Annotated in this window: 61 protein-coding genes and 2 riboswitches (2 of these 63 running past the window's edge); of the genes, 47 read left to right on the plus strand and 14 right to left on the minus strand. The window is 49.8% G+C overall.

The features are described 5' to 3' along the window. The 17 genes from accC to IEX98_RS03710 all read left to right on the plus strand — a co-directional run. On the plus strand, window positions 1-1,265 hold the 3' portion of the coding sequence (gene accC / locus IEX98_RS03630; protein WP_188887547.1) for an acetyl-CoA carboxylase biotin carboxylase subunit. The gene continues 79 nt to the left of window position 1, outside the view; only the last 1,265 of its 1,344 coding nucleotides appear in the window; its start codon lies off the left edge, out of view; it ends in the stop codon at window positions 1,263-1,265. 120 nt (window positions 1,266-1,385) lie between these two features. Then, on the plus strand, window positions 1,386-1,793 hold the full coding sequence (locus IEX98_RS03635) for an Asp23/Gls24 family envelope stress response protein (protein ID WP_042162678.1): 408 nt from the start codon (window positions 1,386-1,388) through the stop codon (window positions 1,791-1,793). Window positions 1,794-1,890: 97 nt separating this feature from the next. Then, complete coding sequence (gene amaP / locus IEX98_RS03640; RefSeq protein ID WP_188887548.1) at window positions 1,891-2,448, plus strand: alkaline shock response membrane anchor protein AmaP; 558 nt, start codon at window positions 1,891-1,893, stop codon at window positions 2,446-2,448. A 14-nt stretch (window positions 2,449-2,462) separates the two neighbouring features. Continuing rightward, entirely contained in the window at window positions 2,463-2,693 is a 231-nt protein-coding gene (locus tag IEX98_RS03645; RefSeq protein WP_052350447.1) for a DUF2273 domain-containing protein, read from the plus strand. 133 nt (window positions 2,694-2,826) lie between these two features. Beyond that, window positions 2,827-3,318, plus strand: coding sequence for a transcription antitermination factor NusB (gene nusB / locus IEX98_RS03650; protein WP_188887549.1), 492 nt, complete (start codon window positions 2,827-2,829; stop codon window positions 3,316-3,318). 39 nt (window positions 3,319-3,357) lie between these two features. Beyond that, on the plus strand, window positions 3,358-4,218 hold the full coding sequence (folD, locus tag IEX98_RS03655) for a bifunctional methylenetetrahydrofolate dehydrogenase/methenyltetrahydrofolate cyclohydrolase FolD (RefSeq protein ID WP_188887550.1): 861 nt from the start codon (window positions 3,358-3,360) through the stop codon (window positions 4,216-4,218). 7 nt (window positions 4,219-4,225) lie between these two features. Further along, window positions 4,226-5,596, plus strand: a complete 1,371-nt coding sequence (gene xseA, locus IEX98_RS03660) for an exodeoxyribonuclease VII large subunit (RefSeq protein WP_188887551.1) — start codon at window positions 4,226-4,228, stop codon at window positions 5,594-5,596. Further along, window positions 5,580-5,834, plus strand: a complete 255-nt coding sequence (gene xseB / locus IEX98_RS03665) for an exodeoxyribonuclease VII small subunit (RefSeq protein WP_042162673.1) — start codon at window positions 5,580-5,582, stop codon at window positions 5,832-5,834. Before xseA ends, xseB begins: the two co-directional genes overlap by 17 nt. Beyond that, window positions 5,831-6,745 carry a polyprenyl synthetase family protein gene (locus IEX98_RS03670; protein WP_374705310.1) on the plus strand — a complete coding sequence of 305 codons (915 nt, stop codon included), beginning with the start codon at window positions 5,831-5,833 and terminating at the stop codon, window positions 6,743-6,745. Before xseB ends, IEX98_RS03670 begins: the two co-directional genes overlap by 4 nt. A gap of 119 nt (window positions 6,746-6,864) precedes the next feature. After that, window positions 6,865-8,763, plus strand: a complete 1,899-nt coding sequence (gene dxs / locus IEX98_RS03675; protein WP_374705311.1) for a 1-deoxy-D-xylulose-5-phosphate synthase — start codon at window positions 6,865-6,867, stop codon at window positions 8,761-8,763. A 17-nt stretch (window positions 8,764-8,780) separates the two neighbouring features. Further along, the gene (locus IEX98_RS03680) at window positions 8,781-9,614 is read left to right on the plus strand and encodes a TlyA family RNA methyltransferase (protein WP_188887553.1); all 834 of its coding nucleotides are present in this window, start codon (window positions 8,781-8,783) and stop codon (window positions 9,612-9,614) included. 195 nt (window positions 9,615-9,809) lie between these two features. Beyond that, window positions 9,810-10,268 (plus strand): hypothetical protein, encoded by a 459-nt coding sequence (locus IEX98_RS03685; RefSeq protein ID WP_188887554.1) that lies wholly within the window; start codon window positions 9,810-9,812, stop codon window positions 10,266-10,268. Window positions 10,269-10,287: 19 nt separating this feature from the next. After that, window positions 10,288-10,740, plus strand: coding sequence for a transcriptional regulator AhrC/ArgR (gene ahrC / locus IEX98_RS03690; RefSeq protein ID WP_188887555.1), 453 nt, complete (start codon window positions 10,288-10,290; stop codon window positions 10,738-10,740). A gap of 39 nt (window positions 10,741-10,779) precedes the next feature. Then, a complete protein-coding gene (recN, locus tag IEX98_RS03695) occupies window positions 10,780-12,498 on the plus strand; it encodes a DNA repair protein RecN (RefSeq protein ID WP_188887556.1) in 1,719 nt (572 codons plus the stop codon). Between the two features lie 123 nt (window positions 12,499-12,621). Then, window positions 12,622-13,971 (plus strand): SpoIVB peptidase, encoded by a 1,350-nt coding sequence (spoIVB, locus tag IEX98_RS03700; RefSeq protein WP_188887958.1) that lies wholly within the window; start codon window positions 12,622-12,624, stop codon window positions 13,969-13,971. 269 nt (window positions 13,972-14,240) lie between these two features. Further along, the gene (spo0A, locus tag IEX98_RS03705) at window positions 14,241-15,050 is read left to right on the plus strand and encodes a sporulation transcription factor Spo0A (protein ID WP_188887557.1); all 810 of its coding nucleotides are present in this window, start codon (window positions 14,241-14,243) and stop codon (window positions 15,048-15,050) included. Window positions 15,051-15,271: 221 nt separating this feature from the next. Then, window positions 15,272-15,628 (plus strand): YtxH domain-containing protein, encoded by a 357-nt coding sequence (locus tag IEX98_RS03710; protein WP_188887558.1) that lies wholly within the window; start codon window positions 15,272-15,274, stop codon window positions 15,626-15,628. Between the two features lie 265 nt (window positions 15,629-15,893). Here IEX98_RS03710 and IEX98_RS03715 read toward each other — a convergent pair whose 3' ends face one another. Genes IEX98_RS03715 through IEX98_RS03725 form a run of 3 tightly spaced genes read right to left on the minus strand, consistent with a single transcriptional unit; the run spans window position 15,894 to window position 17,608 of the window. Next, window positions 15,894-16,673 (minus strand): sigma-70 family RNA polymerase sigma factor, encoded by a 780-nt coding sequence (locus tag IEX98_RS03715; RefSeq protein ID WP_188887559.1) that lies wholly within the window; start codon window positions 16,671-16,673, stop codon window positions 15,894-15,896. Further along, window positions 16,670-17,113 carry an anti-sigma B factor RsbW gene (gene rsbW, locus IEX98_RS03720; protein ID WP_188887560.1) on the minus strand — a complete coding sequence of 148 codons (444 nt, stop codon included), beginning with the start codon at window positions 17,111-17,113 and terminating at the stop codon, window positions 16,670-16,672. The genes IEX98_RS03715 and rsbW (IEX98_RS03720) overlap by 4 nt, the downstream gene beginning before the upstream one ends. 39 nt (window positions 17,114-17,152) lie before the next feature. Next, window positions 17,153-17,608, minus strand: coding sequence for a DUF948 domain-containing protein (locus IEX98_RS03725; RefSeq protein ID WP_188887561.1), 456 nt, complete (start codon window positions 17,606-17,608; stop codon window positions 17,153-17,155). A gap of 119 nt (window positions 17,609-17,727) precedes the next feature. On the opposite strand from IEX98_RS03725, the gene IEX98_RS03730 reads away from it, so the two are divergent. Then, on the plus strand, window positions 17,728-20,487 hold the full coding sequence (locus tag IEX98_RS03730) for an ATP-binding protein (RefSeq protein ID WP_188887562.1): 2,760 nt from the start codon (window positions 17,728-17,730) through the stop codon (window positions 20,485-20,487). Beyond that, entirely contained in the window at window positions 20,484-21,353 is an 870-nt protein-coding gene (locus IEX98_RS03735) for a CheR family methyltransferase (protein WP_188887563.1), read from the plus strand. Before IEX98_RS03730 ends, IEX98_RS03735 begins: the two co-directional genes overlap by 4 nt. Window positions 21,354-21,435: 82 nt before the next feature. Here the strand turns inward: IEX98_RS03735 and rsbW (IEX98_RS03740) are convergent, their stop codons facing one another. The 7 genes from rsbW (IEX98_RS03740) to IEX98_RS03770 form a co-directional block, all read right to left on the minus strand. Continuing rightward, on the minus strand, window positions 21,436-21,861 hold the full coding sequence (rsbW, locus tag IEX98_RS03740) for an anti-sigma B factor RsbW (protein ID WP_188887564.1): 426 nt from the start codon (window positions 21,859-21,861) through the stop codon (window positions 21,436-21,438). After that, on the minus strand, window positions 21,858-22,190 hold the full coding sequence (locus IEX98_RS03745; RefSeq protein ID WP_188887565.1) for an STAS domain-containing protein: 333 nt from the start codon (window positions 22,188-22,190) through the stop codon (window positions 21,858-21,860). The genes rsbW (IEX98_RS03740) and IEX98_RS03745 overlap by 4 nt, the downstream gene beginning before the upstream one ends. A gap of 86 nt (window positions 22,191-22,276) precedes the next feature. After that, window positions 22,277-22,759 (minus strand): hypothetical protein, encoded by a 483-nt coding sequence (locus IEX98_RS03750; protein ID WP_188887566.1) that lies wholly within the window; start codon window positions 22,757-22,759, stop codon window positions 22,277-22,279. Window positions 22,760-22,827: 68 nt separating this feature from the next. Beyond that, window positions 22,828-23,979, minus strand: a complete 1,152-nt coding sequence (locus IEX98_RS03755; RefSeq protein ID WP_188887567.1) for a SpoIIE family protein phosphatase — start codon at window positions 23,977-23,979, stop codon at window positions 22,828-22,830. A 104-nt stretch (window positions 23,980-24,083) separates the two neighbouring features. Next, complete coding sequence (locus tag IEX98_RS03760) at window positions 24,084-24,491, minus strand: general stress protein (RefSeq protein ID WP_188887568.1); 408 nt, start codon at window positions 24,489-24,491, stop codon at window positions 24,084-24,086. Between the two features lie 54 nt (window positions 24,492-24,545). Further along, the gene (locus IEX98_RS03765) at window positions 24,546-24,707 is read right to left on the minus strand and encodes a DUF1328 domain-containing protein (protein ID WP_188887569.1); all 162 of its coding nucleotides are present in this window, start codon (window positions 24,705-24,707) and stop codon (window positions 24,546-24,548) included. 192 nt (window positions 24,708-24,899) lie between these two features. After that, window positions 24,900-25,502 (minus strand): nitroreductase family protein, encoded by a 603-nt coding sequence (locus IEX98_RS03770; protein WP_188887570.1) that lies wholly within the window; start codon window positions 25,500-25,502, stop codon window positions 24,900-24,902. A gap of 268 nt (window positions 25,503-25,770) precedes the next feature. On the opposite strand from IEX98_RS03770, the gene IEX98_RS03775 reads away from it, so the two are divergent. Together IEX98_RS03775 and IEX98_RS03780 are read left to right on the plus strand one after the other, a co-directional pair. Further along, on the plus strand, window positions 25,771-26,625 hold the full coding sequence (locus IEX98_RS03775) for an alpha/beta fold hydrolase (RefSeq protein ID WP_188887571.1): 855 nt from the start codon (window positions 25,771-25,773) through the stop codon (window positions 26,623-26,625). Window positions 26,626-26,857: 232 nt separating this feature from the next. Next, window positions 26,858-27,027, plus strand: a riboswitch (cyclic di-AMP (ydaO/yuaA leader). A 147-nt stretch (window positions 27,028-27,174) separates the two neighbouring features. Continuing rightward, a complete protein-coding gene (locus tag IEX98_RS03780; protein ID WP_188887959.1) occupies window positions 27,175-29,001 on the plus strand; it encodes an APC family permease in 1,827 nt (608 codons plus the stop codon). Between the two features lie 64 nt (window positions 29,002-29,065). Here the strand turns inward: IEX98_RS03780 and IEX98_RS03785 are convergent, their stop codons facing one another. Beyond that, entirely contained in the window at window positions 29,066-29,359 is a 294-nt protein-coding gene (locus IEX98_RS03785) for a DUF2627 domain-containing protein (protein ID WP_188887572.1), read from the minus strand. 163 nt (window positions 29,360-29,522) lie between these two features. On the opposite strand from IEX98_RS03785, the gene lpdA reads away from it, so the two are divergent. From lpdA to lipB, 5 genes are all read left to right on the plus strand, one after another. Next, on the plus strand, window positions 29,523-30,950 hold the full coding sequence (gene lpdA, locus IEX98_RS03790) for a dihydrolipoyl dehydrogenase (protein ID WP_188887573.1): 1,428 nt from the start codon (window positions 29,523-29,525) through the stop codon (window positions 30,948-30,950). Between the two features lie 138 nt (window positions 30,951-31,088). Next, window positions 31,089-32,120, plus strand: a complete 1,032-nt coding sequence (locus IEX98_RS03795; RefSeq protein WP_188887574.1) for a thiamine pyrophosphate-dependent dehydrogenase E1 component subunit alpha — start codon at window positions 31,089-31,091, stop codon at window positions 32,118-32,120. 3 nt (window positions 32,121-32,123) lie between these two features. Further along, window positions 32,124-33,107 (plus strand): alpha-ketoacid dehydrogenase subunit beta, encoded by a 984-nt coding sequence (locus IEX98_RS03800; protein WP_188887575.1) that lies wholly within the window; start codon window positions 32,124-32,126, stop codon window positions 33,105-33,107. Between the two features lie 70 nt (window positions 33,108-33,177). Then, window positions 33,178-34,455: a dihydrolipoamide acetyltransferase family protein gene (locus IEX98_RS03805; RefSeq protein ID WP_188887576.1), complete on the plus strand. Its 1,278-nt coding sequence runs from the start codon at window positions 33,178-33,180 to the stop codon at window positions 34,453-34,455. A 39-nt stretch (window positions 34,456-34,494) separates the two neighbouring features. Then, window positions 34,495-35,217 carry a lipoyl(octanoyl) transferase LipB gene (gene lipB, locus IEX98_RS03810; RefSeq protein WP_188887577.1) on the plus strand — a complete coding sequence of 241 codons (723 nt, stop codon included), beginning with the start codon at window positions 34,495-34,497 and terminating at the stop codon, window positions 35,215-35,217. On the opposite strand, the gene IEX98_RS29610 is transcribed toward lipB, so the two are convergent. Beyond that, a complete protein-coding gene (locus IEX98_RS29610; RefSeq protein WP_445376009.1) occupies window positions 35,194-35,292 on the minus strand; it encodes a stressosome-associated protein Prli42 in 99 nt (32 codons plus the stop codon). The two genes, lipB and IEX98_RS29610, sit on opposite strands and share 24 nt — an antisense overlap. Window positions 35,293-35,374: 82 nt before the next feature. Here IEX98_RS29610 and IEX98_RS03815 point away from each other — a divergent pair, with 82 nt between their 5' ends. After that, on the plus strand, window positions 35,375-36,508 hold the full coding sequence (locus IEX98_RS03815) for a M20/M25/M40 family metallo-hydrolase (RefSeq protein WP_188887578.1): 1,134 nt from the start codon (window positions 35,375-35,377) through the stop codon (window positions 36,506-36,508). Between the two features lie 87 nt (window positions 36,509-36,595). On the opposite strand, the gene mciZ is transcribed toward IEX98_RS03815, so the two are convergent. Continuing rightward, on the minus strand, window positions 36,596-36,733 hold the full coding sequence (gene mciZ / locus IEX98_RS03820) for a Z-ring formation inhibitor MciZ (protein WP_188887579.1): 138 nt from the start codon (window positions 36,731-36,733) through the stop codon (window positions 36,596-36,598). A gap of 111 nt (window positions 36,734-36,844) precedes the next feature. On the opposite strand from mciZ, the gene IEX98_RS03825 reads away from it, so the two are divergent. The 3 genes from IEX98_RS03825 to fur all read left to right on the plus strand — a co-directional run bounded on the left by IEX98_RS03825 (window position 36,845) and on the right by fur (window position 38,689). After that, window positions 36,845-37,405, plus strand: a complete 561-nt coding sequence (locus IEX98_RS03825) for an NUDIX hydrolase (protein ID WP_188887580.1) — start codon at window positions 36,845-36,847, stop codon at window positions 37,403-37,405. Between the two features lie 54 nt (window positions 37,406-37,459). Beyond that, the gene (gene spoIIM / locus IEX98_RS03830) at window positions 37,460-38,140 is read left to right on the plus strand and encodes a stage II sporulation protein M (protein WP_229691952.1); all 681 of its coding nucleotides are present in this window, start codon (window positions 37,460-37,462) and stop codon (window positions 38,138-38,140) included. A gap of 87 nt (window positions 38,141-38,227) precedes the next feature. Next, window positions 38,228-38,689 carry a ferric iron uptake transcriptional regulator gene (gene fur, locus IEX98_RS03835; protein ID WP_042162640.1) on the plus strand — a complete coding sequence of 154 codons (462 nt, stop codon included), beginning with the start codon at window positions 38,228-38,230 and terminating at the stop codon, window positions 38,687-38,689. Between the two features lie 60 nt (window positions 38,690-38,749). Here the strand turns inward: fur and IEX98_RS03840 are convergent, their stop codons facing one another. Further along, entirely contained in the window at window positions 38,750-39,949 is a 1,200-nt protein-coding gene (locus IEX98_RS03840; RefSeq protein ID WP_188887581.1) for a S8 family peptidase, read from the minus strand. Between the two features lie 232 nt (window positions 39,950-40,181). Between IEX98_RS03840 and ald the strand changes: the two genes are divergently transcribed. The 17 genes from ald to ribD all read left to right on the plus strand — a co-directional run. Beyond that, complete coding sequence (gene ald / locus IEX98_RS03845; protein WP_188887582.1) at window positions 40,182-41,324, plus strand: alanine dehydrogenase; 1,143 nt, start codon at window positions 40,182-40,184, stop codon at window positions 41,322-41,324. 87 nt (window positions 41,325-41,411) lie between these two features. Then, entirely contained in the window at window positions 41,412-41,645 is a 234-nt protein-coding gene (locus IEX98_RS03850) for a DUF4227 family protein (protein ID WP_188887583.1), read from the plus strand. A gap of 119 nt (window positions 41,646-41,764) precedes the next feature. Further along, window positions 41,765-42,655, plus strand: a complete 891-nt coding sequence (xerD, locus tag IEX98_RS03855; protein ID WP_188887584.1) for a site-specific tyrosine recombinase XerD — start codon at window positions 41,765-41,767, stop codon at window positions 42,653-42,655. A gap of 34 nt (window positions 42,656-42,689) precedes the next feature. Then, complete coding sequence (deoB, locus tag IEX98_RS03860) at window positions 42,690-43,880, plus strand: phosphopentomutase (RefSeq protein ID WP_188887961.1); 1,191 nt, start codon at window positions 42,690-42,692, stop codon at window positions 43,878-43,880. Between the two features lie 45 nt (window positions 43,881-43,925). Then, window positions 43,926-44,750 (plus strand): purine-nucleoside phosphorylase, encoded by an 825-nt coding sequence (locus tag IEX98_RS03865; RefSeq protein ID WP_188887962.1) that lies wholly within the window; start codon window positions 43,926-43,928, stop codon window positions 44,748-44,750. 107 nt (window positions 44,751-44,857) lie between these two features. Then, window positions 44,858-45,028, plus strand: a complete 171-nt coding sequence (locus IEX98_RS03870) for an aspartyl-phosphate phosphatase Spo0E family protein (protein WP_042162633.1) — start codon at window positions 44,858-44,860, stop codon at window positions 45,026-45,028. Window positions 45,029-45,065: 37 nt separating this feature from the next. Next, window positions 45,066-46,397, plus strand: coding sequence for a pyrimidine-nucleoside phosphorylase (locus tag IEX98_RS03875; RefSeq protein ID WP_188887585.1), 1,332 nt, complete (start codon window positions 45,066-45,068; stop codon window positions 46,395-46,397). Window positions 46,398-47,522: 1,125 nt separating this feature from the next. Beyond that, window positions 47,523-48,701, plus strand: coding sequence for a D-alanyl-D-alanine carboxypeptidase family protein (locus tag IEX98_RS03880; RefSeq protein WP_188887586.1), 1,179 nt, complete (start codon window positions 47,523-47,525; stop codon window positions 48,699-48,701). Window positions 48,702-48,840: 139 nt separating this feature from the next. After that, complete coding sequence (spoIIAA, locus tag IEX98_RS03885) at window positions 48,841-49,194, plus strand: anti-sigma F factor antagonist (protein WP_042162629.1); 354 nt, start codon at window positions 48,841-48,843, stop codon at window positions 49,192-49,194. Window positions 49,195-49,208: 14 nt separating this feature from the next. Continuing rightward, window positions 49,209-49,637, plus strand: coding sequence for an anti-sigma F factor (spoIIAB, locus tag IEX98_RS03890; protein WP_188887963.1), 429 nt, complete (start codon window positions 49,209-49,211; stop codon window positions 49,635-49,637). 19 nt (window positions 49,638-49,656) lie between these two features. After that, a complete protein-coding gene (sigF, locus tag IEX98_RS03895; protein ID WP_188887587.1) occupies window positions 49,657-50,415 on the plus strand; it encodes an RNA polymerase sporulation sigma factor SigF in 759 nt (252 codons plus the stop codon). A 106-nt stretch (window positions 50,416-50,521) separates the two neighbouring features. Further along, complete coding sequence (locus tag IEX98_RS03900; RefSeq protein WP_188887588.1) at window positions 50,522-51,172, plus strand: stage V sporulation protein AA; 651 nt, start codon at window positions 50,522-50,524, stop codon at window positions 51,170-51,172. Then, window positions 51,162-51,593: a stage V sporulation protein AB gene (locus tag IEX98_RS03905; protein WP_188887589.1), complete on the plus strand. Its 432-nt coding sequence runs from the start codon at window positions 51,162-51,164 to the stop codon at window positions 51,591-51,593. Before IEX98_RS03900 ends, IEX98_RS03905 begins: the two co-directional genes overlap by 11 nt. A gap of 34 nt (window positions 51,594-51,627) precedes the next feature. Then, window positions 51,628-53,277 carry a spore germination protein gene (locus IEX98_RS03910; protein WP_188887590.1) on the plus strand — a complete coding sequence of 550 codons (1,650 nt, stop codon included), beginning with the start codon at window positions 51,628-51,630 and terminating at the stop codon, window positions 53,275-53,277. A gap of 143 nt (window positions 53,278-53,420) precedes the next feature. Next, entirely contained in the window at window positions 53,421-54,752 is a 1,332-nt protein-coding gene (lysA, locus tag IEX98_RS03915) for a diaminopimelate decarboxylase (protein WP_188887591.1), read from the plus strand. Window positions 54,753-54,806: 54 nt separating this feature from the next. Then, window positions 54,807-55,238 (plus strand): peptidylprolyl isomerase, encoded by a 432-nt coding sequence (locus IEX98_RS03920; protein ID WP_188887592.1) that lies wholly within the window; start codon window positions 54,807-54,809, stop codon window positions 55,236-55,238. 220 nt (window positions 55,239-55,458) lie between these two features. Next, window positions 55,459-55,663, plus strand: a riboswitch (FMN riboswitch). A 156-nt stretch (window positions 55,664-55,819) separates the two neighbouring features. Further along, window positions 55,820-56,300: the 5' end (the start) of a bifunctional diaminohydroxyphosphoribosylaminopyrimidine deaminase/5-amino-6-(5-phosphoribosylamino)uracil reductase RibD gene (gene ribD, locus IEX98_RS03925; protein ID WP_188887964.1), read on the plus strand. Its footprint extends 626 nt past the window's final position; 481 of the gene's 1,107 nt are visible here — the first part of the coding sequence; the start codon lies at window positions 55,820-55,822; its stop codon lies beyond the right edge, outside the window.

Raw genomic sequence — 56,300 nt, forward strand, 5'->3', positions numbered from 1 at the left:
TCTCGACGGTTGCGGTTTATTCCGAAGCCGACCGCGATTCGCTGCATGTTCGTCTGGCAGACGAGGCGTATTGCATTGGGCCTACTGCCTCTAAGGACAGCTATTTGAATTTGACTAACCTGATGAGCGTTGCGACGATTACAGAATGCGATGCGGTTCATCCGGGTTACGGCTTCCTTGCCGAAAATGCGGATTTCGCTGAAATCTGCGAATCATGCAACATTACGTTCATTGGCCCTTCGCCGGAAGCCATCAGCAAGATGGGTGACAAGGCGGTTGCCAAAAAGACGATGCAAGCCGCGAACGTTCCCGTTATTCCAGGCTCTGACGGCCTGGTTGAAGACATGGACGAAGCGATTGCAGTTGCACGCAGCATCGGTTATCCTGTCATCATCAAAGCGACTGCTGGCGGCGGAGGCAAAGGCATTCGCATAGCCGATGACGAATCGGCACTTGTCCAGCAAATTACGACGGCTCAGCAGGAAGCGCAAAAGGCTTTCGGCAATGCAGGCGTCTATCTGGAAAAATATTTGACCGGCATGAAGCATGTCGAAATTCAAATTATGGCTGACAAGCATGGCAACGCGGTTCATTTGTTTGAACGTGACTGCTCGGTACAACGCCGTCGTCAGAAGCTCGTTGAGGAAGCGCCATGCGCCGTGCTGAAGCCGGAGCAACGCGAAGAGATGGGCCAAGCAGCTGTTCGTGCTGCACTTGCAGTTAACTATTCGGGAGCAGGCACGCTGGAGTTTTTGCTGGGGCCGGACGGTAATTTCTATTTCATGGAAATGAACACCCGGATTCAGGTTGAGCATCCCGTTACCGAAATGATTACAAACGTCGATCTCATCAAAGAGATGATCTCTGTTGCAGAGGGTAATCCATTATCCTTTAAACAAGAGGATTTGCAAATCAATGGCTGGGCTATTGAATGCCGGATCAACGCTGAGGATTCCGAACGTAATTTCATGCCTTCGGCCGGTCATATTCCGTTCTATCTTCCGCCAGGAGGAACCGGGGTAAGGGTCGACAGCGCGGTATATCCGGGTTACACGATCTCACCGCATTATGATTCGATGATCGCCAAGCTGATCGTGTGGGGCAGAACGCGTGAAGAAGCGATTGCGCGGATGAAAAGAGCGCTCTCCGAATTCGCAATCGAAGGAATTAAGACGACAATCCCGTTCCATCTGAAGCTTCTGAATCACCCCAAATTTGTTGAAGGCGACTTCGACATTAAGTTTTTGGAAGAGCACGAAATCTAAGCCGGACAACTGTTTGTCATAATTCGCGTCGAATGTTATAGTATAGAAATAAGATGCGGTAGACAACACTTGGCTTTGACAGGCTGAGAGCGCGCAACTTTAGGGAGGTGTACAACCATCATGAATACGATTGCTGCAGATTATGAGAAGACGGACATTGGCACGATTCAAATCGCACCGGAAGTTATCGAAGTCATTGCTGGACTAGCTGCCGTTGAAGTCAAGGGCGTAGCAGGAATGAGCGGCGGGTTGGCAGGCGGTATTGCTGAGCTCCTCGGACGCAAAAACTTGTCCAAAGGTGTGAAAGTAGAAGTCGGACAGCGTGAAGCTGCGGTTGATGTTTCGATTATCGTGGAGTACGGCAACCGAATCCCGGAAATCGCCTCGGAAATTCAACGCAATGTAAAGCACTCGATTGAGATGATGACAGGTCTTCATGTCATTGAAGTGAACGTACATATTCATGACGTCCATTTCAAGGCAGCGGAGAAACCGGAAGAAGAAGACAGCCATCTGCGCGTGAAATAGTATAGCAGGTACAGAATTGATTATTACCCCCTCGTGATGGGCATGCCGCATTCGCGCAAGGGGGTTTTCATTCGCTCAGACGAAAGGAGGCGTTTCGTTGATCAGAATCGTGGACAAGCTGCTTTTGTTTTTATACAGCATCATTGTTGGCGCATTATCCGTTTTTATCGCATGCATCGGATTTAAATGGATATCTATCGAAGATTTGAACGGTATTGTTGATAATATGTATCGCATTTCTTCCATTCAAATTACGGTCATAGTCATCGGATTGCTTCTGTTGCTCATGAGCCTCCGTTTCTTTTTTGTATCGTTGTATCGCGGATCAGCTGCTGCGCCGTCTATCGACCAGCGCACCGATTTTGGCGACATTCGCATTTCCATCGACACCATCGAGAATCTTGCTCTGAAGGCAGCTTCCAAGCATCGCGGTGTAAAAGATTTGAAGGCGCGTATCCGGGCAACGGATGCTGGCTTGGATATCGTACTGCGAGCGGTAGTTGATGGAGAAAGCTCGATTCCGGCGTTGACCGAGGAGATTCAGCGTGCTGTTAAAGAGCATGTCGAGGATATTGCGGGCATACCGGTGACCAATGTTGCCGTCTTTGTCGCAAATGTCATCCAATCCGGTACGATTAAGAGCCGAGTGGAATAGAGGTGGATTTGCCGATGTGGAGAGAGTTCTGGGCAACCTATGGGAAACGTACGGTCGGCGCAGCGGCTGGACTTTTTTTCGGATTCGTGTATTTGTTTGCCGGCTTCTGGGACATGCTGTTTTTCATACTGCTCGTCTCGATCGGATATTGGATTGGCAAACGCAAGGATTTGCGGGAAGAACCTATATTCCAATGGCAGCGGATTTGGAATTGGTTGATGGAAAGATACAGACCGTTTAGATGATCCTGTGGTCTCCTCCGTACTCCGGAAGCCGGAATGCCGCCAGTTTTCGGGCAGGGAGGAGATCATAGTTTTTTTTTTGGTGCTAGAGAAGAATTAATTCAGCGAGGCACAGCTCAAATGCCATGGAGGTTGTATGAAACGAAGATTAGCAAGAGAAATAGCGGTATCCAGTCTATATCAAATGGAAATGAATGAAGTAACGGCGGCTGAAGCAATTGAAATGCTAATGGAAGAAGCGCGCTCCGAGAACGAGATTGGCGCTGAATTTGTAGAGAATGAAAATACGGACAGCTACGTACGCGAACTCGTAAACGGGGTAGCGGAACGGAAAGCGGCCATTGACGATATGCTGCAGCAGCATTTGACGGGGTGGCAGGTAGACCGTTTGTCTCGCGTCGACCGGCAGGTGCTTCGCCTTGCCTGCTATGAAATGGTTTTTCGCGACGATGTCCCTCACAAAGCTTCCATTAATGAGGCGATTGAATTGGCGAAGCATTTCGGAACGGAAGAATCGGGGAAATTCGTAAACGGCGTGCTAGGCAAGCTAATGCAAAGCCTGGAAGAAGTGAAGAAAGATACGGAAGCGGTAACGGAAACGGAATCGGAATCGGAAACCAATCATTGATCGCCGTTCATTGACGGATCGGCAGAAGGGGAGAGAAGTATGAGCGCACAAATTATCGAAGGCAAAAAAATATCGGATTTGATTAGAGAAGAAATCAAACGGGACGCGGAAGCGTTGAAAGAGAAAGGTGTCGTACCTGGCTTGGCGGTTGTGCTTGTCGGCGAGGACCCGGCTTCCAAAGTTTATGTAGGCTCGAAAGAAAAGGCATGCCAGCAGCTTGGCTTCTACTCTGAGGTTCACCGCTTGGCGGAGGATACTTCGGAGTCCGATTTGCTTGCTTTGATCGACAAGCTGAACAATCAAGCTTCGATTAACGGTATTTTGGTGCAGCTTCCGCTGCCTAAGCATATCAATGAAAAAGCGGTTATCGATGCAATTGACGTCAATAAAGACGTTGACGGCTTCCATCCAGAAAGCGTCGGCAACCTAGTTATCGGCGACGATAGTCTGCTGCCTTGTACGCCTGCAGGCGTTATCGAGCTGATTAAACGCAGCAGCGGCGACATTTCCGGCAAGCATGCGGTCGTTATTGGGCGCAGCAATATTGTCGGCAAACCAGTTGCAATGCTTTTGTTAAGAGAAAATGCGACGGTAACGATCTGTCATTCCCGCACGGCGAATATGGAAGAGATTGCGAAGCAAGCCGATATTCTAGTTGTTGCCATCGGCAAAGCAAAAGCGATCGGACGTAAGTTTGTTAAACCAGGTGCGGTTGTCATCGATGTCGGCATTAACCGCCTGCCTGACGGCAAGCTCGCCGGAGATGTCGATTATGAGGATTGCTTGGAGACGGCTGGATTTATTACTCCTGTACCGGGCGGAGTAGGTCCGATGACGATTACGATGCTGATGTCCAACACGATTACAGCGGCGAAAAGAGCTAATAAAATCGAGGAGTGACGCTCAAATGGCGAATCAGCCTCGCATTTACACGATAAAAGAAATTAATCGATATATCGGGATGAAGCTGGAGTCGGATTCGCTGCTCGGAGATGTATGGCTGCGGGGTGAAATTTCGAATTTCACCCATCATTCCAGCGGCCATATGTATTTTACGCTTAAAGATAAGGACAGCAGGCTGAAATGTATCATGTTCGCGTCACATAATCAGCGTCTCCCTTTCATTCCCCGCGAAGGAACAAAGGTGATGGCTAGAGGTAATGTGGCGGTCTATGAACGGGACGGGAATTACCAATTTTATGTAACGGCTATGCAGCCGGACGGAATTGGCAGCCTGTACCTTGCTTATGAGCAGCTGAAGAAAAAGCTGGAAACGGAAGGCTTGTTTGCCGAATCGCGCAAACGGCCCATTCCGCGTTTCCCGAAAGCGATTGGCGTCATTACATCGCCTACAGGGGCGGCGGTCCGAGACATTGTCATCACGCTTCAACGGCGCCATCCATCCGTGCCCGTTTACATAATGCCTGTGCTTGTTCAGGGCAACCAGGCTGCTCCGTCTATTGTGAAAGCGATTGAATCGTTGAACCGTTTTGGCGAAGTCGACGTATTAATTGTAGGTAGAGGCGGCGGTTCACTGGAAGAGCTGTGGGCTTTCAATGAGGAGTCGGTTGCACGAAGCATAGCGGCTTCGGCGATTCCCGTTATTAGCGCAGTTGGACATGAGACCGATTTCACGATTTCGGACTTTGTGGCGGATTTACGTGCTGCTACCCCGACGGCAGCTGCTGAATTAGCCGTACCGCATGCGGCGGAGCTGCGCCAGCATATCGACCGCCAGCAGCAACGATTGGAGCATGCGCTTCGAAAAATGCTACAGGCAAGAAAAGAAAGACTGCTTCGTGCGCGCAGGTCACCTTTTTTCGTTCATCCGCGCAAATATTTACTGGAACAGGCGCAAAGGCTTGACCGGCTGCAAGAAATTTTGCAGCAGCGAACGCTGCGCACGGCTGAGAAGGGCCGTAACAGGTTAGAACAGTTGAACCGGGCTTTGGCTGGTAACCATCCAGGCGAACAAGCGGCGTTTGCAACAAATAGGCTGCAAGCAACCGCGAAAAGGCTGGAACAGGCAATGAGTGCGGCTGTTAAAGTGAAAAAACTGCAGCTTCATGGCAATATCCGTCAGTTGGATGCATTAAGCCCGTTGAAGGTTATGTCCAGAGGTTACAGTCTCGTATATGATGAACAGGAATCACGATTGATCAAATCGATCGGGCAGGTTCAGCCGGGTGATTTGATTAAAGTAAAAGTAGCGGACGGTCAACTGGACTGCCATGTCTGGTCGATGAAAGGAGAGGGAAACGATGGAAGCAGCGAATGAGCTTAGCTTTGAAGAAGCGATGGAGCAGTTGGAGCAAATCGTGGAACAGCTGGAGAGCGGCGATGTACCTCTGGAAAAGGCAATTGATTTGTTTCAGCAAGGCATGAAGTTGTCCCAGCTTTGCGGTGGAAAGCTTGAGCAAGTGGAAAAGAAAATCGAGCTTCTGATCGAAAGCGAGCAAGGCTTTCAGAAAAAAACGTTTGCTCCGGTAAACGAAGATAAAGGGGAATCATTTTGAGCGACGTTACTGAAATCAAGTCCTACTTAAATCAATGCGCGTCGCTCGTCGAGCAAACGCTGGCAACGGCGCTTCCTGCGGAATGGGATGTACCCGGCCTGCTTCGCGAGTCGATGATGTATTCGCTTGAGGCGGGGGGCAAACGTATCCGGCCTGCGCTTGTACTTGCTGCAGCTGAAGCGATACAAGGGGATGCAAAGGCAGCAGAGAACGCTCTGTCGATTGCAGGCTCTATCGAATGCATCCATACGTACTCTCTTATCCATGACGATTTGCCTGCAATGGACAACGACGATTATCGCCGCGGCAAGCTGACAAATCATAAAGTGTTCGGAGAAGCGATGGCGATTTTAGCCGGGGATGCACTCCTGACCCATGCCTTTCACTTGATCCCGCAGGCAGCCCGCAAAGGGCGGTTAGATCCTCAGGTTGCGTTAGATATCGTTGAAGATTTGGCGATGTTTTCCGGGGCAAGCGGTATGGTCGGAGGCCAAGTTGCCGATATATTGGGCGAGCAGGGTATCACCTCAATTGAAGATCTTGAGTATATTCATTTGCATAAAACGAGTGATTTGGTCGTATTCTCCGTTAAGGCAGGCGCAAGGGTTGGAGGAGCTACAGAAAACCAACTGAAGCTGCTGGAGCAATATGGCCGCAATATCGGCCTTGCGTTTCAAATCCAGGACGACATTCTTGATTTGATCGGTGATGAGGCGAAGCTGGGCAAAAAAACGAACAGCGACGTCGCGCAGCAGAAAGTAACGTATCCATACTTGATTGGCATTGAGGCGAGCAAGGCGCAAGTGAAGCGCCTGACCCGCGAAGCGAAAGCGGCCGTACTGGACGCAGAGCTCGCAATGCCGCAGCGGCTGCTTGAAATCGCCGATTATTTGGTACAACGGGATTTTTAATGGATAGATTCCCGAAGCGTCGATTGGGAAAAGAATAAGCAATATGTTATAATTATTGCATTATTCGACGTCTTTGGACAATGGAATGCAGGATGCATTCCAGAAAGCGAGGAAGTAACGTGCTGCTTGACCACATTAACGGACCTCAGGATTTGAAAGGTCTCACCATCCAGGAGCTAGAGCAATTGGCTGAAGAAATTCGCCAGTTTCTGATCGAAAAGCTTTCTGCTACGGGCGGTCATCTCGCTCCTAACCTGGGTGTAGTGGAGCTTACGCTTGTGCTCCATTATTTGTTTGACAGCCCGAAGGATAAGTTTATTTTCGATGTGGGCCACCAATCTTATGTTCACAAAATATTGACCGGTCGAATGGACCGGTTTGATACACTGCGCAAATATAAAGGGTTAAGCGGTTTCGCCAAACGCTCGGAGAGCGAGCATGATGTATGGGAAGCCGGCCATAGCAGTACTTCTTTGTCTGCGGCAATGGGAATGGCGCTTGCCAGAGATTTGAAGGGCGAGAGCAACCGGGTCGTAGCTGTAATCGGCGATGGCGCTCTTACGGGCGGCATGGCACTGGAAGCGCTGAACCATATTGGAGACGAGAAGAAAAATCTGATCGTCGTGCTTAATGACAATGAGATGTCGATCGCGCCCAATGTTGGCGCATTGCATCATTATTTGAGCAAAATCCGTACAGACCGGCATTATCAGAAGGCTAAGGATGAATTGCAGCATTTCCTGAATAAAATACCGGCTATCGGCGGCAAGCTGGCTAAAACAGCGGAACGCTTCAAGGACAGCTTGAAGTATTTGCTCGTCAGCGGCATTTTATTCGAACAATTCGGTCTTACTTATCTGGGTCCGGTTGACGGACATGATATTGATCAAATGCTTGAACTAATGAAGCAAGCGGATTCAATCGAAGGACCGGTGCTCGTTCACGTCATTACGGTTAAAGGAAAAGGGTATACCCCAGCGGAAGAAGATTCCTTCAAATGGCATGGAGCTACCTCCTACAAAATCGAATCCGGACAGATGCTCAAGGCAGTTGGTCCGCCGATGTATACGGAAGTATTCGGCAACACCCTTATTGAACTGGCGGAAAAAGACAGCCGGATCGTTGCCATAACGCCAGCCATGCCGGGCGGCTCTGGCTTGCTGAAGTTCGCTGATCGCTTTCCGGAGCGGATGATCGATGTCGGCATTGCCGAGCAGCATGCCGCTACAATGTCGGCAGCGCTTGCTATGGAAGGATTGAAGCCGGTCTATGCGGTTTATTCGACTTTCTTGCAGCGTGCTTACGATCAGGTTGTGCATGATATTTGCCGTCAGAACGCCAATGTCGTATTTGCAATTGACCGGGCAGGGTTTGTCGGACCAGACGGCGACACGCATCAAGGTGTTTACGATATTGCGTTCCTCCGTCATGTTCCGAATCTCATCATTATGATGCCTAAGGACGAGAATGAGCTTCGCAGAATGATGAAAACGGCGCTTGATTACAACGAAGGGCCTATTGCGATTCGCTATCCGCGTATCAGTGGACTCGGTGTACAGATGGACAAAGAGCTTCTGCCTTTGCCGATCGGACAATGGGAAACGGTAAGAGAAGGCGATTCGGCCGTTATTTTGGCTATTGGGCCAATGCTGCAAGTAGCCCATGATACGGCGGAGCTTTTGAAGCGGGACGGGTTGAACATTAGAATTGTCAACGCCAGATTTATTAAGCCGCTGGATGAGCAGCTGCTGCTCGGGCTTGAGGAAGAAGGTAAACCGGTTATCGTGCTGGAAGAAGGCTCGGAGCTTGGCGGCTTCGGCAGCTCCGTACTTGAATTTTATTCGCTTCGAGGATTGTACGGCGTACCGGTTCGTATAATTGGTATTCCTGATGAGTTCATCGAACATGGTTCCATTAAAGAACAGCAGGCAGAGGTCGGGTTAACGGCTGACCGCGTTGCTGCCGAATTGAAAAATATGCTGCCGAGCCGCAAAAAGCGCGCTTCGAGCCAGCATTAGCAAGCTAGAGGAGAACGATGACAACAACAGCGAAAGAAAGAATAGATGTTCTTCTCGTGGAACGGGGCTTTTATCCAAGCCGCGAGAAGGCAAAAGCTGCGCTTATGGCCGGATTGGTGCTGGTTGATGACGAGCCCGTCGATAAGAGCGGAATGAAAATTGCGCGTACGGCGGAGATTCGGGTCAAAGGTGCAGTACATCCTTATGTAAGCCGCGGCGGCTTGAAGCTGGAGAAGGCGATTAAGTCGTTCGGAATCGAGCTGAAGGATCGCGTTATGCTTGATATCGGGGCTTCAACAGGAGGCTTCACCGATTGCGCGCTGCAAAACGGAGCTTCTTTCGTCTATGCGATTGATGTAGGCTACAATCAGCTGGATTGGGCGCTGCGCCAGGATGAGCGGGTAAACGTAATGGAACGGACTAATTTCCGCTACATGACGCCCGCCGATCTGAATGGTCCGCCGCCTACATTTGCTTCAATAGACGTGTCATTTATTTCATTAAAGCTAATTTTGCCCGCGCTGGGAACACTGCTGACGGAAGGTTCCGGTGTCGTTGCGCTCATTAAGCCGCAGTTTGAGGCTGGAAGAGAGCAGGTAGGCAAGTCGGGCGTCGTTCGCGAGCCCAAAGTTCACGCTCAGGTGCTTCGGGGCGTATTGGCCGCAGCGGCGGAAATCGGCTTTGAGCTGAAGGATTTGACCTTCTCGCCGATAACAGGCGGGGAAGGCAACATTGAATTTCTTGCTTATTGGAGCTGGGCGAATCGGCCGCTTGCAACGCTGCCTGACGAGAATCAGATCATGGCTGTCGTAGAAGGCGCAAGCGAGACGTTTACCGTTAAGAAAAAATAAACTGTAGAGTCTTGTCGCTTAGTTGGCGCAGACTCTTTTTTTTTCGCATTTTGGACTTTACAGAACGGGTGTTCGTTTGATAAACTAGGGTTACCAAACACGCGTTCGCTTTATGCGTGGAACTCGGAAAACAGGATTTATGCCCATCCGTATCGAACTTTTTTAGAATGGTTTCGAATGGGATGGGGGATGCATATGGGAAAGTTCGGAGAATGGTTCGTTATGCTCGTCGCTGGCTTGCTGCTTGTGATTTGGCTGTACCGATCATTTTACCGATGGCTGCATACGCCTTTGGCGGTTAATCGCTTGACGCTTGGCAAAGGCGGAGAATTGGAAGCGAATGATGAGAATATTGCATTTTTGGAGCAGGCGGGTTACGAAGTGATATCCGGTAAGCACCGGGTGCCGATTGGCATCGAGCTGGATGGTCAACCGCTGGGCAGCCGATTGTATATCGATTATATTGCCGAACTTGACGGCACAATGTATATAGTAAAGACTGCGCGAGAACGCATGCCTATGGATTGGACAGGCAGCGGTGTGAGGGATAGGCTGCTGGTCTATTCACTGTTATTACCGGAATGCGCCGGTGTTTTGTTCGTGGATGTGAAGGAGAAAGCGATACGAACGATCCACTTTCAGGTGGGGGAATAGAAAATAACGGAGGAATGTTATGAAGGGCATCCGACAATATCGAATTAAAGAATTAATTACGAATCAAGTGATTGAAACGCAAGAGGAACTGGTTGAGGCGCTTAGGGAAACGGGTTTGCAGGTTACACAAGCGACGGTGTCGCGCGATATGAAGGAACTTATGCTGATCAAGACTCCAGCAGGAGACGGCAAATACAGATATGCTTTGCCTCAGGATCAGCAGCGTCATAATCCGATTAACAAGCTGAAGCGGGCACTGCTTGATCATTTTGTCCATATCGACTTCACAGAGAATTTGGTCGTCATGAAATGTTTGCCCGGAACTGCAAATGCCATTGGCGCGCTCATCGACAATATGGAATGGGGCGAAGTCATGGGAACGATTTGCGGGGATGACACGATTCTTATTATTTGCCGGAACAAAGAGACGAGCAACGAGCTCGTGGAGAAACTGCTGGATTTGTTGAATTAATCAAAAATTAGCACAAGATGCTTAGGAGGTATTTGAACCATGCTGCGTGAGATGTCCATTCGGAATTTAGCGGTTATTGAAGAAGTAAACGTTTCGTTTCATCATGGATTTCATGTGTTGACGGGTGAGACTGGAGCGGGGAAATCGATTATAATCGATGCGCTTAGTTTAATCGTCGGGGGACGGGGCTCCGCAGATATGGTCAGATACGGCTGCGACAAAGCAGAGATGGAAGCGATGTTTGACTTGAATCGCAACCATCCGGTATGGCGTGTGCTGGAGCGTCTAGGGGTGCATGCCTCTCCTGAGGAGATGCTCGTCGTCAGACGGGAGCTGTCCTCGCATGGGAAGAGCAGCAGCCGGGTAAATGGGCAGCTCGTCACGATGACGATGCTGCGCGAGATTGGCGAGTGTCTCGTTAACATTCATGGTCAGCATGAGCATCAATCACTGCTTAAGACAGAACAGCATATGGAATGGCTGGACATGTTTGCAGGTGATTTGCTGATCGAACGCAAACAATCTTATCGTCAAGTATACCAGCAGTTAATGAAAGCGAAAGCAGATCTTCGTGAGCTGGAGGAAACGACGCGGCATAATGTGCAAATGCTTGATCTGTACCGGTTTCAAATCGAGGAAATTACGAATGCCAACTTGAAGCCTGGCGAAGATGAGCACTTAACGGAAGAGAAACGCAAGCTTCAATACGCTGGAAAACGGATGGATAGTGTCTCCGAGGCATACAATTTGCTTCATGGGGGCAAAGGGCTGGATGCGCTTAGCAAAGCGATCACCAAGCTTATAGACATTCAAGCCTATGATCAGAGCCGTGTTGCTCCGCTGCTGGAACAGCTGCAATCCGCCTTTTATCAAGCGGAGGATGCGGCATTTCAATTACGTGATTATCGCGACGGTATTGAATCCGACCCGGAACAGCTCGCCATGATTGACGATCGTCTGGATCTGATCCATAGTTTGAAGCGCAAATACGGGGAATCCATTCCCGACATTCTTGCTTACTTAGAGAAGACATCGCTGGAGCGCGACAAGATTGAAAACCGCGACGAATATCTAGAGAAGTTGCGCCAAGAGCAGCAAGTTTTGTATGAGCGTGCAGTGGAGCTTGCAACGGAACTTTCACAGCTGCGGGCACATGCGTCCAAACGGCTCTCCGAATCGATTGAAAGCGAGCTTAAGCAGTTGCAGATGAACAACACGATATTCTGCGTACATATGGAAAGAATCGGCGGGAATAATACGCAGAACACGTTAGGGCTTGTACAATTAAACAGCAACGGCATGGATGAAGCGGTATTTATGCTTTCCACCAATCCTGGCGAACCGCTGAAGCCGCTAAGCAAGATTGCTTCTGGCGGTGAAATGTCGCGTATTATGCTGGCGCTGAAATCAATATTCGCTGAAATCGATCAAATTCCTGTTCTTATATTTGATGAAGTTGATACCGGCGTTAGCGGTCGCGCTGCACAAGCAATCGCAGAGAAAATGTCACAGCTCTCTTCACGTTGCCAAATTTTCTCGATTACCCATTTGCCTCAAGTTGCTTGCATGGCGGATCATCATTATGAAATAAGCAAGCAGATTGTTGGACAAAGAACTTGTACTTCTGTAGCGATGCTTAATTTGAACACTCGAATTGAGGAACTTGCCCGAATGCTGGGCGGTGTGGAAGTAACGGAAAAAACTCGGCATCACGCACAAGAAATGCTTGATTTGGCGAGCCGGCAGAAAGGAGCCTAATGGAAGGCATTCAGGGAATGTTTTTGCGGTCATAAAACGAACGGTGCAGGGTAACTTAAAGGTACGCCAATGGCGACAATGCCTTTCTCGTCATGCGATGGAATAACAGGGAGCGTGAAATCATTGAACTCCAGCCCAAGGAAGAGATGGTTTGGCCTGGTTCTCGTCTTCTTCGTCTGCATGGTCGGGCTCTCCGCACCGTTTCAGCATTTTGCCGCATTTCCGAATGAACTCCGTTTATTCTCCGGCCAATTGAAACGACTACAATATGGAGTACCTGTACATGCCGAAGTAACGGTGGACCCACATATGCTTCAAGTTAACGGATCAAAGAATCAATCACTGTCCGTGAACCTGAATGAACCGTTGTCGCTTCAGCCGCATCACAGCGGCACAACAAGCATGAAAGTGAAATTATTTGGTAAAATCCCATTCAAAACCGTCAAAGTGAATGTGATGCCTGATTTAAGAGTTATTCCAGGCGGTCAAACGATTGGTGTTAAAGTAAAATCAGCTGGCATTTTAGTTGTAGGTCATCATCAAGTTTTATCTGATAATGGCGCGAAGAAATCGCCGGGAGAAGAAGCAGGTTTGCGTTTAGGCGATCTTATTGTGAAGATTGATGGAAAGTCCATTAATGAAGTACGTAAAATTGCCGATTTGGTGGAACAAGCGGGTAATGCGCATCGGCCGTTAGCAATTACTTACAAACGAAACGGCACATATGCCGAGACGCAGCTGAACCCGGTTATGGACGCTCAAGAACACAACTGGAGGCTTGGCCTCTATATCCGCGACTCTGCGGCAGGTGTAGGTACATTAACGTTCTATGCCCCTGAACAAGGCGTATATGGCGCACTAGGCCATGTCATTACCGATATGGACACACAGACGCCTATCGAGGTCGGTGAAGGGCAAATCCTGCAGTCAAACGTGTCTTCCATTAATAAAAGCCAAAATGGTGATCCAGGGGAGAAACGGGCTAACTTTGTTAAAGACAGCAAAGTGTTAGGCAACATTGAACGGAATACGCCGTTTGGCATTTTTGGTAAAATGCACGAGAATCCCAATCACAGCTACAGTGACAAATCGATTCCCGTCAGTTTTGCTGAAGAAGTAAAAGAAGGGCCCGCTCAAATATTAACCGTCGTGAACGGACAACGCGTGGAGCGGTTCGATATCGAAATATCCCATGTAACGAAACAACCGGCTCCTGCCACCAAAGGCATGGTCATTAAAATTACGGATAAACGACTGCTCGATAAGACAGGCGGCATCGTCCAAGGCATGTCTGGCAGTCCAATTATTCAGAATGGAAAATTGGTCGGCGCAGTTACTCATGTATTCGTAAATGATCCATCCTCCGGTTATGGCTGTTTCATTGAATGGATGCTGCAGGATGCAGGAGTATTGATGAAATCGAATGAATCCAAAACCGAAAATAAACCTTCTGCGACCGGTACGGCCGCATAATATAGATGACCGCTGATGGCTTAATTACAGCCATCAGCGGTTTTCTTTTTAAGGGGCAAAACGACAATCGCACGCTAAAGGTGTCGAAATTGTACGAACGAAATCAATAAATGTAATAAATTATTTATTATAACGAAAAACGGTAAAAAAATAAAGAGAAATAATTTTCGACAGAAGGAATTTGATTTAGCATGTCGAAACCTTTAAGCAAGACAACTAGGGGAAGGTAATCATGATTTTATTCTAACCATTTAAGGGAGGACCAGACCTTGCACAAGATCGAAGTATTGTTGGCAGATGACAACCGTGAATTTACTAACCTGTTATCGGAGTACATATCAGAACAAAATGATATGAGCGTATGCGGAGTCGCGTACAACGGAGAAGAAGTTTTGGCTCACCTTGAAGAGACGGGCAAGATTCCGGATGTGCTTATTCTCGATATTATCATGCCTCATTTGGATGGACTTGGTGTACTGGAACGTTTGAAGGAAATGAATTTGCCGACTATGCCTAAAATTATTATGTTGACGGCATTTGGTCAAGAAAATATTACGCAAAAAGCAGTACAGCTTGGCGCTTCGTACTATATTTTGAAACCTTTTGACATGGAAATACTGGCTAACCGGATTCGTCAGCTCGTCGGCAACTCGGCTTTTTCGACGGCTTCCTACGGCTCCAACTCGACAACGATCAAATCGAATGTCGTTCCGCTCGCGAAAGGCAAAAACCTCGACGCGAACATTACGAGCATCATTCATGAAATCGGAGTTCCTGCACATATTAAAGGGTATCAATATCTTCGCGAAGCCATTACGATGGTTTACAACAATATCGAAATTCTTGGCGCCATCACCAAAACGCTTTACCCGGCAATCGCAGAAAAATTCAAAACGACGCCTTCCCGCGTTGAACGTGCCATCCGCCATGCGATCGAAGTTGCTTGGACACGTGGCAACATCGACAGCATCAGCCATTTATTCGGTTATACGATCAATATTAGCAAATCAAAACCGACGAACTCTGAGTTCATCGCGATGGTTGCCGACAAGCTGCGGATCGAGCATAAGGTTTCTTGAAAGGGTAAGGAGTAAAGATAAGGAATACGATCAATATCTATTAACGAATACCGCTTATTTATTGGTTTTTAACAAACCAATAAATAGCCAATGAGACCGGGACAATATGTCCCGGTTTTTTTCGTTTTCTTGTTTCAAAATGTCCATATGAGGTTAATACCAATCAAGAGGTTATTGACCTTATGATCAATGAATCAAGTTAAAAAAAGGAGAGATATCACATGCCAAAGGAAAACACAGGTAACGGAATTTTACTCGGAACACTTATCGGAACTGCGGTAGGCGCGGCGGCAGGACTGCTGCTGGCCCCTAAATCGGGTGCTGAGCTGCGGGAGGATATTTCCAACAAGGTTCAAACGCTCAGCAGTAAAACGCAGGAGCTCGCCTCTACAGTAGGCACGAGAACGCAAGAAATTGCGTCGACCGTTGGCAGCAAGACGAAGGAGCTTGTTGCAGATGTGAAAGAAGAAGTTAGCGGGCTCGCCGATCATGCGAAGGAATCGAATCAGCATATTAAAGATTCTTTGGCTTCGAGTAAAGATGAAATCAAAGAACAACTCAAATCATCGGCCAACTAACTTTCATAATAAGCCAGCAAACCGGAGGGGACAGAGCCTCCGGTTTTTTTGCGGCGAGAAACTGCCAGACAGGTCATGCAATAAGCTTTCAACGAGCAAGGAGTACTTCCATGTATAGGGACGGAGAACCTGCCATCAACAGGAAGGCGAGTTCTAAAGAAAGGACAGCCTTTTATCCAATCTATAAACTCATGAAAAAAAGGCTAGCCTCGTTATTGGGAACGAGTGCTAGCCTTCTCTCATAAAAGGCTAATGCCGCTAGGTATCAGCCATCCGTACTTTCCGTCCGATCCTGAAGCAGCCGCTTCAGCTTCTCCAGCGCGCGCTTCTGGAAGCGGGACACGCTCATTTGCGAGACGCCTAGCTGATCTGCAATATCACGCTGCGACTGCCCGTGCTGATAGGCCAGGACGAGCACCGTCCGCTCTTCATCCTTCAAATGGGCGAGAGCTTCTTCTAGATCCAGTCGTTTCTCGACGAGACCGTAATCGTCCTGCTGATCGCCGATGACGTCGCCAATCGTTGCACTATCCGCTTCGCTGGATAGCGGTGTATCCAGCGAGACGTAATGATAGGATTCGCGCGAGGACAAAATCTCGATCGTCTCCTCCTCGGAGAGCTCCAGACGACGCGCAATCTCATCGATTTTCGGCGAGCGTTCGAGCTCGGTCGTCAGTTGATCGATGGCCTTCTGAATGAGAAGGCCCTTTTCTTTGATACGCCTTGGCACTTGTATGTACCATGATTTATCGCGCAAATAGTTTTTAAGATGACCGATAATGCTCTTCATCGCGTAGCCTTCAAACGGAATTTCTTTGGAACGGTCAAATTGCTTGAACAGACGGAGCATGGACAATTGGCCGACCTGATACAGATCCTCGTACAGATCAGGCCGGTTGCGCGACATTTTGGCCGCAGCTATTTTCACAATGGACTCATAATGGGTCAATAGGGCAGTTGCAGCATCGTTGCAACTGGATTCCTTATATTGGTTCATTAAATCAATCGTTTGTTGTTGGTTCAGGCAGGCTGCATCTGAATTCATGCCATCTCCTCTTTCCTACCAATGCGCTTGGTGAGAATCACCTCGGTGCCTAATTCGGTTCGTACTTCAACCTGGTCCATTAATGCATGCATCAAGTAGATGCCGAGACCTCCAGCATTCGCTTCGCTTAACGGCCTGTTGTGCAGAGAGGCCGCTTTATTCACCGCTGGATTGTACGGAAAGCTTTCTCCCGAATCTTTGATCCGAATATGAATCATATCTTCTATATGCTCAAACACAACTTCGATCACGCCTGCTTGTCCATCCTCATAGGCATGGAGTACGGCATTGTTGCAGGCCTCGGTTACGGCCACTTTCATATCTTCGATGTCTTCATAGGTGAAGCCTGCTTTATTTGCAAAGCCAAAAAGAGCCAATCTGACCATATCGATATATTCGGCCTGAGCCGGAATCGTCAAACTTATCCAAGGTTTTATCATTTGTTTTCTACCCTCTCTGTTCCTGTTTCCTATTATAGCTTATATTTTTTTGATTTTATTCCAGATCCGCAACGAAGAGGAAACGCCATCGATAACTGCACTTGCGATATGATGGGAAGAGCCCTGATGCTCTCTTTTAGATTCGATTGCTGCCGGGCGATCTTCTGCTTTGATCGAAGAGACGACACTGGCCGCCGATTGCTTGACGACGCCGGTAAAGCTGTGAAGAGCATGTCCGATATCGTTTACGGTAGTGAATACGACGTCCAATGCACTTAACTTACCGCGAACGTCTAGCGTCATTGCATTCGTATTATGAATCATTTCTTTCACGTCTACTGTAATTTGGGAGACATCCGTTCTTAGCTGACCAACGGTTAGCCGCACTTCGTCCAAAGTCGCTTTCAACACTTTCATCGTCTGAATAATCGAGTACATGAGGATAATGAAGGCGACGGCGATAACGGCAACACTAATTTGAATAAACAGATCCATTTTGCATCACTTCCTCTTTTTTCATTAGTTACCCGCATGGGAAGGTTTTGAAACAGCAAGAATTAGAAGAGAGTTGGTGGTATACTGGAAGGACAAGTCTGGATAGAGAAGGAGAACCTATGTTTCGGAATATCAAGTTCAATATCCGCACCAAAATCGCAATCGGATATTTTCTTATCATCTGTTGTCTTGGCGTAGCCATTGTCGTCGTAACCGATCGAATCTCCGCCTTGCAGGATGAAGTAGAGACGATAACGAGCCGCGATATCGACATTCATAATTTCATAGCTTCCATTCAATATGACGCCATAAGCATGGAATCCGGGCAGCGTGGCTATATCCTTACAGGGGACGAAGCTTATTTGTCGCCCTACAATAAAGGGAAATCCCAATGGGAAGCCAATTTTAACAGCCTGTACGCTTATCTGGCCAACGATCCCTCAACGCAGCGGGATCTGGAGGAAATCAAGCTGACGATTGTGAATTGGATTGACACGGCTGCCGAGCCTACCATTACGATGAAAAAGCAAAATCGGACGAATGATATTGTCGCTTTCTTTCAAGAGGATGTTGGAAAAACGTATATCGATCAGTTGAGGAGCCAATTTGAATCGTTAAGAAGCAAACAGATTCAAGCGACAAAGCTGCATATTATCGCGTTGGAGAACCGCAATCAATTGTTGACGATCGGCATCTATATCATGCTTATTATCGTAACAGTCATCGCTTTTATGATCGTTGCATTCGTCTCCGGGTCGATTGTCCGAACGATTAAGCAGGTCGCCAAAACGATTACCGAAATCGCTTCGGCCGGCGGGGATCTAACGACTCGAATAAAGGTGAACACCAGGGATGAAATCAAGGAACTGGGCGACGCGACCAATCGTTTGCTGTCGACTCTTGAATCGCAAAATTGGATTCAGACCAAGGTGGCTGAAGTAGCCACAATGAATCAAGGCATTAATGATTTATCGACGCTGGCGCAATCTTTTCTATCGAAAGTAGCTCCGATGGTGAATGCCTCTTACGGCGTCTTTTATTTGCGGAAAGGGACTGGCAGCCAGCAGTTGTTAGTGAAAACGGCCTCTTACGCCAGCTATGGCGATGAGAAGGGCGTGGCTAGCTTCCGGATGGGGGAAGGGCTTATCGGGCAATGCGCGCTGGAAAAACGCGTCTTCCTGCTGAATCAGCCGGAAAACCATTCCGCCGTCATTACTTCAGGGCTAGGTACGATAGAGCCACAAAGTATTCTAATCGTCCCAATCGAATTTGAAGAAAAGGTCGAGGCCGTTATCGAGTTTGCTTCAATCGAGCCCTTCACCGCGCAGCATCTGAAGCTGCTGGAGGAAATCGAGAAGGACTTTGGCATCGCCGTCAACAATGTGGCGGGCCGGATGGAGGTCGAACGGCTGCTAAGCGAATCCCAAGTGCTGACGGAAGAGCTTCAGGCGCAGACCGAGGAGCTTCAGACGCAGTCGGAGGAGCTGCAAATGCAGCAGGAAGAAATGAAGATGACGACCGAGCATTTGGAGGAGCAGAACCTATTCGCCGAGCAAAAGACGAAAGAGCTGGAGAAGGCGAAGCGGGAGCTGGAAATCTATTCGGAGAAATTGAAGCAAAGCAGTCAGTACAAAACGAATTTTCTGGCCAATATGTCGCATGAGCTGCGGACTCCATTGAACAGCATATTGATCCTGTCGCAACTGCTCTCTGAGAATGAGCATGCTCATTTAAGCGAAGATGAAGCCGGTTATGCAAGTGTCATCCATACGTCAGGTCAGGATCTGTTGAAGCTGATCGACGATATCTTGGACTTATCGAAAATTGAGGCGGGCAAGGTCATCCTGACGGTAGATGAAGTGAATTTGACTGAAATTCCCGAGCTGATGAAGCCCGTGTTTGATCCAATCGCCGCTCAGAAAGGATTGGCGTTCACCGTTCATGCAGAATCTGAACTTCCAAATCTATGGCACACAGACGGGCAGCGGCTGCAGCAGATTTTGAACAATTTACTGTCCAATGCGTTTAAATTCACCGAAAGCGGCTCTGTCGAGTTAAAGCTTGCGTTAGCTGATCCAAGGAAAGCGGGGCAGCTGCGGAAGCGGCAGGGAGACGATGCTTGGCTGGCTATTTCGGTAACGGACACCGGCATCGGCATTCCTGCGGACAAGCAGCAGCTCATATTCGAAGCGTTCCAGCAGGTGGACGGTGAGACAAATCGCCAGTATGGCGGTACCGGACTTGGTCTTTCTATTTGTAATGAGTTTGCTAAGCTACTAGGCGGCAGTATCCAACTGGAGAGCGCCCCTGGCGAAGGCAGCACCTTTACGCTTTATTTGCCTAATTTGAACCGGGATGCTGTCGAGACGATTGTGAGCGCCAGTCAAGAAGCAGCTGCAGCAATTGATTACGTTCCACCGCATGAGCAGTATGAGGAACCTCTCGAAGAAGATTTCAATCGGATGGAGACGGAAAAAGGGGAAACATCGATTTTCAGCGGGAAAAGGATATTGCTCGTAGAGGACGATGCAAGAAATGTATACGCGTTGTCGAGTGCTTTGGAGCAGCATAACATCGAAGTGACGGTAGCGGGCAATGGCAAGCGCTGCATGGACATTTTGGAGAAGGACAAAGGTTTCGATCTGGTGCTGATGGACATCATGATGCCGCTTATGGACGGCTTTGAGACGATGCGTGAGATTCGCAAGCAGCCGATCCTGCAGGAGCTGCCGATTATCGCGCTTACCGCGAAAGCGATGAAGAGCGATCGTGAGAAATGTCTGGAAGCGGGAGCATCGGATTATATTAGCAAACCGATCCAGATGGAGCAGCTATTCTCTCTTATGAGAGTATGGCTGACGAAACAGGTGGGCAAATGAGTGAGTTTGATTCCATTGAGGCTGGTCAGGGATTAGAGGGAAGCGAGGAGCTGCAGCAGCCCTTGGAGGACATTGAAATTCAACTGCTGCTGGAGGGCATCTATCTGGCTTACGGTTATGATTTCCGTCACTATTTGCGCTCCTCGATCCGCAGAAGAGTTTGGAGCCGGATCAATCTCGATAATTTGCCGTCGATAACGGCTCTCTTGGATAAAGTGCTGCATGAACCTGATTATTTTCATCTGCTGGCAAATGATTTTTCGATCAAAGTAACTGAAATGTATCGCGATCCTGATTTTTTTCAGCTGTTTCGAGAGCGGGTTGTTCCTCTCTTGCGCAACAAATCAGAAATCCGGATATGGCATGCGGGCTGCTCTACCGGCGAGGAAGTGTATTCTATGGCGATCTTGCTTCTGGAAGAGGGACTGCTTCACCGGACTAAAATTTATGCGACAGATATGAATGAGCAGGCGATACAGAAAGCGAAGCAGGGGAAATTTCCGCTCAAGCGCATGCAATCCTTTACGAAAAACTATTTGCAGGCGGGCGGAATGAAGGAGTTTTCCTCCTATTACACGACAGATCGGGAATATGCGATTTTTCATCCGGAGCTAGCTGATCATATCGTATTTGCCCAGCATAATTTGGCCACAGACAGTACGTTTAATGAATTTCACGTCATTCTTTGCCGCAACGTGCTTATCTATTTCGATACCACACTGCAGCACCGCGTACATCAGTTGTTCTACGATAGCCTGGCGGAAGGCGGCATTTTGGGATTAGGAAGCATGGAATCCTTGCTGGCTGCTTATAAGCCAAGCTATGAGGAGCTAGCTCCAGCCGAACGGATATTTCGTAAAATATGAGCGGATAACCAAACAAAGGGTGACCCTAGAGCCTATAGCTCCAGGGTCACCCTTTGTTTCGTATTCGTTGAAGCGCTCCTTACTAGGACGGCGCATCCAAATATTTCGTCAACACGACTTCCGTTCCGTGGTCAATCGCAATGACGTCCACTTCGTCCATCAGCGCTTGCATGAGATAAAGCCCTAACCCGCCAACACGCAGATCGCCGACTTCCTTAGCATGAATTGGTGATGCCTCATTAATCGCGTCCGAATAAACAAAAGGAGGGCCTTCGTTGCTGATTCTGACAGTCAACGAAGTCTCGTCTGATGCAAAGACGATCGAGATGGTGCCATCGGGCTGAGCGCCATGAAGCACAGCGTTATTGCATGCCTCCGATACGGCCACCTTCATATCTTCAATGGCTTCATAAGAAAACCGCAGCTTGGAGGCCAAGCCGTAAAGGCAAACCCGGACAATATCGATATAATCTGCGTGAGCAGGGATTTGCAGTCGAATTTCGCTCATGCCTTATTCTCGGTCCCTTCCGTCAAATATGCGGATATGCCAGTTAAATCAAACAGCCGCTTAATAGACGGCGGGATATTTTGTACGGAGAAAGGGGCTTTCAAACCGTCGCGAATTTTCAGGACGGATACGATGATACCGATGCCGGTACTGTCGATATACGTTAAATCCTTTAAGTTCAGGATGAGTTCTCGGTCCGTCTGATGGACGACCGGCTCCAGTACTGCTCGCAGTTGAGGAACGACGGACAAGTCTAATTCTCCGCTTAACGATAATAAATAAGCATTCGTTGTTTCTTGCTGTTCAATCTGAAACGGTTCGACTCTCATTCATTTCACTCCGGTCTCATAGTTTAATAAAATCATACCAATCGATTGCAATATACACAAGCGCAAGGCAGCATTCAGCTGCCCTGCTATACAGAAGCGATATGGTAATAGGCAATCGATTTCAGCTTGCCCGTATCCGGGTCGATAAACAGCTTAAGCAGCGCTTCATTCCGTTGAAAGACGATGCCGTCTTCAGCTATAAAGTCCGGCTCGCCAAGCGCTTCTCTAATGGCCGTCTCCGTTGCCGGTAGTTCATTGCCGTCTATGCGGAGCTGTTCGGCGTCTCCGGCAATCTCAACATAATCAAGCCATCCGTCACGGAACGCGATGTCCATGCCTGTATAATCGTAAATTTGCAGCTCCGCCAACCATTCATCCTGCGTAACGTTGAGCGGCTTACCGAGCTTTTCCTCTACAGTGGCCGGATCATCGTCCAATGTAAGCCCGTTTACAGAAAGAAGCGGGTATGACTCTCCCTTACTTGCCTGCAAAGGGGGCATGGAAGCGGAAGCCGGTATTTGGCTGACAATCGCGCCTAACAGACAACCAATCAGAACGATATTCTTCATATGCAATTCCTCCAGCAGCGTAATGGGTTGCTGTTAACTAATAACCCGTTTTCCTCCGCTTGAAACAGTTATTCGGAAATTATTGATTTGGTCTGCAGCTTGACCAGGCAAATGTCATCTTTTTGGATGCCATTGCAAGGTACGGGAACGATTGTCCGTACCAGTTCATGGGGCTCCGTATGCCGTCCTTCAGTGAACTGTTTGATGAGCCGTTCGATCGGAATCTCCCTGCCATTGTCTATGGAATCGATCAGGCCGTCTGTATAGAGCGTAATCGCAACCTCATGATCGTAACGGAGCTCTCTCTTCTCGACTTTCAGGCTGTCAAACAATCCAATGGCACCGCAGCTTTGCTCCAGCAGAACAGTTTCCCCGTCGACAAAGGCGACACCTGTCGGATGTCCGGCATTGACGTACTCCAACGTTTTTCGCTCCGTATCCAGCACCAGATAGATCGCCGTAAAATAGTAATTGATCAGTTCGTCCTTCATATGAAGCTGATTCATATACCGGTTCAGCTCCAGCATGACCTGCTCCATATCGGAAATGCGGGTGATTGTGTCCCGCAGCACAGAAGAAATGTACATGCACACAAGGGAGGAGGAGATGCCATGGCCCATCATGTCCAGCAAAATAACGCCGTATCGATGTTTGTCAATGCGATACCAGGCGTAGAAATCGCCCGCAAGCTCTGAAGAGGGCTGATAGGCGGCATAGATCGAGACGTTCTCGTCGTCAATCGGTTTGCTTAACACGCTAAGCTGAACCTGTTTGGCCAACTCCAGCTTATATTTCATCCGTTTGTCCCGCTCTTTATGCCAATCGATTTCTTTCTTTAGCCGAAGTGCCGAACGAATACGGGCCAGCAGCTCCATCCGATTGATTGGCTTCATGACATAATCGCTCGCGCCGGCGTCCAGAGCTTCGGCCATTTTGTTGGAGTCGCCGACGGCAGTGACGAAGATGATCGGAACATCCTTATAGCGTGTGTCCTGTTGAATCACCCGGCATGCTTCCAGACCGTCGATGTCGGGCATCATCATATCCATTAATATCAATTCGATATCGGGCTCCCTCATTACGGCGGAGTGAATGCCCAGCATCTCATAAAGCTCATGAGCGGAAGATGCGGTTTTCAGTTGTGAATAACCTGCTTTATTTAAAATCGTTTTAATGATGAGCTGATTGGTGGCATTATCGTCTACTATTATGATACTCATAGAAAGGCCCCTTTAAGTTGGAATCTGTCTTATAACTATATCATAGTACAAAGACCTACCCTGAGAGGATAGGTCTTTGCTCCGTAAATGGATTTGGAAGGGGATTAGATCATATAATGCGGATAGTAGTAGACTGCAGGGTCAAATTCATCTCCGATATATTCCCGTCCGCCCCAGGCGATGACCAAAATTTTATCGCGATCCATCTCCGACTCAAGATGCTCAGCATACTGCTTGGAGATACCAAGCGATCTCATCTTAGCCCGAAGCTCGTCGCCGTTTGAGCGGAAAATGTTGGCGATTGCCGTACCCAAGCCTTCTGCGGATACGCCGATTTTCTCTGCATCCGTGTTGTCTGCGATGCGAGCCGTCCGGTCTTTGTCATGGGTCAATACGAAAATGTTATCTTTCGCATAACCCTCCCGCTGGAAGCGGTATACCTGCTCTTGAACCTCGACAATGCTTTTCACCGTGTGGACCTTCGTTTGATTCGTTGTTTGAGTTGTTGTCATTGTAATTCCTCCTCGTAATTTTTAATTTTAGTTAACCCGTTACCGTAATTGCAGTTAAGCTCGTCGTCTTCCCAGAATAAGCGATGCAATGAAAAGAACGATGAAGACGATAAACAAGATCTTGGCTATTCCCGCCAGGGCGGAAGCTATGCCGAGAAAACCGAATATGCCTGCGACGATTGCGAAGATGAAAAATAATAATGCCCATCCCAACATTGGAACCACCTTTCTTTCTGTTTAAGTTTCACTGCGTTGTGTGTTGTTGCTTGCTTTGTATTAACCGTCATGGCGAAGGTTGAAACTATTTTCTTTAAATAATCAAAATAAAAATGGTCCTCATCCCATTCAGGATGAAGACCATTTAAGGCAAATCATTCGATTTCTTAGTTATGAATTCGGATGAAGATCTTACTTGTACGAACCTTCGATAACGACTTCGCTAAGCGATTTCCGGCCGCTCGGTACTTCTCTTTCTTGAATTGGAGCAGGAAGACTGCTTTTATCTCCTTGGTAACCAATCGCAATGACGGCATGAAGCTCGAATTGCTCCGGCAAATTCAAAGCTGCTTTAGCTTGCTGACGATCAAATCCGCCAATCGCATGCGCCGCAAGTCCTTTAAGAGTTGCTTCAAGCGCCAAATATCCCCATGCTGTTCCTGCATCAAAGGCATGCGCGCCATTCGGATCACCATTCTCACGTTTCGTATCGGAAGCAACGAGAACGAGTACAGGCGCTTTTGTAGCCCAAATTTGGTTAAACTCGCCCAAGAAGTTATGGAATACAGCCAGCTGCTCCTCCGTCTTAGCCACTACAAATCTCCATGGCTGATCATTAAAGGAAGAAGGTGCCCAATGAGCGGCTTCCAAAATTGCATTTAAATCTTCGTCCGCTACTTTGCGGCTATCAAAGGCGCGCGGTGACCAGCGGTTGAGGAACAGTGAGGATACTCCGTGCTCAGCATTGCGGTGAGACTGAACTTCTGTGGAAATTTGTTCTACAATATGGGTCATTTAAGACACACCTTTCCAATGGGAATTGTTTTATTTTCATTCTATCATTTCGATTTCGATAAAACAAGATTTGTTGCTCGCTCCAGTCCTTGCAAAGCTATTAGGCAAGCGCCTCCTATATTGAAGCGATTCATATTCCTTCATATTAAATGAAACTTCATTATAAAGGCCAGTAAAAACTTTGACCGAAAACTGTTTCAATACAATCCGATTCGTTTAAGAGAATATACAATTGCATAACCAAATTAGAGAAGGATGGTGTTCATCGATGGAAAAACATACGGTTCATGTTAATGGCATCGATATGGTCTATGAAGAGTGCGGCAGCGGAAACAAGAAGACGATCATTTTCCTGCACGGCTTCTGCGGTTCTTCTCGTTATTGGCATAAAGTTTGTCCTTTGTTAAGCGATAACTATCGCATTATTATGCCGCAGCTTCGCGGCCACGGCGAGACAACTGCTCCTGAAGGAGCCTATACGATGGAACTGATGGCAGACGATATTTTATGCTTGATGGACAAGCTTGGCCTGCATAAAGCATCTCTGTTCGGTCATTCTCTCGGCGGCTATGTAACGCTGGCCTTTGCGGAGCAGTACCCGCACCGGCTTGCGGGATTCGGTCTCATTCACTCGACGGCACTGCCGGATTCGGAAACGATGAAGCAGAAGCGGCTGGAGGATATCGATACAATCCGGGAAGAAGGGATCGCTGCTTATGTCAGCGAACTCATTCCGAAACTGTTTCTGGAGTCCAAGCGTGACGAGAAGCAAGAGGAAGTGGATGAGTTCATATCGGCGGGACAGCAGATGAAGCCCGAGGGAGCGATTCATACGCTTGAAGGGATGATGCAGCGCCCGGACCGAAGCAAGGTACTGGCTAAAGCAAGCTTCCCGATCCTGCTGGTGGCGGGTGCGAAGGATGATGTCATCTCGCCAATCGCAACATTCTCACTGACGGAGCTTGGTGCTTATAAGTCGACGTACGATTACCCGCATATTTCGGAAAATACGTTTGAGGGCGTTGCGCATATGAGTCTTGTAGAGGCACCGGACCAGTTATCCCGCGTGATCGCTAACTATTTGAAAACGCTTAATGAGAAGGAAACTGTACGAACAAAATAGTCATAAGCGGAAGGTGCCGCCGGTTTAGGGATAGGTTGAACACTCCCAAACCGGCGGCGCTTCTCATAGTGAGCGAGAAATCGCAATAATTCAAGCTTTGGAGCGCGGCATTGTTATGTAAGCGCTTTTCCGCATGTTTTCTAATCCGAATTGAACGAAAAACGAAGCAAAGCAGGTTTTACATTAGATGGCCGCAGGCGTAAGATTAGTCCGTAATCAACCGAATAGGGTTCAATTCTTATCGCTAAATTTCCGTCAAGGAAAACGGGGGAACCAAACATGACGCGCCTTAACCTAAGGTGCGCCATACGGGGTGAATCCTTATGCTGCAAGCATAAGGTAGGGCGACTCTCGCCGTCCGAATCCGTCAGCTAACTTCGTCAGCGTTGAATGAGAGAGGGTTGTGAACCGGTGTGAAAAACACAGGCTCCCTGCCTGTGTTTTTTGTATGCAAAAAAAGGGATACGTCGAATGGGGGATGGCCGTTCTGGATTGTTCATTCAGGTAAAGGGAACTATAAAAAAACTAAACTATGCGGCGGTGAAAGAAGTGCTATCTTCCCTGAAACGATTTTTAATTGGAAGACCTTTAAAATCAACACAATTAGGCGAGCAAAAGCTAAATAAAACAAAAGCGCTTGCCATCCTATCCTCGGACGCACTGTCGTCTGTAGCTTATGGACCGGAACAAATCCTGATCGTGCTGATGACGGTCGGCGCTGCGGCCTTCTGGTATTCGATTCCGATCGCGATCGGCGTGCTCGTACTGCTGCTCGCTCTTATCCTTTCTTACCGGCAAATTATTTTCGCTTATCCGCATGGCGGGGGCGCTTACGTTGTATCGAAGAAGAATCTCGGGATGTTCTCCGGTCTTGTCGCCGGGGGCTCGCTGCTGGTCGACTATATATTGACCGTAGCCGTCAGCGTATCCGCAGGTACAGATGCGATTACGTCGGCTTTTCCAAGCCTGCATCCGTACAATGTACCAATCGCGATTCTGTTTGTTCTGTTCATTACGACGCTTAACTTGAGGGGAGTAACGGAGTCCGCCTCCATATTAGCCTATCCCGTCTATTTATTCGTCTTCGCATTAGTACTGCTGATCGGCGTTGGTCTGTTCAAGATATTGACGGGTCAAGTGTCACCTGAACTGCATACCGCGATCGGCACGCCGGTTGCTGGGATCGGATTATTTCTAATACTAAAAGCATTTGCTTCCGGCAGCTCGGCATTGACCGGCGTTGAAGCGATATCGAATGCCATTCCGAATTTCAAACAGCCATCGCCGAATAATGCAGCTAAAACGTTAATCGCCATGGGCTCGCTGCTCGCTGTTTTGCTCTCGGGCATCGTATTTCTGGCGTATTATTACGGTATTAGTCCGAGGGTGGAAGTGACCGTTGTGTCGGATATTGCCGAGCAGGTATTCGGGCGTCACTTTATGTATTATTTCATCCAGGGAACGACAGCGTTAATTCTGATTCTTGCGGCCAACACCGGCTATTCAGCATTTCCGCTGCTGGCAGTTAACTTGGCGAAAGATAAATTTATTCCGCGGATGTTCACGATTAGGGGGGACCGGTTAGGCTACTCCAACGGTATCATTAGTCTGGGGCTGCTCTCGATCCTGCTCATCCTTGCATTTGAAGGGCGCACCGATCAGCTCATACCATTGTACGCAGTGGGCGTGTTTATTCCGTTCACCCTTTCGCAGACGGGAATGATGGTGAAATGGCTGCGGGAAAAGCCGACTGGCTGGGTGCCTAAGTTCATTATTAATACGACCGGAGCGTTAATCAGCTTGATCGTCAGCCTGATGTTTTTTCTTACGAAGTTCGGTCAGGTCTGGCCCATTCTGGTGTTTCTGCCGCTTATCCTATTGTTCTTTTACCGGATCAGAAAGCATTATGAAGCCGTGGCCGATCAGCTGCGTACGACGACCTGCGAGCCGTCTATACCGATAGAAGGCAATGTCATAATCGTGCCTGTGGCAGGTATTACGCATGTCGTCGAAAATTCTTTGAATTATGCAAAATCGCTGTCTGCGCACCAAATAATTGCCGTTCATATTCCATTTGAGCGGGAAGAGGAAGCGATATTCGAGGAAAAGTGGAGCAAATGGCAGCCGGATGTGCGGTTGGTTACGCTGCATTCGCCTTATCGGAGTCTAATCGAGCCGCTGACCAAATTTATTGACACGGTACAGCGCAAAGCGGGGGAAGCGAACTATCAGGTGACTGTCATTATCCCGCAGTTCATTCCGAAGAAAGCATGGCATAACATTTTGCATAACCAATCCAGCTTATTGCTTCGGGCTCACTTGCTATACAGACGGGACGTTATTGTAACGACGGTCCCTTATCATTTGAAGAAATAGAGACCAATAAAAAAACGGACCGCAGCATCGACTGCGATCCGTTTTTTTAACGTACATTGGAAGCTTAAGCTTGCGGCTTTGGCGGGCGCGGCCGTTTTTCCTTGAACCGGGTTGCCACATAGTTGCGCTTGCGGTCGCGGAAAAAGATCCAGCCGCCGATAAAGCCAACTCCTGCGGCGAACATAACGAGTCCGAGCAGAAAGCTGAGCCATTGAAAGTCGGGAACGACGGCATCATTGCCGAATTCGGAAAAATAATGAAACAAAGCGTTCTTCATGCGAAGAAAGCCAAGGCAGGCGAGCACGCCTGGAATGACAAGAAATAGGACGGCGATCAAACGGGCAGCAACCAATTTCATGAAACGCTATTCTCCTTGTGACTATGTAATAGCATTATGATACCTTTTTCATCGGAGGCTGTCTATTTCGGATAAGGGGTGACAGCAAATGGGGATGTAAATAGCTATGAAAAAAGGTACAATAGGTGAAGTGACCAAACGTAATGAGTGGAGGTAATCATAGATGGCGATACAAGTAGATGTAGCAGTTCTGGGCGGGGGCGTCGGCGGATATACGGCAGCGATACGCGCTGCACAGCTGGGCAAAAGCGTGGCTCTCGTAGAAGCGGACAAGCTAGGCGGCACATGTCTTCATAAAGGATGCATACCGAGCAAATCGCTGCTTCGCAGCGCGGAAGTTTACGCAACGCTGCTCGAAGCGGATACATATGGCATTACTTTGGCGGAAGGCGCGGTAGCGCTCGATTTCGCGAAAGTGCAAGGACGCAAGGAAGCGACGGTTGATCAGCTCTATAAAGGCTTGCAGCATTTGATGAGAAAGAACAGCATTCAAGTGATTCAAGGAAAGGGACGGGTAATCGGCCCTTCGATTTTCTCACCACGCAGCGGCTCGCTTGCGGTAGAACTGGCGGATGGTGAGATGGAGTCGATTGTGTCCACCAATCTCATCATTGCTACAGGTTCCCGGCCGCGGACGCTGCCGGGCGTTACGCCTGACGGTGAAACCATTCTGACTAGCGATGATGCGCTTCGGATGGAGAAACTGCCGGAGTCGATCCTAATCGTCGGAGGCGGCGTTATCGGCGTGGAATGGGCTTCTATGCTGCAGGACTTTGGCGTTCAAGTGACGCTTGTTGAATCCGGCATTCGATTGCTGCCTGGGGAAGATGCGGAAGTTTCGGCCGAGCTCACCCGATTGCTCAAGCGCCGGGGCGTTCGCGTGTTGACAAGCGTACAATTAATTACAGAGGAACTCGCAGCCGGCAGCGGCGGCATTACCGTTCCTGCTGAGACTTCGGACGGCAAAGTGCTGCTGACGGCGGACAAACTGCTGCTTTCTGTAGGCCGACAAGCAAATATTGAAGGCATCGGCCTGGAAAACACCGATATTAAAACGAAGGACGGCTTTATTCGCGTCAATGAATTCGGCCAGACGAGCGAGCCGCATATTTATGCGATTGGCGACGTCATTGGCGGGGTGCAGCTGGCTCATGCGGCTGCCCACGAAGGCTTGCATGCGGCTGAGCATATTGCTGGCGAGAAAAAAGCAGCTACACCTGCTCATCTCATCCCCCGCTGTATTTATTCCCGTCCGGAGATCGCCTCTTACGGCTTAACGGAGGACGGGGCTAGAACGAAGGGTTATGACGTGAAAACGGGCAAAATTCCGTTCCAGGCCATCGGCAAAGCGATCGTGCTTGGTGAGACTGACGGCTTCGTTAAAGTGATTGCCGACCGTAAAACCAATGACATACTCGGCGTTCATATGATTGGCGCGCATGCAACGGACTTAATATCCGAAGCAGCGCTTGCAGGCGTGCTCGACGCCACCCCATGGGAAGTAGGAAGCATGATTCACCCGCATCCGACACTGTCAGAGGCGCTTGGCGAAGCGATGCTGGCGGTTGACGGCAAAGCGATCTCATTCTAAATTTGCACGACGATATGATAAGTGCATGTTAAATCTATTACATTTGTCAGGTTTTCTTTTTCGTCTGAATGGGTTTATAATATATAATATCAAGTCTTAGTACCTGGTTATAAATGTAGGTTAAAGGAGGCATTCCTCATGACCCAATCCGGATCAACAAAACAAACCTTTCAACATACGGAGTTAGGCCTTTCTCATGAGCAAGCCATAGAAATGTATGCCACGATGCAGCTGGCCAGAAAATTTGACGAGCGCAATTTATTGCTTCAACGGGCAGGCAAAATCAATTTCCATGTTTCTGGCGTTGGACAAGAGGTTGCGCAGGTCGCAGCCGCTTTTGCGCTGGATCGGGAGAATGACTACTTCCTGCCGTACTATCGGGATTACGGCTTTGTCCTTGCCGTTGGCATGACTGTTAAGGAGCTAATGCTCTCGGTATTCGCTAAAGCGGAGGATCCGAACAGCGGCGGGCGTCAAATGCCGGGACACTTCGGCAGCAAGAGACTGCGCATCGTAACGGGCTCCAGCCCGGTGACAACGCAAGTACCTCATGCCGTAGGCATCGCGCTCTCTGCCAAGATGAAGAAGAAGCCGATCGTCAGCTTCGTTACTTTCGGCGAAGGCTCAAGCAACCAAGGCGACTTTCACGAGGGGTGCAACTTTGCAGGCGTCCATAAGCTGCCGGTCATTCTGATGTGCGAGAACAATCAGTATGCGATTTCTGTACCTGTTCACAAGCAATTGGGCGGACGCGTATCAGACCGTGCAATCGGTTATGGCTTCCCGGGCATCCGCGTAGACGGCAATGACGCTTTGGAAGTATACCGAATCGTAAAAGAAGCGCGCGAGCGTGCTATCGCCGGTGAAGGGCCTACGCTCATTGAAGCGATGATGTATCGTTTATCGCCGCACTCAACCTCCGATAATGATCTGGCTTACCGGACAAAGGAAGAAGTAGACGAGAACCGCGAGAAGGATGGCATCCCGAAATTCAAGCAATATTTGATCGAATGCGGAATTTGGGACGAAGAGCGTGACACCGAGCTGCTTGCGGCTATCCGCAAGCAAGTGGACGAAGCGACTGAATACGGCGACAAAGCACCATTCCCGGTGCCGGAATCGGTACTGCACCATGTGTATGCCGACGATGCCGGACAAGGGGAGGGATAACAGATGGCCGTTATGGAATATATAGATGCAATACGTCTTGCGATGAAGGAAGAGATGGAGCGGGACGAAGATGTATTCGTGCTTGGCGAGGATGTTGGCGTCAAGGGCGGTGTATTCACGACGACGAAAGGGCTCCAGGATCAATTCGGAGAACTGCGCGTGATGGATACGCCGCTCGCAGAATCGGCCATTGCCGGCGTTGCGATCGGTGCGGCCATGTATGGCATGAAGCCGATTGCGGAAATGCAATATTCCGACTTCATGTTCCCGGCGACGAACCAAATTATTAGCGAAGCGGCCAAAATCCGCTATCGTTCGAACAATGACTGGAGTTGTCCGGTCGTCATCCGCGCGCCAATCGGCGGCGGCATCTTTGGCGGCTTGTACCACTCGCAATGTCCGGAATCGGTGTTTTTCGGAACGCCGGGACTGAAGATCGTTGCGCCGTACCGGGCATACGATGCGAAAGGGCTGCTGAAAGCGGCCGTCCGCGACCCGGATCCCGTCATTTATTTCGAGAACAAGAAAAGTTATAAGCTCATCACGGGCGAAGTGCCGGAAGATGATTATATCGTTCCGATCGGCAAGGCCAACGTGCTTCGTGAAGGGGAAGATATTACGGTTATCGGCTACAGCATGCCGCTTTTATTTGTGGAGCAAGCAGCCGAGGAACTGGAGAAAGAAGGCATCAGCGCTCATATTCTCGATTTGCGTACGATTCAGCCGCTGGATAAAGAAGCGATCCTTGAAGCGGTACGCAAGACGGGCAAAGTGCTGATCGTCCACGAAGACAATAAAACCGGCGGCGTTGGCGCTGAAGTATCGGCGATTATTGCCGAAGAGCTTCTGTTCGAGCTGGACGCCCCGATTCAAAGACTTTGCGCACCGGATGTACCGGCGATGCCGATCAATCCTCCGGGTGAAAAGTTCTATATGCTGAATAAGGAAAAAGTGTTGGAAGCAATGCGCAATCTAGCATTATTTTAAGTAAAAACCGCATGGCAGACCGTATGTATTCGCATGTTTACCAGACTGCGGGTTGGGAGATGGATGTTTAATGAAGGTAGAGAAGGAAATCGTCATACCGCAGCTTGCCGAATCGCTCGTATCCGCGACCATTGACAAGTGGCTGAAGCAGCCGGGCGATCATGTCGATCTATATGAACCGATTTGCGAGCTAATAACCGACAAAGTGAGTGCGGAGCTGCCTTCCACGGTATCCGGCACACTGACCAAAATTGTCGTCGGAAGCGGAGAGACGGTACCGGTTGGCACCGTCGTCTGTTATATTGCGACGGAGAGCGATGAAGCAGCGCCTGCAGCGTCAACTGCTAGTACTGCAGCTGGCCGTTACGACGGGCCTTCCACGGAAGCAACCGAAGAAGGTGGCGGCTCGATGCGAAACCGCTATTCGCCGGCGGTACAGACGCTTGCAGCCGAACATGGCGTCCGGTTGGCCGATGTGACTGGGACAGGCATGGGCGGACGCATTACGCGCAAGGACGTGCTTGCTTACGTCGCCGCTGGCGTTCCTAATGAAAGCAGAGTCGACATTTCGAAAGCGGATGTCCGTTCCTCTGGCTTGCATCTGGCGGAGACGCCGCGCATTCCGACCGTACAGCCGACCGAGCAAGGACGCGGCGAGGATTATATCGATGTTACGCCGATTCGCGGCGCGATTGCCCGCAATATGAAGCAAAGCGTCACCGAAATTCCTCATGGTTGGATGATGATCGAGGTAGATGTGACGAATCTGGTTGCCTTGCGCAATAAGCTGAAGGATGAATTCATGAAACGGGAAGGCGTCAATCTGACCTATCTCGCTTTTGTCCTGAAGGCGGTCGTCAATGCAATTAAGGATTTCCCGATTATCAACTCCATGTGGGCTGCCGATAAAATTATCGTGAAGCGGGATATTAATATTTCGCTCGCGGTTGGTACAGAGGAATCGGTAGCAACGCCGGTTATTAAAAATGCCGATCACAAAACGATTGCCGGACTCGCCAAAGAAATCGACGATCTGGCCCGCCGCGGCCGCGAAGGGAAACTGACGCTGTCTGATATGCAAGGCGGTACGTTTACCGTCAACAATACAGGATCGTTTGGTTCGATCATTACGAATCCGATTATCAACTATCCGCAGGCGGCTATCCTTACATTTGAATCGATCGTCAAGCGTCCTGTCGTTATCAATGATATGATTGCGATACGTTCGATTGCCAATATGTGCTTCTCGCTGGATCACCGGATTTTGGACGGCATCATTTGCGGCCGATTCCTGCAGCGCGTGAAGGAAACTTTGGAGAGCTTTAACACCGATACAAAGCTGTATTAAGCGAAGATCTAGTCTGAAAGACAGAAATGGGGTATACAGATGACTGACGTTGCCAAGCATCATGGCGCGAGGACGACACTGGAAGCCCGTTATATACCGTTGCTCGATTATGCGAAGGCTTGGGATTTGCAAAAATCGATCGTAACGCAAGTTGATAAGGAGGAGCGTCCAGAGACGCTTCTCCTTCTTCAGCATCCCCCAACCTATACGCTTGGCTCGGATCGTCATCCGGAGCATTTGCTCTTGGATGAAGAGCAGCTGAAGGAGCGGGGCATAACGGTGTTTGAAATTGACCGGGGCGGGGATATTACGTATCACGGACCGGGTCAATTAGTCGGCTATCCGCTGCTCTTTCTTCAGGCGGAGGGACTTGATTTACACGGTTACTTGAGAAGTGTGGAGCAGGTGCTCATTAATTGGCTGGCAGATTACGGTATTGAAGCGGGAAGAAAGCCCGAATATACCGGTGTATGGGTCGGCGATGAGAAGATTGCGGCGATCGGGGTGAAATTTAACCGTTCGCGAGGACGGAAGGGATTCATTACGTCGCATGGCTTTGCCTTAAATATTGAATCGGGTATCGGCCAGACGGGCTTTAGCGGCATTATTCCGTGCGGGATTGAGCAGTACGGCGTAACGTCGTTTAATGATTTAACGGGGAAGAATATGACCGTGGCTCAAGCGGCACGGGAAATCGTGCCGCATTTCAGCTCTGTATTCCAGTATGGGCGGCATACACTAGTAGAAGAGCCAGCCGAGTGAAGCGATAACCGTGGACAGCAGTACTGCGCCCGCGACGATCATAGCGACGAGGCGGATCATTTTCTGTGATTTCATCTTAAAGCGCTCCTTTCCAAGGGATTGGACGTGCATGTTAAACAAGTCTATTCTATTTTAATCGAAAACGGCGAAGGAGGAAATGGCTGTGGTCAATCAGGAACGAATTGTGAAAGAGTTCATGGAGCTGGTGCAGGTCGATAGCGAGACGAAGCATGAGCAGGAAATTAGCCGTGTGCTTCGTAAAAAATTCGAAGAGCTGGGTCTTACTGTAGAAGAGGATGATGCGGATGCCCGAACCGGGCATGGCGCTAACAATCTGTTTCTGCTGCTAGAGCCGTCCGGCGCCGCGTCCGCACCGACAATATTGTTCACCTGCCATATGGACACTGTAACACCTGGCGTTGGTGTAAAGCCTCAGCTGGACGATGACGGATATATCCGCAGCGATGGCACGACTATCTTGGGTGCTGACGACAAAGCTGGAATTGCAGCGTTGTTGGAAGCGATACGGGTGCTGAAAGAGCAGCAAATCGCGCATGGACGCATTCAGTTTGTTATTACGGTCGGCGAGGAATCGGGTCTTGTCGGCGCTGCGGCAATCGACCCTGCAAGGCTGCTGGCCGATTTCGGCTACGCCATCGACTCGAACGGCGCGATTGGCGATATCGCGATTGCCGCTCCTGCGCAAGCGAAGGTAACGATCAAGCTGCATGGCAAGTCTGCACATGCTGGTGTCAATCCCGAGGACGGAATTAGCGCCATTCAGGTTGCATCCAAAGCGATCAGCCGAATGCCGCTTGGCCGGATCGATAAGGAAACGACGGCCAATATCGGCCGTTTCGAGGGCGGCGGTGCAACGAACATCGTATGCGACTTCGTGCGGCTGGATGCGGAGGCGCGGAGTATCGTTCAGGTGAAGCTGGAGCGTCAGCTTGATGCGATGCGTGAAGCGGTAGAGAGTGCTGCGAGGGATTGCGGCGCAAGAGGCGAGTTTGAGAGCAGCATCGTATATCCGGCTTATTCGCATGATGAGCAATCACATGTCGTCCAAGTCGCGCAAGCGGCCGCTCGTGCGATCGGTTTGGAGCCGCGCGGTTTTCATTCCGGGGGCGGCAGCGACGCCAATATTTTTAACGGATTAGGACTGCCTACCGTCAATCTTGCCGTCGGCTACGAGCATATCCATACGACCAAAGAACAGATTAAGGTATCAAATTTGGTCAAAGTAACTGAATTTGTCGTCTCCGTCATTCAACAGGCGGCAAAGGGATAAACGGATTGGATACGAGAAAAGGCTTCCCATTCATGCGCGAGCATGAGCGGAGAAGCCTTTTTTTATTTGGACCAGTATTCTGGAATGTTAATTTTGTTTCGCTGCCAGCAGCTGACGAAGCGTCCGTTCTGGTGCGTGGGAGGCGGTCAGCTTGCGAAGCTTGTGACGTACTTCCCAGGCCTTTCCTACCAATCGAAGCTCATTAACGCTTATATACTGTTTCATCCTTATCGCACCCCTCGTGATTTGGTATAATGATATCTATGTCCGTTGCGGACAAGTTATAACCACCTAAAATGAATAGATTAAGGATTTGAAAAATAAGGAGCGATCGAATTGGCACAAGATGAGCTGAAGCAATGGCGCGAAGAAACGGTAAGCACGGAATCTATTTTTGACGGGAAAATAATTTCACTGCAGGTTGATACCGTTGCACTGCCCGATGGTAAAACGGCAACGAGAGAAATCGTGAAGCATCCGGGCGCAGCAGCTGTAATGGCGCTGCTGGACGGCAAGCTGCTCGTAGTGGAGCAATTCCGCAAACCGCTCGAGAAATTCCAGATCGAAATTCCGGCCGGAAAGCTCGACCCCGGGGAAGATCCGGCAGTTGCCGCCGCGCGGGAGCTGGAGGAGGAGACCGGTTATCGTGCAGAGGAATTGAAGCTAGTCAGCGCCTTCTATACGTCGCCGGGCTTCGCAGACGAGAAGCTGTATTTGTATTTCGCCGATAAGGTCGTGCCAGGAACGCTAAATCCTGATGAGGATGAGTTTTTGCAAATTGAAGCCATCACGCTGGAGCAAGCAGAGGCTTATATAGCTGAAGGCCGCATCAGCGATGCGAAGACGATATTGGCTGTATACGCATGGAAGCTCTATCTTGCAAACGGCAGCATCTAAGAGACTAGAGTAAGCGGCAAGCTCCCGTCATAGGAACGGACAAGAGATCATACAATGAACGTATATCTTGTCCGAAGGGAGTGGCTGGTTTTGCGCACGGCTATGCTGCAGGAAAATGGCAAAAATCATATCACGCTTTATATTTTTGTAGCGGTATTATTCGTTGTGGGCGTCATTTTCGGCGGGTTGATGGTTCAAGCGCTGACGCTGGAGCAGCAGCAGGATTTGGCCTCCAACGTCAATCAATATATTCATTTGGTCGATAGCGGAACCTTTGCGGATGTGGCGCATTCCTTCTGGGAACGCTTTATGTTTTACGGCAAATGGATGCTGCTGCTATGGCTGCTTGGCGTAACGGTAGTGGGCGTTCCTTTCGTGCTGGCGCTCGACTTTCTGAAAGGGGTGCTCGTCGGTTTCTCAATCGGCACTCTGATCAGCCAGCATGCCTGGGAAGGCTTGCTGTTCTCGCTTGTCTCTGTGGCGCCGCCGAATCTAATCGTCGTTCCCGCGCTGATGGTAGCGAGCGTCGCTGCCATCTCATTTTCGACATATGTCATCAAAAACCGGCTGTTTCAGCAAAAGGGCAGTCTGGCGCCGCAAATAGCAGCCTTTTCGTCAACTGCGCTTCTCATGCTTTTGCTGCTTGCCGGGGCGGCGCTGCTCGAAGCCTACGTTTCGCCCATTCTCATGCAGTGGGTAACGCCGCTAATGACAGGAACCGCATCGGCCGTATAAAGCCAAAACGTTTGACTTTTTCCGCCATTAACCCCTATAATAAAAGCAAACCGGAAGTTGGCGCAGACATGTGGTAGGGGGGAAATCATGGAAGCCCGGATTGAGAAGATCAAACAACAGTTGCAGTCGCAGGGCTACAAATTAACCCCGCAGCGTGAGGCAACAGTTCGAGTATTGCTCGAAAACGAAGACGACCATTTGAGTGCAGAAGATGTATTCATGCTCGTTAGAGACAAGGCGCCGGAGATCGGTCTAGCTACCGTTTACCGGACATTGGAGCTGTTGAGCGAAATGCATGTGGTGGAAAAGCTGAACTTTGGCGACGGCGTTGCCCGTTACGATTTGCGTACGGACAGCAGCAAACACCACCATCATCACTTGATATGTGTGCAGTGCGGTTCCATGGATGAGATCAAAGAGGATTGGCTTTTGCCGCTTGAAGAGCGACTTGAGCAGGAGTTCGGTTTTACCGTACTGGATCATCGGCTTGATTTCCAAGGCATTTGCCACCGCTGCAACGCAAAAAACGACAAACCTAATGAACAATAAACGGCTTTGCTGCCCAGTTAACTGGACGGCGAGCCGTTTTGGCGTTTTTAAGAGGTTTTATTATAGAAAATCCAGCTGCAGCAGGCCGGAGCCTTGTGCAGTTACGGGGATATCATCCAATTGCAGCGCCTGTTTTTTCAACAGCACTTTTACTTCACTGGGAGTCAGACCAGGTTTAAGCGCGAGCAGCAGCGCAGCGCCTCCCGTCACATGTGGAGATGCCATACTCGTTCCCGATACGGTCAAAAAATTTCCGTTCAGCCAAGTTGAACGAACATCCTCACCCGGCGCTGCAATCGTGATGCCATTGCCTCTGTTGCTGAAATTCGCAATCCGGTTTTCTCTTGTTGTTGCCGCCACGGCAATCGTCTCCGAGAATGCGGCCGGCTCATCCAGCTGGAAGGTGTTTGGACCGGAGTTTCCCGCTGAAGCAACGACAATGATCCCTTTTCTGACTGCCTTTCTAATCGCGTTATGAAGCGCCTCGCTGGAATCGCCTCTCTCTAATCCAAAACTCATATTAATAATCGACATTTTGTTGCGAATACACCATTCAATACCGTCAATAATATCGGACACATAGCCAGCTCCTGCATGATCTAGAGCTTTAACTGCATACAGCTTTACATTTGGCGCTACCCCTTGGCAGCCTTTAACACCGGTCGCTGCTGCGATACCCGCCACATGCGTCCCATGGCCGTTGTCGTCGGCATAGCTGCCGCCGTTAACCGTGTTGATTCCTCCGGCAATACGCAGGCTTGGATGCGGGGCGATGCCGGTATCGATAATTGCAATTTTGACAGAAGCGCCCTGTGATCGTTTCCATGCCTTATGCGCTGCGATCGCACATAAATTCCAAGGCATATCGGGCGGACATGAAGACGACAGCAGTGAAGCACGCGAGTTTCTTCGCGTATTGGGTTTACTTACAGACTTGAACTGTGGCGTACGGCTCGGTTTGGACATTCCCGTTCCCAGTGGAGAGGGCAGGAAAGCATGCGTTCTTAGTTTTTTATCCGGTTCAATGAGTTTGATGCTGGGATGCTTTCTTATCTTCTCCCACGACAGCCGGCTGTCGAAGAGACAGCCTATCATCTTGCTTCCAGGAATACGCTTGAATGGGCGAATGCCATTGACATTCAAATATCGAAGACAGCGTTTATAGGAGTTACCCGTCTTAAAAGCAATGAGCTTACGAACGGTATACTTTGAGGGAGCTCTCCTGGAGTGAATGGTGAGCAGTTGTTCGAGTCTGGGCATCGAAGGCAACCTCCTTGTCATTGTCCGCATTAGTTCAGGTTATGAACGAAGGTATCCGGACGGCAGGGGTATACGTCCAAATGCACATAATTTGCCGGAAATTAAGACAGCATATGTGTGGCGAAGGTATTTAGGAGAGTATCAAATGATTGTTATTGACGTGCAGGACGGACATTCAGCTGCAGCGAAACATACATCATAGTAAGACCAACTACGGAAGGCGGGTCAGATCATGAAAATCGGGGTACCGAAAGAGATTAAAGCGAGCGAATACCGCGTCGCTTTGACACCGGCGGGTGTTACGATGCTGACGGCCGCCGGCCATGCCGTATTTGTTGAGACGGGGGCCGGCGAAGGAAGCGGTTTTGAGGACCGGGATTATGAACGGGAAGGCGCTGTCATCAAAGCGACAGCTTCGGAGGTATGGGGGCAAGCGGATATGATTATGAAAGTGAAGGAGCCGCTTGCTTCAGAATTTGGCTATTTCCGTGAAGGGCTCTTATTGTTTACTTATCTTCACTTGGCGGCGGCTCCGGACTTGACGCAGGCGCTTGTCGACAAACAGGTGACGGCAATCGCGTATGAAACGATTCAACTCGCGAATGGCAGCCTGCCGCTGCTTACGCCGATGAGCGAGGTTGCTGGCCGGATGGCGGTTCAGGTCGGCTCGCAGTTTCTGGAGGCGTTCAACGGCGGCCGAGGCGTTCTGCTGGGCGGCGTACCAGGGGTTCCTCCCGCAGACGTCGTTATTGTCGGCGGCGGCGTCGTAGGCACGAATGCGGCTAAAATCGCAATCGGTATGGGAGCGAATGTCGTTATCTTGGAGAAGAGCGCCGATCGGATGCGTTATTTGGACGATATTTTCGGCGGCCGGATCAAAACGGTCATGTCGAGTCCTTATCATATTGCAGAAGCGGTCAGCAGAGCAGACTTGCTGGTCGGAGCGGTGCTCATTCCGGGCGCCAAAGCGCCGCATCTCGTTACAGAGCAAATGGTACAAGGGATGAAGAAGGGCGCTGTTATCGTCGACGTAGCCGTTGATCAAGGGGGCTCTATCGCAACGGTCGACCGGCCGACGACGCATACGGATCCGATCTATATTAAGCATGGCGTCATTCATTACGCGGTTGCGAATATACCGGGAGCCGTGCCGCGAACGTCCACGTTCGCATTGACGAACGCAACGATTTCCTATGCGCTGGATTTGGCAAACCGCGGCTGGGAGGCTGTGAAAGGCAGTTTGCCGCTGCAGAAAGGCGTTAACACGCATGCTGGAGCTGTGACTCATGAGCAGGTAGCAGCCTCTACCGGCATTAGCTATACGCCGCTGGAGCGCTGGCTGGATGCGATAGCGTACGACCGGCTGGAGACTTAGTTCTAACATAATGTGACTCTCTTTTTCATATGGTGGTACGGACGAGCATTTTTTTCATCCGTATGAAGGAAAGGGGAGTTGCTGATCATGGTGCTGTCGCTTCGCAAATGGGTTAGCCGCATCGTTTTCGCCATTATTTTCTCGATGCTGCTGATCCTTGCAACCGGCGGGTATAGCTGGCTGGTAGACGTAATCTCGCCGGTGCATCCGTATCATAAACCGAAGGGTGCCGCTATGAAAGTATTTCAAGCCGATCCGATGATTCCGGGCAACGGAAGCTTAGCGGACCGGCTTCGCTGGTTTTATTGGTATGGCGAATAACAGGCGGGCATCCGGTCGAATGTTTGCTTAAAAGCAGGATTTGCACGGCTTGGCGTGGAATATATGGATAGCATTTTGATAGGCCATAGGAACGCCAATGAAAGGAATTGCCAATTGCAATGGATGATCAAGTACAGTCGTTTATTCGGCATTTAGCGGTGGAACGTTCATTGTCGCCTAGCACGCTTGAATCGTATGGACGTGATTTGAGCGGCTTGGTCGACTACTTGTCACAGCTTGCTGTCAGCCGTCCGGCTGATGTACAGCGGCATCATCTGTCGCATTATATGCTGCAGTTGAAGGAGACTGGGCGCAAAGCGGCCACTCTGACAAGACATATCGTATCGATCCGCGCTTTTTTTCATTATTTAGCGCTGGAAGGCGTCATTGCGCATAATCCTGCAATCTATCTGGAATCGCCCAAGCAGGAGAAGAAAGCGCCAAGCGTTCTATCGGTGGAAGCGGCCGGTTTGCTTCTGGATGCCCCGCAACCGGTTACGACGGCAGGCATTCGAGATAAGGCGATGCTGGAGCTGCTCTACGCGACGGGCATTCGGGTGACGGAATTAATTATGCTCAACCTTGATAGCGTCAATCTTCAGCTCAATATTATCAGGTGCGTGGGGAGCGGGATGAAGGAGCGGATTATTCCGTTTGGCCGGATGGCCAAGGAAGCGCTTGAGCATTACTTGGAAGCTTCCCGGAGCGAATTGCTGAAGAAGTCTCCCGGTGAGGAGGCTTTGTTTCTCAATGTGCTGGGAACGAGGATGACGAGGCAAGGCTTCTGGAAAATGATCAAAAAATATGCGAAGGCAGCAGGCATCGAAGAAGATATTACGCCGCATACGCTGCGTCATTCCTTTGCCGCGCATTTGCTGGATAACGGCGCCGATTTGCGGGCCGTTCAGGAGCTGCTCGGACATGCGGATATATCGACAACCCAAAGATATACCCGGCTCGCCAAAGTGCGGATGAAGGATGCCTATACGCAGGCTCATCCACGCGCTTAATACATATAGAAGGGGAAGTGAAGTGCCTATGCCGATGAAATTCGACCGTATCGCATTAATTGTACTGGACAGCGTAGGCATCGGGGAGCTTCCCGACGCTGAATCCTTCGGGGACAAAGGGTCTCATACGCTCGGGCATATCGTAGAACGAGTGCCGGGCATTCAACTGCCGAATTTACGCAGATGGGGGCTCGACCGCATTGCGAAGATTAGCGGGTGGGAGCCTTCTGAAGGTGAAGCGGAAGCTTATTTTGGAAAAATGGCAGAGGTTTCCGTCGGCAAGGATACGATGACCGGTCATTGGGAGCTGATGGGTCTGAAGCTGACGGTGCCGTTTCAGACTTTCCCTGAAGGCTTTCCTGAGGAGCTTATTGCCGCATTCGAGGAACGTACCGGACGTAAAGTGATCGGCAATAAGCCGGCAAGCGGGACAGATATCTTGGACGAGCTTGGGGCACAGCAAATGGAAAGCGGCGATTGGATCGTTTATACGTCCGCGGACAGCGTCTTTCAAATTGCGGCGCATGAAGATATCATTCCGCTTGAGGAATTGTACCGCGCCTGCGAGATCGCCAGGGAGCTGACGCTGGATGAACGTTATGCAGTAGGCCGCGTGATTGCCCGACCATATATAGGGAAGCCTGGCGCTTTCAAGCGGACGCCCAACCGCCATGATTACGCCGTTAAACCGCCAGAGCCTACTGTATTGAACGCTTTGCAGAATGGCGGCTACGCAACGATCGCCGTTGGCAAAATTAACGATATTTTTGATGGCGAGGGCATCAGTGCGTCGACGCCGACGAAAAGCAATGCCGATGGCATCGCTAAAACGCTGGATGCGCTGAATGAACCATTCCAAGGACTTCTATTTACGAATCTGGTCGATTTCGACTCGCTGTATGGCCATCGCCGTGATCCACAAGGCTACGCAGAAGCACTGGAGCAATTCGATCTCGCCCTGCCTGAGCTGGAGAAGAGGATTGGGGTACGTGATCTGCTAATCGTGACGGCCGACCATGGCAATGATCCCGTCCATCCGGGGACAGATCATACGCGTGAGTATGTGCCTTTACTGCTGTACAGTCCGGCTTTTAACCAGCGAGGTCAACTTCAGACTCGAGTGACCTTCTCCGATCTGGGCGCAACAATCGCCGACAATTTCGGCGTGCAGGCTCCGCCTAACGGGACAAGCTTTCTGGACTTGTTGATCACCGATACGGACTGAATACAGAATTACTCTGCAAATAAGGGGAAAGGAAAGGTGAATGTGGTGCAACCATTGACAGCAGTGCAAATTAAGGAGGCGGCAGCCTATATTGCAGCCCTAACCCCGCTTAAGCCAGAGATTGGACTTATCATGGGCTCGGGTCTCGGTGTGCTTGGCGATCATTTGGAGGAGGCCGTTGTCATTCCTTACGAGAGCATTCCCCATTTTCCGGTGTCAACCGTTGAAGGGCATGCAGGAGAACTGCTAGTAGGGATCTTATCGGGCCGGCCGGTTGTGCTTATGCGCGGCCGTTTCCACATGTATGAGGGGTATGGCCCTGAGTTGACAGCTTTTCCGGTTCGGGTGATGAAGGCGCTGGGCGCAAAATCGCTGCTCGTGACGAATGCCGCAGGCGGCGTTAATACGAGCTTTGAGCCGGGCGATTTGATGATCATTTCCGATCACCTGAATCTGACGGGCAAAAATCCGCTGATCGGCCCGAACGAAGACGAGCTTGGCGTACGATTCCCTGATATGTCGGAGGCTTACAGCAAACGGCTGCGTGCCGCAGCACGGGAAATCGCGGTGACGCAGGGGCTGACGCTGCGGGAAGGCGTATATGCCGGTTTGCTTGGGCCTAACTATGAGACGCCAGCAGAGATCCGGATGCTGCGCACGCTGGGCGCGGATGCGGTCGGAATGTCGACCGTTGCCGAGGTGCTTGCCGCCAGACATACGGGTCTTGAGGTGCTCGGCATCTCCTGTATAAGCAATATGGCAGCAGGTATTTTGGACCAGCCCTTGTCACATGCCGAGGTAATGGAGACGACAGAACGTGTGAAATCACAGTTTTTAGCGCTGGTTAAAGCCATAATTCCTCGATTTTAAGATTTTGTAACACAATTGTAATATTTGCCTCGACTTATTGTGACAGTTTTTGTGATGGCGGTCGTCGTATAATGTCCATGATTACAGAACGATGGAGTGAAGTGGACATGGACAAGCAATTGCTCTTCGAAATGGAGAAATTGCGCGGAAAAATGGTGGAAACAGCTTTATTAAAGCAAAATTTGCTGAATCGTGAGGTGCTTCTTTTGAGCCAATCATTGGACAAGCTCATTGTCCGGGCGCAAGTGGAGCAACGGGAATTAGCAAAAATGAGATGAGACTTGACTTCAAGTTCTGCGGACGGGAGAGAATGACATGCGCGCAGTGGATTTAATTCAGAAAAAGCGGGACGGCGGCGAATTGACCGCCTCGGAGCTTACCTTTCTTGTCGACGGCTATTGTGAAGGCGATATACCTGATTATCAGATGTCGGCTTGGGCGATGGCCGTGCTCTTTCGCGGAATGACCGCGGCGGAGACCGCAGCACTTACTTTAGCAATGGCGAATTCCGGCGATCAGGTTGATCTTGCGCCGATAGCCGGCATTAAAGTAGACAAGCACAGCACAGGCGGCGTGGGCGACAAAACCACCTTAATCGTGGCGCCGCTGGTTGCTTCCATAGGCGTTCCGGTAGCGAAGATGTCCGGGCGCGGCCTTGGACATACAGGAGGAACGATCGACAAGCTGGAATCGATCGCGGGTTTCCAGACGGAGCTTTCCCGTGAGAAATTCATGAGTCAAGTAAATGAGCTAGGCTTATCCGTTATCGGACAAAGCGGCAATCTGGCTCCGGCGGATAAAAAGTTATATGCTCTCCGTGACGTAACGGGAACGGTTGAGTCCATTCCGTTAATTGCAAGCTCGGTAATGAGCAAGAAGATTGCGGCGGGAGCCGATGCAATCGTGCTTGATGTAAAGACAGGCAGCGGAGCTTTTATGAAGACTTTGGAGCAATCCGAAGAATTGGCCCAAGCAATGGTCGCGATCGGTACGAAGGTAGGCCGTCAGACGGCGGCCATCATTAGCGATATGGACCAGCCGCTTGGTTTTGCAATCGGCAATGCGCTCGAAGTGAAGGAGTCCATTGAGACGCTGCAGGGAAAAGGGCCGGAGGATTTAACGGAGCTTTGTCTGACACTTGGCGCGCATATGACGGTGCTGGGCGGCAAGGCGGAAAATGTTGAGGAAGCGAAAACACTGCTTCGTTCCCAACTCAATAATGGCGCTGCACTGGAGAAGTTCAGACAGTTCGTTGCCGCACAAGGCGGAGACGGCTCGGTGGCGGACGACCCATCTAAGCTCCCAGTCGCTCCAGTTGTTATCGAGGTAAAGGCGACGGATAATGGCTATGTAAAAGCGATCGATGCCGAGCGTCTTGGTACGGCAGCCATGCTTCTTGGAGCAGGCAGAGCAACGAAGGATGCTGAAATCGATTATGCCGTTGGTATTGTCATGACGAAGAAAGTCGGGGATAAGGTTCATGCAGGCGAGACGCTTGCTGTTCTTCATGCTAGAAGAAACGGCGAGGCGGAGGCAGAGGTCGCGGAACAAGTCCGCGGCGCATATGCCGTCGATTCGACCAAGCCAGACTTGCGGCCGCTGCTGCTGTCGATTGTGACGGCTGATGGCGTTACACGAACTGAATAAAGAATTGCACAAAAAGCAAAAGAGAAACCAACGTTTGTGAAAACGTGAGGTTTCTCTTTTTGCTTTTTGTTCTATTTTCTTTTCCTTTTGATTTTCAAGCTTTAATGTGGCAGGCGCAGCTGGTGATTTGTTCCTTCGCTAACCTGAAGTGAAACAACAAGGTATGACCGCCGACGTGCGACCGAGCATCGCGTGACGCGATGGCACCGCGCGCCGGGAGGCACGCACGGTAGACATCTTTGTCGCCTAAATGTGCTACGTCTCTCACAAACTTTCGTTAACGGGCAGGCTGCATCACACTCTGAGCTGCAAAATAAAGCGAGGTTGTAATGAATCGTGTAACTATATACAACTAGCTGTCGAGTCTGCTCTCCACTGTATCAAAATGTAAAAATACATGTTGATGTGCCTCAAAAGGCCCAAATTATCGATCAAAATGCAAAAATACATTTGAAATGGTCGATTTTAGCTTTTTCCAAGCATTTTAGACTAATCAACCTGCACTTTTGCATTTTGATTCATTTCTATCTTTCTTAACTTAGCTCTCAACGAGTAAATGAGAGTCAAAATGATGGTATCCGACCTCTAGCGTACCTGAACGCTACCACTACGCTATTAATTAGTGTAACGCTCAATCCTGCTGTATTTAGTAAGCACTGAAGTGTTTATTTTGTGTGCCACTTGCGCTCAAGGTGAGCGGAATGTTGCAGATTCTATCCATTATGCATCGTGAAAGCGATGGGAAAATGGGATCAGGATCGGCAGCATGGACCAAAACATGCAGTGATCCCGGGTTCTATTAACTATCAGAGGTCCGGCTATCGCTCTTTGAATTGATTATTCGGCTGTGAGATGCACACAGGGTGAGCGGAGTGTTTTGAGTCCAGGATGACATTTTGCAGATTCTATCCATTATGCATCGTGAAAGCGATGGGAAAATGGGATCAAGAACGGCAGCATGGACCAAAACACGCAGTGAGCCCGGGGTTTGCTTTCTATCACTCCCTCCAGCTCCGGATATTATTTCAAAGGTGGAATAATTTTCTACAAACAAGCCGACACTGTAGAGGAAAAATTAGCCGAATTGCGGTCAGCCTGACTGCATCATCTTTGGAGGGACCTGCCATGAAAAAACGATGTATGAAACTATTTCTTCTAGTAGCCGCACTAAGTATGGCGATGCCTGTCGCGGCATTCGCTGAAGAGAAAGCACCGGCGAATGCGGGTTCGGCCGCCGACCTGGCTCCTTCCGCAAGATCTGCGATTTTGATGGATGCAGACAGCGGTACAATCATCTATGAAAAAAACAGCAATGATAAACTGCCGCCTGCGAGTATAACGAAAGTTATGACGATGCTTCTTATTATGGAAGCCATTGACGACGGAACGATTAAGCTGACGGACAAAGTCCAGGCCAGCGAATACGCTTCCTCTATGGGCGGCTCGCAAATTTTTCTCGAGCCCGGCGAGGAAATGACGGTAGACGACATGATTAAAGGGATTGCGCTGGCATCCGGCAATGACGCCTCTGTGGCAATGGCGGAGAAGCTCGCCGGCACCGAGCAGCAATTTGTGGCGAAAATGAATGAAAAGGCTCAGCAGCTTGGGCTAAAAGAAACTCATTTTGCCAATTGCAACGGCTTGCCGACAACGGATCACTACTCTTCCGCTCATGATATTGCTGTGATGTCGAGGGAATTGCTCAAGCATTCGGAAATTACGAAATATACGGGACTGTACCAGGATTATCTCCGGAAAACTTCGGAAAAACCGTTCTGGCTTGTGAACACGAACAAGCTTGTCCGCTTCTATAGCGGTGCAGACGGTTTGAAAACCGGCTTTACCAGCGAGGCGAAATTTTGCTTGTCTGCTACAGCTAGACGCGATGATCTGCGGATCATTGCTGTCGTAATGGGCGAGCCGAATACGAAAACAAGAAACAACGAAGTAGCTCAAATGTTTGATTACGCTTTTGCCCAGTACATGACCCATTCGATCTTTAAAGAGGGCGATACGATGGGCAATGTCAACATCGAGAAAGGTACTGCTTCTCAGATGCCGATCGTGGCCAAACATCAATATAGTGTGCTGTTGAAAAAAGGAACGCCTACGACAGATATCCGCTATGAGCTGCAGCTTGAACCGTTGAAAGCGCCGGTGAAAATCGGTCAGCCGATCGGCAAGCTGATCGTTTTCCAAGGTGACCAGGTGCTCAAGGAGTTTCCTGTAGACGCGCCGCAGTCGATTGATAGAGCCGGCTGGTGGAAGATGCTTCAGCGCTCTTTAGGCGGATTGTTCACATAGTTTCCGGGCAAAAGGCCAGCGTAATTTGTCGCCTTCTAGCGGTATGCTTCTAGTTTTGTCGCCTTGCAGGAAAGCGGCTTCCGCTTGGAGAAATGCTAGTTCGATCCAAATGCGTAGCAGAAGGAGATGAACAGCGATAATGAGTTTGCAAGCGGAATTGGAGCATTACCGGAACGTGCTCATCGTACGTCTCAGAGGAGAGCTTGACCATCATACCGCCGATGTCGTCCGGTACAAAATGGAGGAAGCGATTGCTCGCGGCTCGAGCGTTCATATTCTCTTAAGCTTGAAAGAGCTGCAATTTATGGACAGCTCCGGGCTCGGCGTCATCCTCGGCAGGTACAAGCAGGTGAAAAGCAAAGGCGGCAAGATGGTCGTCTGCGATGTGAATCCGAATGTGTATCGGCTGTTCGAAATGTCAGGCCTGTTCAAAATATTGGAGATCCATGACAATGAGCGAACAGCGATATCAAGCCTGGAGGTGGTCTCGTGAACGGACGGAATGAAATGACGCTGACCTTTAGCGCGCGCTCTGAAAATGAAGCTTTCGCGCGCGTTGCCATCGCGTCCTTCGTATCTCAGCTTGATCCGACATTGGAGGAGCTGAACGATTTGAAAACCGCAGTGTCGGAAGCGGTGACTAACGCCATTATTCATGGCTATGACAGTGACCCTTCTGGAAAAGTAACGATTGAAGCCTCGATCGAAGGTGATTCCGTATCGCTGATCATCAGTGACAACGGACATGGAATCGAGGATTTGGATTTGGCCCGCCAGCCGCTTTATACGTCGAAGCCGGAGCTCGAGCGCTCGGGCATGGGATTCACGATTATGGAAAATTTTATGGACCGTTTCGAGGTTTCCAGCGATCTTGGCGGGGGCACCCGTCTCTCGATGCTGAAACGAATCGAATCGAAAAAAGCGCTATACAACTAGCGCATAGGGGTTGAACCTCATGGATGTCGATTTGAAGAAGCAAACGGCTCAGCCGTATTTGGATGACGCGGAAGTAAAGCGGCTTATAGCGCTAAGCCAGTCTGGCGATACGTTGGCAAGAGATACTCTCGTACATTGCAATATCCGGCTCGTATGGTCGGTCGTACAGCGGTTTATCAACCGCGGCTACGAACCGGAAGATTTGTTCCAGATCGGTTGTATCGGACTGCTGAAGTCCGTCGACAAGTTTGATTTGTCTTATGACGTGAAGTTTTCCACCTATGCCGTCCCGATGATTATCGGAGAAATTCAGCGGTTTTTGCGCGATGACGGCACGCTCAAGGTAAGCCGGTCGCTGAAGGAAACGGCGAACAAAGTACGGAAGATGAAGGATGAGCTGTCCAAGACGCTTGGCCGTCTGCCGACGATTAGCGAGGTAGCGGAGCGCCTTGGTATCACACCGGAGGATGTCGTCTTTGCTCAGGAAGCGAATAAGCCGCCAACCTCGATTCATGAGACTGTATTCGAGAATGACGGAGACCCCATTACGCTGATGGACCAGATTGCGGATGATTCGCAGGAGCGCTGGTTCGATAAGCTGGCGCTGGTGGAAGCGATCGAAGGCCTCAATGAGAGGGAACGGCTGATCGTCTATTTGCGCTATTACCGGGATAAGACGCAGTCCGAGGTTGCCAGCAGGCTTGGCATTTCCCAAGTGCAAGTATCACGTCTGGAGAAAAAAATATTGCAGTCCATTCGAGACCAGATCGCCCAATAGGCGGTTTGGTCTTTTCAATTTTTTACCTTAGCAAGCATGACTATCCGCCGCCGCCTTTTCTCATACTAAAAGGGAAGTGAATCCAATACGTTAGGAATGATGACAGATGGACGTACCCCGTCAATCGGCTCTCTATCTGCGTCTCAAAAAACGAATTACGATTCGTCCCAGACATAAAGTAACGTTAGGCCAAGTGGCCAGGCTGCTCGCTGCTAACGATGAGCAGGAGCAGCGTCTTGCGGACCTTGTGCTGTATCGTCATGCGAAAGCGGACGGCAACCGGGTCGTTATCGATCTGCTGCAGATTGTCAAAGCGATTCGATTGGCAGAGCCCTCACTCACCGTCGAGGCTTACGGCGATCCGCAGGTGCTGATTATGGTATCCGAGAAGCCTGTGAAACCGCGTATTATCGTGCTGTTGTTCGCCTGGCTGCTGCTGTTTTTCGGTGCGGGGCTGGCGATTATGAATTTTCATACCGACGTCAGCATGCGGGAGGTTCATATTCGAATTGTTGAGCTTATAACCGGAGAAAAGACAGAGCATCCGCTCTGGTTTCAAATTCCTTATTCGCTCGGCATCGGTCTAGGGATGATTTTGTTTTTCAACCATTTGTTCCGCAAGCGTTTCAATGAAGAGCCAAACCCGCTTGAAGTGGAGTTGTATACGTATCAGGAAAATGTGAATGCCTACGTCATCGCTGACGAAATGCGAAAAAAAAACAGTTCGAGCCAAGGACATGCCGGCGATGATAATTGATTATGCACGCAATTTGCTGGCTGCTTTTATTGGCTTGTCCGGCGGGTTGGCCGTAGGCAGCGGGTTGGTTGCGCTGCTAATCGTATTTGATCTGGTTCCAAGGCTGGCGCAGGTGGCGAGAGCTTACCGGATGTCAGCTTGGTTCGAAACCGCGATTGTCGGAGGGTCAATGTATTGGACATTTGCCGACTTTCTCGATTGGGAACTTGCTTTGCCGAAGATTTCAGTCCTGATCTTCTCGGGCTTGCTGGACGGAATCTTTGTCGGCATGCTGGCGGCAGCACTTACGGAAGTGATGAATGTACTGCCTATTCTAGCCAAACGGATGAATCTCTCCGACTATTTAGTCAGTCTTGTTATGGCAATGGTGCTTGGCAAAACGCTCGGTTCGCTATTTGATTGGCTCTATTATCAATGGTAATTTACACGACGACGAAATGAAGGGGGCTAAGCGGATGACGGATTTCGATAAAGAGCGGCAGGGCAGCGATGGGGGGCCTATGCCGCCGGCAGGCTTTGTGCCTAAGGAACGGTTGAACGAGGAAACCGGTTTGTCGACGGGGGAGGCTCCAAATCCAGAAGCCGGGCATAGGCAGGCAAGCTACTCATCCGAACGGGGGAAACGAAGCAGCAACAAAGAGCAAAAAAGTTCAGCGATTCCCAGCAGCCTGGATGACGTGCTGGAGAGATTGACCCATGATATCGGTTATAAAACAAGCTTTGACATCGTTGTCCGTGAGATGACGTTTGGGGAGCATCGGACCGCGATGTTTTTCATGAATGGCCTTTCGCAAAGCGTACTGTTGACCGACATTTTGAAAAGGCTGACGTATTTGCATCCGGATGAACTGTCCGGCCATGCGTTCCGCTCCTTCTTCGATCTGTATGTTCCTGCTGCCCAGGTGACGCCTGTTGACGATTGGAACGAGGTTTTGTCCCATGTTATGTCCGGCGACACCGCTTTTTTCATCGACAACGAATCCACTGCGCTTGTTATTGACGCCAAAAACTTCCCGGCGCGAGGCCCGGAGGAGCCGTCTCTTGAGCGTGTTGTGAGGGGGAGCAGAGACGGATTTACCGAGACGCTGATGGTCAACATTTCGCTCGTGCGCAGAAGGCTGCGTGATCCTCAGCTTCGCTATGAGCTCATGAAGGTGGGGGAGCGGACGCAATCGGATATTTGCATCGCTTATATCGATGATTTAGTCGACAAGGAGCTGCTGAAATCGATTAAAGACAAGATTAGCCTCGTCGATATCGACGGCTTGCCGCTTGCGGACAAGCAGTTGGAGGAGGCTACCGTGAAGCGGGGCTGGAATCCTTATCCGCTGGTCCGCTACTCGGAGCGGCCAGACGTTGTCGCTGCTCACTTGCTGGAAGGAAACGTTTCTGTCTTTGTCGACACGTCACCCAGCGTCATGATTCTGCCGACGACTTTCTTTGATCTGGTGCAGCATGCGGAAGAAAACCGTCAGACGCCTTTTATTGGAACTTATTTGCGCTGGGTTCGTTTTCTCGGTATTTTTGCCTCGCTGTTTCTGCTTCCGATGTGGCTGTTGTTCGTTATGCACCCGGAGCTCAAGCCTGCGGTTCTTGCTTTTCTTGGTCCGCAAAAAACAGGCATGATGCCGCTCGTTCTCCAGTTTCTGCTCGTGGAGATCGGTGTCGACTTGCTGCGTATGGCTTCTGTCCATACCCCAACCTCGCTGGCGACTGCAATGTCATTGGTTGCGGCGATTATGATCGGCGATATCGCGGTAAAAACAGGGTTGTTTATCAATGAGGTAGTGCTCTATATGGCGATCGCAGCCATCGGCATGTTCGCTACGCCGAGCTATGAGCTGGGTCTTGCCAACCGTATCGTCCGGCTCGTTCTTATCGTTGCCGTGGCTGCCTTTCAGGTGCCGGGCTTCATGATTGCAACGACTGCTGTATTATTGGTGCTGTGCATGGAGCGCTCGTTCAACAGACCTTATATGTGGCCGTTCATTCCATTTGATCCAAGGGCAATGTGGAACATTATCGTACGCCAGCCGGTGCTGAAAAACCGGACAAGGCCAAATCTGCTTCGCCCGCAGCAGATGGATAAGATGCCGCGGCGCTAATAAAAGGCTAAAAAAATGCAAATGAATTGTGAAATTATCCATTTCTCTCGGCGATGGATTGCGATATACTGTTGGTATTCGTTCGAATCGTAATGATTCGTGCTCTATCATTGGGATAGAAGAACTCCGAGGGGGATAATTTAATGTATTTGCATGGAACTAGCAAAATCAATGCCAAAGGGCATTTGGAAATCGGTGGTGTCGACACGACCGATCTGGCAAAGGAGTTCGGCACACCGCTATATATCGTTGACGAAGCGCTTGTACGCCAGCGCGCATCCGAATATGTGGAGGCGTTCAAAGCTTCCGGACTGAAATTCCAAGTCGCTTACGCAAGCAAAGCGTTCAGCGTTATGGCAATGTGCGCGATTGCCGAGCAGGAAGGGCTGTCGCTTGACGTCGTATCCGATGGTGAGCTCTATACCGCTTTGCAAGCCGGCTTCCCTGTGGAGCGTATCCACTTCCATGGCAACAACAAAACACCTGACGAGATCAACATGGCACTGGAAGCAGGAATTGGCTGCTTCGTAGTCGACAACTTTGTCGAGCTGCACCTGCTCAACGCACTGGCTGCGGAAAAAGGGCTGACTGTGAAAATTTTGCTCCGCATTACGCCGGGTGTAGAAGCGCATACGCATGATTATATTTCGACGGGTCAACAGGATTCCAAGTTCGGCTTTGACCTTGCGAACGGCGCTGCTAAGAAAGCGATTCAAGAAGCTATTGCACTTGCCAACCTTGAAGTGCTAGGCGTTCACTCGCATATCGGCTCGCAAATTTTCGAAGTGGACGGCTTCCGTATGGCTGTAGACAAAGTTTCGCAATTTGCAGTTGAAATCCGCAAAGATCTGGGTCTGACTTTCCAAGTTATCAACCTTGGCGGCGGCTTCGGTATTCGTTATGTAGAAGGCGATACACCGCTTCCAATTGCACAATATGTTGGAGCCATTACCGATGCCATTATTTCGAACTTCACGGCAGCGGAATTCCCGCTTCCTGAAATTTGGGTAGAGCCGGGCCGCAGTATGGTTGGCGACGCAGGTACGACGCTGTACACGATCGGCACAGCGAAGGAAATTCCGGGCGTACGCAAATACATCGCTGTTGACGGCGGTATGACGGACAATCCGCGTCCGGCATTGTATCAGTCCGAATACGAAGCGATACTTGCAAACCGCGCTAACGAAGCGAATGAAGAGACTGTAACGGTTGCAGGCAAAGCTTGCGAGAGTGGCGACAAGCTCATCATCGACCTGGAGCTGCCTAAAGCGAATATCGGCGATTTGCTCGCTGTATTCTGCACAGGCGCATACAACTATGCCATGGCGAGCAACTATAACCGCATCCGCCGTCCGGCAGTCGTATTTGTCAAAGACGGGCAAGCCGACCTGGCTGTTCAACGCGAATCACTCGACAATATTGTCGCTAATGACGTTATTCCAGCACGCCTTCGCAAAGCAGAACTTGCGAAGTAAGGGCGAAATTTGGTAACGTAGTGTTATTCGATGTAGAAAGGTTGATGTTCACACATGGCAAAACAAGCAAAAATCACATTAGAAAATGGCGCAGAGGTCGTAATCGACCTGTTTGATCAAGACGCTCCCAACACAGTAGCTAACTTCGAGAAGCTGGCTAACGATGGTTTCTATAACGGTCTCGTATTCCACCGTGTTATTCCGGGTTTTGTTGCTCAAGGAGGTTGTCCAAACGGCACTGGCACCGGCGGCCCTGGGTACCAAATCAACTGCGAGATCAACCCGAACAAGCATGAGCGCGGAAGCCTTGCAATGGCACATGCTGGCCGTAACACTGGCGGCAGCCAGTTCTATATCGGTTACCAGCCGCAGCCGCACCTGGACGGTCAACATACCGTTTTCGGTAAAGTAAGCAAAGGCATGGAGCATGTTGATGCATTCAAAGGCCGCGATAAAATGCAAAAAGTTGAAGTGTACGAAGCTTAATTCACTTTAACGGACGTTTACCTTAAGACTGCGATGTGAAGGGACAACCCTTCCGTCGCAGTTTTTTTGTTGGCTGCTAAAATTTCGAGGGATGAAAAACCTTGCATTTTCATTTTTACAGTGGTAACATTTCATCAATGTAATCGTTCTTGTTGCAGTTTGACTTTAACGCTGCAGGAAGGCATGATTGAAACATTAACAGTAACCATATAAAATAGCAGTTTTCCTTCGGGGTCGGGTGAAAGTCCCAACCGGCGGTGATCGGGCGATACCGGCATTTGAGGTCAACCTCTATGCGGCAGCGCTCGTCAGTCCGTGACCCGGGCTGTACCAGATTGGAGCGCTAGCGCGCACAGCTGGCACGGAACGGTGGACCTGGTGCAAATCCGGGACCGACAGTAAAGTCTGGATGGGAGAAGGAGATCTGATTCGTATGCATATCCACTCATGCTTATTTGCTTGTGTCTGTTTTCACAAGGAATATAAGTTTGTTTGAATTGATTATTCGTTATGCAATCGAAGCAGTCTCATCACCTATCACCCCGTTGGCAAACGCAGCCGATTGGGGTGTTTTTGCGTTTATGGAAGTTTTGAATGATTCTTACTATATGGGTCTTGCGCTTGAGCTGGCTGCAAAAGCGGCAGGACAGACCGGCATTAATCCGGTCGTAGGCTGCGTAGTTGTGAAGGAAGGCCGAATCATCGGGGTGGGCACGCATTTGAAACGGGGAACCGGGCATGCCGAGGTTCACGCTCTGCAAATGGCGGGAGACGAGGCAGAGGGAGCGACCGTCTATGTGACGCTCGAGCCGTGCAGCCATTTCGGCAAAACGCCTCCATGCTGCGAACGGATCATCGCGGCTAAAGCTGCTCGCGTCGTTGTCGCCGCTACGGATCCTAATCCGCAAGTAGCAGGCCGCGGACTGGAAAGGCTGCGGGAGTCTGGAATTGAAGTAACTGTAGGCTTGCTGGAGGAAAAATCTCGTTCGATGAACGAGAAATTCAACAAATATATTACGACGAAGCTGCCTTTCGTCACGTTGAAGACAGCAAGCACGCTGG

This window comes from Paenibacillus radicis (ex Gao et al. 2016), assembly GCF_014641555.1.
Classification (GTDB): domain Bacteria; phylum Bacillota; class Bacilli; order Paenibacillales; family Paenibacillaceae; genus Pristimantibacillus; species Pristimantibacillus radicis.

Bases quoted from the DNA above. Each gene is read 5' to 3' on its own strand.
- IEX98_RS03730 (WP_188887562.1), top strand. From the start codon at position 17,728: ATGTTTCGGAATATCAAGTTCAATATCCGCACCAAAATCGCAATCGGA.
- rsbW (WP_188887564.1), bottom strand. From the start codon at position 21,861: ATGAGCGAAATTCGACTGCAAATCCCTGCTCACGCAGATTATATCGAT.
- IEX98_RS03685 (WP_188887554.1), top strand. From the start codon at position 9,810: ATGGGAAAGTTCGGAGAATGGTTCGTTATGCTCGTCGCTGGCTTGCTG.
- IEX98_RS03770 (WP_188887570.1), bottom strand. From the start codon at position 25,502: ATGACCCATATTGTAGAACAAATTTCCACAGAAGTTCAGTCTCACCGC.
- IEX98_RS03850 (WP_188887583.1), top strand. From the start codon at position 41,412: ATGGTGCTGTCGCTTCGCAAATGGGTTAGCCGCATCGTTTTCGCCATT.
- xseB (WP_042162673.1), top strand. From the start codon at position 5,580: ATGGAAGCAGCGAATGAGCTTAGCTTTGAAGAAGCGATGGAGCAGTTG.
- sigF (WP_188887587.1), top strand. From the start codon at position 49,657: ATGGATGTCGATTTGAAGAAGCAAACGGCTCAGCCGTATTTGGATGAC.
- IEX98_RS03710 (WP_188887558.1), top strand. From the start codon at position 15,272: ATGCCAAAGGAAAACACAGGTAACGGAATTTTACTCGGAACACTTATC.
- lysA (WP_188887591.1), top strand. From the start codon at position 53,421: ATGTATTTGCATGGAACTAGCAAAATCAATGCCAAAGGGCATTTGGAA.
- IEX98_RS03800 (WP_188887575.1), top strand. From the start codon at position 32,124: ATGGCCGTTATGGAATATATAGATGCAATACGTCTTGCGATGAAGGAA.
- IEX98_RS03920 (WP_188887592.1), top strand. From the start codon at position 54,807: ATGGCAAAACAAGCAAAAATCACATTAGAAAATGGCGCAGAGGTCGTA.
- deoB (WP_188887961.1), top strand. From the start codon at position 42,690: ATGAAATTCGACCGTATCGCATTAATTGTACTGGACAGCGTAGGCATC.
- IEX98_RS03745 (WP_188887565.1), bottom strand. From the start codon at position 22,190: ATGAGAGTCGAACCGTTTCAGATTGAACAGCAAGAAACAACGAATGCT.
- IEX98_RS03680 (WP_188887553.1), top strand. From the start codon at position 8,781: ATGACAACAACAGCGAAAGAAAGAATAGATGTTCTTCTCGTGGAACGG.
- IEX98_RS03775 (WP_188887571.1), top strand. From the start codon at position 25,771: ATGGAAAAACATACGGTTCATGTTAATGGCATCGATATGGTCTATGAA.
- IEX98_RS03750 (WP_188887566.1), bottom strand. From the start codon at position 22,759: ATGAAGAATATCGTTCTGATTGGTTGTCTGTTAGGCGCGATTGTCAGC.
- fur (WP_042162640.1), top strand. From the start codon at position 38,228: ATGGAAGCCCGGATTGAGAAGATCAAACAACAGTTGCAGTCGCAGGGC.
- IEX98_RS03905 (WP_188887589.1), top strand. From the start codon at position 51,162: ATGATAATTGATTATGCACGCAATTTGCTGGCTGCTTTTATTGGCTTG.
- IEX98_RS03875 (WP_188887585.1), top strand. From the start codon at position 45,066: ATGCGCGCAGTGGATTTAATTCAGAAAAAGCGGGACGGCGGCGAATTG.
- IEX98_RS03715 (WP_188887559.1), bottom strand. From the start codon at position 16,673: ATGAATTCAGATGCAGCCTGCCTGAACCAACAACAAACGATTGATTTA.
- nusB (WP_188887549.1), top strand. From the start codon at position 2,827: ATGAAACGAAGATTAGCAAGAGAAATAGCGGTATCCAGTCTATATCAA.
- IEX98_RS03645 (WP_052350447.1), top strand. From the start codon at position 2,463: ATGTGGAGAGAGTTCTGGGCAACCTATGGGAAACGTACGGTCGGCGCA.
- IEX98_RS03755 (WP_188887567.1), bottom strand. From the start codon at position 23,979: ATGAGTATCATAATAGTAGACGATAATGCCACCAATCAGCTCATCATT.
- spoIIM (WP_229691952.1), top strand. From the start codon at position 37,460: ATGAACGTATATCTTGTCCGAAGGGAGTGGCTGGTTTTGCGCACGGCT.
- IEX98_RS03795 (WP_188887574.1), top strand. From the start codon at position 31,089: ATGACCCAATCCGGATCAACAAAACAAACCTTTCAACATACGGAGTTA.
- lpdA (WP_188887573.1), top strand. From the start codon at position 29,523: ATGGCGATACAAGTAGATGTAGCAGTTCTGGGCGGGGGCGTCGGCGGA.
- spoIIAB (WP_188887963.1), top strand. From the start codon at position 49,209: ATGACGCTGACCTTTAGCGCGCGCTCTGAAAATGAAGCTTTCGCGCGC.
- rsbW (WP_188887560.1), bottom strand. From the start codon at position 17,113: ATGATAAAACCTTGGATAAGTTTGACGATTCCGGCTCAGGCCGAATAT.
- xerD (WP_188887584.1), top strand. From the start codon at position 41,765: ATGGATGATCAAGTACAGTCGTTTATTCGGCATTTAGCGGTGGAACGT.
- IEX98_RS03815 (WP_188887578.1), top strand. From the start codon at position 35,375: ATGGCTGTGGTCAATCAGGAACGAATTGTGAAAGAGTTCATGGAGCTG.
- IEX98_RS03805 (WP_188887576.1), top strand. From the start codon at position 33,178: ATGAAGGTAGAGAAGGAAATCGTCATACCGCAGCTTGCCGAATCGCTC.
- IEX98_RS03785 (WP_188887572.1), bottom strand. From the start codon at position 29,359: ATGAAATTGGTTGCTGCCCGTTTGATCGCCGTCCTATTTCTTGTCATT.
- IEX98_RS29610 (WP_445376009.1), bottom strand. From the start codon at position 35,292: ATGAAATCACAGAAAATGATCCGCCTCGTCGCTATGATCGTCGCGGGC.
- mciZ (WP_188887579.1), bottom strand. From the start codon at position 36,733: ATGAAACAGTATATAAGCGTTAATGAGCTTCGATTGGTAGGAAAGGCC.
- recN (WP_188887556.1), top strand. From the start codon at position 10,780: ATGCTGCGTGAGATGTCCATTCGGAATTTAGCGGTTATTGAAGAAGTA.
- IEX98_RS03910 (WP_188887590.1), top strand. From the start codon at position 51,628: ATGACGGATTTCGATAAAGAGCGGCAGGGCAGCGATGGGGGGCCTATG.
- ahrC (WP_188887555.1), top strand. From the start codon at position 10,288: ATGAAGGGCATCCGACAATATCGAATTAAAGAATTAATTACGAATCAA.
- IEX98_RS03880 (WP_188887586.1), top strand. From the start codon at position 47,523: ATGAAAAAACGATGTATGAAACTATTTCTTCTAGTAGCCGCACTAAGT.
- lipB (WP_188887577.1), top strand. From the start codon at position 34,495: ATGACTGACGTTGCCAAGCATCATGGCGCGAGGACGACACTGGAAGCC.
- IEX98_RS03760 (WP_188887568.1), bottom strand. From the start codon at position 24,491: ATGACAACAACTCAAACAACGAATCAAACGAAGGTCCACACGGTGAAA.
- IEX98_RS03735 (WP_188887563.1), top strand. From the start codon at position 20,484: ATGAGTGAGTTTGATTCCATTGAGGCTGGTCAGGGATTAGAGGGAAGC.
- IEX98_RS03765 (WP_188887569.1), bottom strand. From the start codon at position 24,707: ATGTTGGGATGGGCATTATTATTTTTCATCTTCGCAATCGTCGCAGGC.
- xseA (WP_188887551.1), top strand. From the start codon at position 4,226: ATGGCGAATCAGCCTCGCATTTACACGATAAAAGAAATTAATCGATAT.
- IEX98_RS03725 (WP_188887561.1), bottom strand. From the start codon at position 17,608: ATGGATCTGTTTATTCAAATTAGTGTTGCCGTTATCGCCGTCGCCTTC.
- folD (WP_188887550.1), top strand. From the start codon at position 3,358: ATGAGCGCACAAATTATCGAAGGCAAAAAAATATCGGATTTGATTAGA.
- spoIIAA (WP_042162629.1), top strand. From the start codon at position 48,841: ATGAGTTTGCAAGCGGAATTGGAGCATTACCGGAACGTGCTCATCGTA.
- ald (WP_188887582.1), top strand. From the start codon at position 40,182: ATGAAAATCGGGGTACCGAAAGAGATTAAAGCGAGCGAATACCGCGTC.
- IEX98_RS03840 (WP_188887581.1), bottom strand. From the start codon at position 39,949: ATGCCCAGACTCGAACAACTGCTCACCATTCACTCCAGGAGAGCTCCC.
- IEX98_RS03900 (WP_188887588.1), top strand. From the start codon at position 50,522: ATGGACGTACCCCGTCAATCGGCTCTCTATCTGCGTCTCAAAAAACGA.
- IEX98_RS03635 (WP_042162678.1), top strand. From the start codon at position 1,386: ATGAATACGATTGCTGCAGATTATGAGAAGACGGACATTGGCACGATT.
- IEX98_RS03870 (WP_042162633.1), top strand. From the start codon at position 44,858: ATGGACAAGCAATTGCTCTTCGAAATGGAGAAATTGCGCGGAAAAATG.